The organism is Idiomarina sp. H2 (genome assembly GCF_004364275.1).
Taxonomy (GTDB): Bacteria; Pseudomonadota; Gammaproteobacteria; order Enterobacterales; family Alteromonadaceae; genus Idiomarina; species Idiomarina loihiensis.
Window position 1 is genome coordinate 55,811 of record NZ_SNZY01000008.1, and the last position, 57,671, is coordinate 113,481.

Sequence of the window (57,671 nt, forward strand, 5' to 3'; positions counted from 1 at the left end):
TAACCTTGACCGGCGTTATGCGGTAATTGGAACCGGGAACTTTCACGAGGGAACGGCACAAATTTATACCGATTTTAGTTTATTTACCTGTCAGCCGGATATTTGTAACGATGTTGAATCGGTATTTCACTACCTTGAGCAACCCTATCGGGCACATAAGTTCCGCCATTTAATGGTGGCGCCGGTAAATATGCGCCAAAGAATAAATGATCTTATCGAGTTCGAGATTGATCAGGCCAAAGCCGGTAAACCCGCAGAACTGTTTTTTAAAGTGAATAACTTAGAAGACGAAAGCCTGATTGTGCAACTTTATAGAGCGTCGCGTGCCGGTGTTAAAATTAGAGGCATAGTGCGAGGCATGTGTTCTTTGCGCCCTGGAATCGAAAATCTCAGCGAGAACATTGAAATTCGTAGTATTGTTGACCGCTATCTGGAGCATGCCCGGGTGTACGTTTTTGAGCACGCCGGCAAGAAAGAAGTCTTTATTGCTTCGGCCGACTTAATGACACGTAACTTAGATCATCGTGTGGAAGTTGCCGCACCCATCTATGATGATGAGGTGAAAACTGATATTTTGAAAATTATGAACTTGCAGTGGCAGGATAAAGCCAAGTCACGCTTTATTGATGCGGAACAACGGAACAAATACTGTTTTGAGTCGGATCGACTGGCTCCTCCTAAAGGCCGTTCGCTGGTGCCTTCACAAGTCGCTATTCACCGATATCTTAAGCGACGTAAGAGAGATTATGAAAGCCAACAAAAAGACCTCTAATAATGACCCGAAGCAATTTGCTGCTTTGGATATTGGCTCCAATAGCTTTCATTTAATTATTGCGCGTTTAGTGGAAGGCCAGCTTCAGCCTATTTTCAAATTTAAGCAACCCGTACAACTGGGAGAAGGCCTCTCTAACCGGCACCTGAGTGATGCTGCGCTTTACCGAGGTGTTGAAGCACTTCGGCAATGCGCTGTTCGGCTGGAAGGTTTCCATCGCGATACGGTGAAAGTTGTGGCTACACACACCTTGCGAAAAGCTAAGAATCGTAAGCGATTTCTGGCTGAAGCCGCCAAAGTGTTACCTTTTCCTATCGAAATCATTTCAGGCAGGGAAGAAGCCCGGTTAATTTTTCGTGGCGTAGCGGAAACCAGCTCCGAATCTACCGGCTCTCAGCTGGTTATTGATATTGGCGGGGGCAGTACTGAATTCGCTATTGGAAAAAATCGCCAACCGAAGTTCTTAAGCTCCCGCAGTATTGGAAGCCTGGCTTTTTCAAAAGAGTTTTTTTCATCAGGGAAAATTACCCCCAAACGCTTTGATAAGGCGGTTGTATCCGCTCGTCAGCATGTTGAGCCAATAGCTAACTATTTGGCGGAGCACCAGGTAGAAAGTGTTTTCGGTACGTCGGGAACCATTAAGGCTATTTATCAGTGGATTGTGAAACGCGATGGTGAACAACCTTTGGGCATAACTTATTCCCAGCTTCAGGGGTGCCGAACAGACCTTATTGCTGCTGAGTCGTTAAAAAAACTGAATAAAGAATGGGTTTCGCCCGAGCGCAGAGAGTCTATTGCCGGTGGTGTTGCGGTGCTGTTGGGTATTTTCGAAGAACTGGGAATTGAACGTCTGGTTCCTCACGACTCCGCGTTAAGAGAGGGCGTGTTGTATGAACTGGCAGGTGAAGTCTTGCTGCACCAGGACGTACGTGAGCGCACTATTAACAGTTTAGCGCAACGCTACTCGGTTGATTCAGCTCAAGCTCAGCGGGTGTTATCTACGGTTCAGCAAATTTGGGGGAGCGTAGCTGAAAGCTGGGGACTCACCGGACAAGATTTGGAAGTGTTATTAGAGGGTGCAGCTAAGTTACACGAGGTGGGACTTAGCATTAGTGCCAGTGGTGTCCAAAAGCATTCTGGCTATATTTTAGCTCACGCTTATATGCCCGGGTTTAATGCCGAAGAACAGCGGTTCTTATCAACCATTGTTCGGTACTTTCGTAAAAAAATACAAACCGCAGAATTTCCGGATTTAATTTTGTTTAGCCAGAATCAGCTTATTAAAATGCTGATAATTATGCGTCTGGGCGTTATTTTAAACAGCGATAGACAAAACTCGAGCTCATTGGATAAGGCTGTTATTGAAGACGGGGCGTTGAAACTGCAGCTGAAAGGTTCAGCTAAAGGGGATTCAGTACTTACTATGCAACTTGAGTCCGAGGCCAAAATTATCCATAAATTAGGTTATGAACTGCTAGTTTGTTGAAAACAGCAGACGCACAAAGTAAAACACATTTCTTTGTGCGCCCGTATTTATTTTATTGATTAAAACTTATACATAGCCATCAGCTGTAAACGGTTTAAGTCACCGTCGACATTGGCTTCAGTTTCACGGTTCGCTTGTGAAATTTCAGCACCAAAAGTCAGGTTAGACGCTGGTGAGTACATCAGGTTAAATGCAAGACGTTGTGTGTATTCGGTCATATCTCCGGCTTGTGCCAGCAGTTCGCCGTCGTTATCTGCCCAACCGCGAGAATAAACTACGTTTGAACGCAATTTTTCAGTCCAGAAGTGACGGTAAGCAAACGAAACACCCGTTGAATCAATGGCTTCAAGTTCACCATTGCTGTCAATGTAGGCGCCATTCCAGGTGTTAAGACCTAAGTAGCGGCCTAAGCCAGAACCGGTGGTGATTGACGCACGAATGTCGTCCATGCCGAAGGTGTATTTAGCGCCAAGGCTGACACCATAACCAAAGGTTGTTTCATCATCGCCGGTTTGTGGAACATCGTAAGCCAGCTGGCGTAAAAGCGCTGATGCCTGCCAGGTTAAGTTGTCTGTTTTACCGGTGTATTTAAAGGTTACATCCGGAACAAAGCCATCGCTGGAAACAATACGCCCGCCCGGAGCTGTTACGCCGCCAGTTCTGGTTTCTGTAACTGTTGTTTCAGGGTTTTCGATTGAAAAACTAAAGCCACCAGACGTGTAACGGATTTGGGCTTGGCGCACGAAGATAATACCGTCGGTGATACCGATGAAATCGACAGATTCAGCCAGAACGTTTAGATCCTGAAAGTTTGACCAGGTTTGACCAAAAGTCCATTTGCCGTATTTAAGGAATGCCTGACGCAGACGTGGGTTGTATGAGTTGGAAATACGCTCGTCGCCATCAGGAGTTAACTGAAAGTCCATTTCAATATGGCCGGTCAGAGTTTCGCCGTTGTCTAATTGGGTCTTGCTGGTCAGGAAGAAACGTGACTGGCGAGCATGAAAGTCTGTAGTCAGGTCATCGCCTTCACCACCAACTGGCGTGATACTTGGGATGTACTGTTGACGTCCAATGTTTGCGCTTGCAGGTGCTTGCCCATCAGCGTAATCAGATACCAACATATCCAGTTTTACGTAACCGCCGAAATCGATATCTGTCTGGTCAGCCTGAGCGCCTAAGCTCATAACACCCAGAACAGCAGCGCTTGCCGCTGTTAAGGTGAATTTTTTTGCGGTACTTGCTTTAGCCATGGTGTTCTCCCCTGTAAGCCAAATATTCATTTTTTGATTGTGCATTTTTTAGTCATGCCAAGTATAAACGCTGTTAATTCTCGTTAACTGGTCAATTTTTATCAATCTAGACTATGGTCTAATAGTGTTTGAGCCCTTTAAAACGTACAACAGATACCATCTTGCGAATTAAGGAGGAAGAGGTAATGTCGCAACTCTATTCAGTTCCTGAACACATTAAAGCAAAAGCCAAAATAGATAATGACGGTTACAAAAAACTTTACCAACAGTCTATAGACGATCCTGAAGGGTTTTGGAGTGAACACGGGCAGCGTATTACTTGGTTCACACCCTACAACAAAGTAAAAAATACCAGTTTCGAATCAGGAAAAGTCAGCGTCAAGTGGTACGAAGACGGCACTTTAAACGCTTGTTATAACTGTGTCGACCGCCATCTTGCGAATAAAGCAGATAAAACTGCGATTATCTGGGAAGGCGACGACCCTAGTGTAGACAAACACATCACTTATCGCGAGCTACATAAAGAGGTATCCCGTTTTGCTAATGGCCTGAAAAAATTAGGTATTGGTAAAGGTGACCGCGTCGCGATTTATATGCCCATGGTACCGGAAGCGGCTTACGCCATGTTGGCTTGCGCTCGCATTGGTGCGGTTCACTCGGTGATTTTTGGTGGCTTTTCACCTAATGCCATCGCTGACCGTATTAACGACTGTCAGGCAAAAGCCATTATTACCGCCGATGAAGGCCGTCGTGGTGGTGGTACCATTGGTTTGAAAGCCAATGTTGATAAAGCCTTAGCCGACGATGCCTGTCCAACGCTCGAGCACAGCATTGTGTGCCGTGTAACAGAGGGTGATGTTGGCTGGACTGAGGGCCGTGATGTTTGGTGGCACGAGCTGGTTGGCAACGTCAGCGACGAGTGTCAGGCAGAAGTGATGAACGCCGAAGACCCGCTTTTCATTCTCTATACTTCAGGTTCAACTGGCAAACCTAAAGGGGTTGTGCATACCACTGGTGGTTATATGGTGTACGCCTCAATGACCCACGAGTATGTTTTCGACTATCAGGAAGACGAGGTCTACTGGTGTGCGGCCGATGTCGGCTGGATTACAGGCCATTCTTACATTGTCTACGGGCCATTGGCTAATGGCGCAACCACTCTGATGTTTGAAGGTGTTCCGACTTACCCTGGCGTGGGTCGTATTGGCGAAATTGTCGATAAACACCAAGTGAACATTCTTTATACGGCGCCAACCGCTATTCGCGCATTAATGGCAAAAGGCGACGAAGCGGCTAAAACCTCGACACGTGAAAGTCTCCGGGTTCTGGGCAGTGTTGGTGAACCAATTAACCCGGAAGCCTGGGAGTGGTATCACCGTGCTATTGGTAACGGCAAATGCCCTATTATGGATACCTGGTGGCAGACCGAAAACGGTGGTATTTTGATTACGCCATTGCCTGGTGCCACGGACTTGAAACCAGGATCTGCGACTCGTCCGTTCTTTGGTATTCAGCCCGCGTTGGTTGATAGCGAAGGTAATATTCAGGAAGGTGAAGCCGAAGGTGGCCTGGTTATTAAAGACTCCTGGCCGGGTCAAATGCGCACATTATGGGGAGACCATGAGCGCTTTGAGCAAACCTACTTCTCTACTTTTAAAGGTATGTACTTTAGTGGCGACGGCGCACGCCGCGATGCCGATGGTTATTACTGGATAACCGGTCGTATGGACGATGTACTGAACGTATCAGGACACCGTCTGGGTACCGCTGAAATTGAAAGTGCTCTGGTTTCGCATAAAGCGGTAGCCGAAGCGGCTGTAGTCGGATATCCGCACGACTTAAAAGGTCAGGGTATTTACGTTTATGTTACTCCGGTTGAAGGTGTTGAAGTTACTGATGAGCTGACTAAAGAAGTCCGCAACTGGGTTCGCTCTGAACTTAGCCCAATTGCAACTCCAGACTTAATTCACTGGACTACAGGCTTACCAAAAACCCGCTCCGGTAAAATTATGCGTCGTATTCTGCGTAAAATTGCCGCTAATGAGTACGAAAACCTTGGTGACACCTCTACGCTTGCCGATCCAAGTGTGGTAGATTCTTTGATAGAGAATCGAATGAATAAATAATGTCACTTAATCTGGAATCTCATGGCGAAATTTTTAATCGCAGATGACCACCCATTGTTTCGCGAGGCGCTGCAGGGCGCTCTCGCGAATCACTTTTCTGAGCTGACCTTACGCGAAGCTGAAGACTTAGACTCAACTCTGACTGCACTGAATAACGACGACGATGTCGATTTATTGCTGCTGGACTTACACATGCCCGGCAGTGGTGATTTGTATGGTCTTATTCGTGTCAGAGAAGACTATCCGCTGCTTCCCGTTGCCATCATTTCCGGTAGTGAGGATTCCTCGATTGTGGCCAAGTGCATTGGCTTTGGGGCTTTGGGCTTTATTCCAAAATCATTACCCTCTGCAGAAATAGCCGAAGCAATAGATACCATCCTGCAGGGCGACACCTGGGTTCCGAAAGAAAACAGAGAACGTCTCGATGTGATTTCGGACGAAGATCAGCAGCTTGCGCAAAAGGTTTCGGAGCTTACCCCGCAGCAGTACCGGGTTTTGCACTTTCTTCATGAAGGCTTGCTGAACAAACAAATTGCCTATCAACTGGGCATTACTGAAGCAACAGTCAAAGCACACATTACGGCAATTTTCCGCAAACTGGGAGTGTACAGTCGTACCCAGGCAGTTTTGGTGGCTGAACGTCTGCAATTATGACCTGGTTACTGATATTTGCCTCGCTGGCTTATGTGATTTTCCTCTTCGCAGTTGCCACCTGGGGCGACCGTTTAGGCTCGTGGGCGAATAAAATCAGTCACAAGCCAGTTGTCTACTCTATGTCGCTGGCCATCTACTGCACGTCCTGGACGTATTACGGCGCTGTGGGTAATGCAGCAGTTGACGGTTGGGCGTTCTTTCCTATCTTGCTCGGGCCAATTTTGCTGTTCTTGTTTGGTATCCGAATTCTGGAAAAGCTGGTTTCGGTTAGTAAACAACAAAATATTACTTCAATAGCCGACTTTATTTCTTCCCGCTTTGGTAAACGCCGCCGGCTTGCCGTGGCTGTTACCGCCATTGCTGCCGTTGCTATTATTCCTTACATTGCGCTTCAGTTAAAAGCTGTGGGCATTAGCTTTGCGGTTCTGACTGAAAGCTCTGGAGTGATGGCACAGTTTTCGATAAAAGAACTGGGTGCTGCTGCGCTAATGGCAATTTTTGCTATGTTGTTTGGTACCCGTCACGTCGAAGTCACTGAATATCGCAGTGGCATGATACTGGCTATTGCTGTTGAGTCGATGATCAAACTGGTTGCATTGCTGGCAGCTGGTGTTTTTGCCTGGTTCCTGATTCAGGGAGACGCGCAATCGAACTTATTCAGTTCATTTAGTGACGTGACGAAACCTCAGTGGTCATTTGCCGCCTTTGGCGAGTTTGAGTTTATTGTACAAACACTGATGGCTGCTGGGGCTATTCTTTGTTTACCCAGACAGTTTCATGTGGCGGTAGTGGACAATGTTGATGTCCGGCATTTACGCACGGCGCGTTGGGGCTTTCCTTTGTATTTGGCGCTGACCGCTGCCGCAATTGTCCCCATTGCTATTGCAGGAACTTTCTATTTGTCAGCAACCACCGATGGTTCAACGTTTGCGTTGCAACTGCCGTTACTCAAAGAGCAGCTATGGTTATCGCTGGTTATTTTTATTGGTGGTATATCGGCAGCGACAGCCATGGTGATTATCGCGTCCGTAACCTTAAGCACCATGATAACCAACGACGTTATCATGCCCATTTTGCTGCAGCGCGAGTCGCGCTTGCCGCTAAAACATCGGCGCCGTGAATACGACAGGGCATTACTATTAATTCGGCGTGTGGCTATTGCCGTTACTATGGTGCTGTCGTTTCTATGTTATTACTTCTGGGCAGCCCGGACTAACCTGGTCAGTATTGGTTTGTTGGCGTTCTCGTTGGTGTTGCAGTTGCTGCCGGCGTTGCTGGCCGCTCTGTATTGGCGTAAAGGCCACGCGCGGGGTGTTTACGCCGGGTTGGCTGCAGGTTCAGTCGGCTGGGTTTTAGCGGTACTAATACCTTTATACACCGACCTTCAGCTAACCGATGTAGAAATAATAACCCGCGGTACTGTAGTTTCTTTAGCTTTAAATTGCTTCGGGTTTATCGTGTTTTCATTGTTGGCAAAACCTCGTCTGGTTGACCGTATTCAGGCAACGGCTTTTGTTAAACCCCGAGCCGCTTTACCCGACTTGCATTTCAACAAAAACGACAGTGCTACCAATGCCGATATGTTGTTGCTGTTAAGGACCTTTTTAGGGGCGGAACGGGCTCAGCAGTTAATGCAGTATTATCAGCGTCCGGAAAACACTGAGCTTCCGCTGGAAGGTGTGGCTGAAAAAACCTTTATCAGTTTTGTGGAAAGAGCGATAGCTGGTGTACTTGGCTCTGCCACGGCGCGCTCTCTTGTCGATGCTGCACTGCGCGATAAGCAGCTAAATTTAGAAGAAGTTGTTCACTTCTTTGACGATACAACGCAAGCTCTGCAAACTCAGCAATCTATTTTGTTTAGCTCGCTGGAGAATTTGGCTCAGGGCATTAGTGTTGTCGATGCAGAGCTGAGGCTGGTGGCCTGGAATAAACGCTATATGGATTTATTCCAGTACCCTGAGGGCATGGTGAAACCCGGACAGCCCATAGCGACCCTTATTCGCTATAACGCAGAGCGCGGTGAATGTGGTCCTGGTGACGTTGACGGATTGGTTAATAAGCGTTTGCGTTATATGCAGTTGGGGTCGCCACACCGTTTTATTCGTCGCCGCGCCGATGGCCGGGTGATAGAAATGGTCGGTAACCCTTTGCCGACCGGCGGCTTCGTTACCAGCTTTACCGACATTACGTCGCACGTTGAAACCCAGCAGGCACTGGAAGATGCCAATATTGATCTGGAACAGCGGGTTGACGTTCGGACCCAGGAAATACGCGAGATAAATCAGGAGTTGACGGCTGAAATAGACAGGCGCCGACAGGTTGAGGACGAGCTGAAAAAAGCTAAGGCCGAAGCGGAAGCGGCCAATGCTTCTAAAACGCGTTTTCTGGCGCTGGCCAGTCATGATATTTTACAGCCTCTTAATGCGGCGCGTTTATACCTTTCGGCTATTCAGGAAAAAGAACTTTCGGAGCGGAACTTGTCGTTAGTTGGCAAGCTGGATACTGCGCTTGGGTCAACTGAGCATTTACTCTCTACCTTATTGTCGATAGCAAAAATGGATCAGGGGGCTTTAAAACCGCAGTTCCGGCATGTGCAGCTTAGCTCATTACTGGAACCGCTAGTCGAAGAATATGCGGTGCTGGCCGAGCAGCGGAAGCTGGATTTTCGTGCGTTTTATAAAGACCGGCCGGTGTACACCGACCCAACATATTTGCGCCGAATTGTGCAGAACTTTTTATCTAATGCCATAAAATACACCCAAAGGGGCAGCGTGCTGTTGGGCGTGCGCAAACGCGGAGATGAGCTTCAGATAGCCGTGTGGGATACCGGGCCGGGCATTGCAGCGCAGCAGCAAAATAAGGTATTTGATGCATTTTATCGAGTGCAGAACCAAACCGTAGACGGTGTCGGCCTTGGATTAAGTGTCGCGCAACGTATGGGGGAGCAGTTAAACTGTGACGTACAGGTTGAGTCGGTTGAAGGTAAAGGCTCGTGTTTTTCGGTACGAGTGCCGTTAGGCAATGCTGCTCAGGTTGTCAGCCGACCGAAAAAACAACTGGAAGATGCTTTATCTGATCCTTTACAGCTTATTGTGGTCGATGACGACAATGAAAATTTAAGTGCGTTGAGTGCGCTGCTGAATAAGTGGGGGTGCGAAGCCCTGACATTTAATCGTTATAGCAAAGCTTTAGCCTATGCTAAGGCTCACAGCCAGAACAAAGCGCCGCACGGACTGTTGTTAGATTACCAGTTAGGTGACGGTGACGGCTTGCAGTTGGCGCAGGAACTACGTGATATTTGGCAGCAACAGATACCGGCCGCTTTGGTGACAGCGATGCGTGACGATGCCGTGAAGCAGGCGGCCCGCAAAAGCGGCCTGCAGTTTTTACCTAAACCCGCTAAACCTGCCGCATTAAAAGCATTTTTAAAATACATTAGTACCCGAAAGGCGGGAGGAGCCAGAAGTTGATAGAGCTTGCCGAGCGACACTCATTTAAACTCCCGGCACAATGCCGTGCGTTAATTGAACTGAAAAGCAGCGACGACGTTGAGCAGTTAGCATTTGAGGAACCTTATTATTTGCTTGGTGAGGGTAGTAACACCTTATTTGTCGATAACTTCTATGGAACCGTCATTTGCAACCGGCTACTGGGTGTCTGCATTGAAGAACAGGAAAGCTCTTATTTAATTACTTCCGCAGCAGGCGAGAACTGGCATAACTTTGTTGCTGACTTACGCGCAAGAAGTATCGACGGGCTGGAGAACTTAGCGCTAATTCCGGGCTCAGTCGGTGCTGCCCCGGTGCAAAATGTTGGGGCTTATGGGGTAGAGGTGGCAACCTTTATTGAGCAGGTAACCGCCTGGGACATTAAAGAAAAGTGCTGGGTTTCTATGAACAGAGAAGCCTGCCAGTTTGCATATCGCGACAGTGTATTCAAGCAACACCCTGGCCGTTGGTTGATAACTTCGGTGGTGTTTCGCTTGCCCAAAGACTGGCAGCCGGTTACCCACTATGCTCCGTTGAACCAACTTCAGGGGCATGTGAGTGCCCAGAAAATTTTCGATACGGTTGTGGAAGTGCGCCAGAGAAAGTTACCGGATCCAAAAGTTATACCCAATGCCGGCAGCTTTTTCAAAAACCCGGTTATTACCAAAGCGCAGCTTGATCAGCTGTTGCTGAAATGGCCTGACATGGTCTATTTCCCGGTAGCCGATAACCAGGTGAAAGTGGCGGCTGGTTGGCTTATTGAGCATTTAGGTCTGAAGTCAGCGTTTGTCGGCGATGCTGCGGTTAACCCGCGTCAGGCATTGGTGTTGATTAATAAAGCACAGGCCACGGGCAGTGATATTAAGCAACTGGCACTAAAAATTATGAAACAAGTGGCGGATGCCAGTGGCATTATGCTCGAACCTGAAGTTCGTCTGGTAGGCCAACATGGTCTTGTGCAGTTGGCGGTAGAGAAATGAAGCAGGCAGAACGTCTTGATCAGTTAATTACTTTACTGGCTAATGGTGAGTTTCATTCCGGGCAGGCTATTGGTGAGTCTCTGGCTATATCCCGGGCTGCGGTAAACCAACACATTCATAAACTTGAAGAGCTTGGGCTTGAGCTGTTTTCGGTAACCGGGCGTGGCTATAAGCTTGCCCGGCCGATAGAGCTTTTGCAGGCGGGGGTTATTGAAAAGGAAAGCCCGGAAGAGTGGCGACAGTCGCCGGAGTTTGAAGTGAAGTCGGTGGTTGATTCCAGTAACGACCGGGTTAAAGCGTTGGCCAAAGAAGGGCCTTTAGAAGCGGGGTTTTCTATTTTCGCCGAAGCTCAGACCGCCGGACGCGGGCGTCGTGGGAAAAAATGGATTTCGCCCTTTGGCAATAACCTTTACTTTAGTGTGTACTGGCCTTTAGATGACGGTATTCATGGCGCCATGGGGTTAAGCCTTGCGGCCGGGGTCGCCTTAGCGGAATGTTTTACCGACCTGGGTATTGAAGGCGTTAGCGTAAAATGGCCTAACGATGTTTACATTGGCGGGAAGAAAGTGACCGGAATACTGGTCGACCTTGAAACCTCGCCTGAAGGCGCTGCGCACAGCATTATTGGTATTGGCATTAATTTAACCATGCCAGAGCATGTTGGTGCGAGCATTGATCAGGCCTGGACGGATCTGAACACTGAATTGCCGCAGCCAATGTCGCGTAATCATATTGCGGCGCAGGTACGTGCCTCTGTGCTGTCGGCTTTACAGCAATACGAACAACACGGGCTGGCTGCTTTTCAGCAAAGCTGGCGCCGATACGACTGCTTTTTGGATAAGCCGGTGAAGCTCATTATGGGGCAAAGAGTTTGTTTAGGAACCTGTCGTGGAATCGACGAAAATGGTGCGTTACTGGTAGAAGATGAGCAGGGCGTACGTCGTTATTTTGGTGGTGAAGTTTCATTGAGGGCGCAAGATGCTACTAATTGATGCGGGCAATACCCGCAGCAAGTTTGCATGGTGGGATGCTGACACCGATAAAATAGAGATTCTGGGAGCTATTTCTCATCAAAGCTGGCTAAACGATTTAAGTCAGCCGCTAAAAGATTTGCTTCTTGAGGTTATTAGCGGCCGTCAGCTAAAACGCGAACAGCAGGCCATTGGTTGCAGTGTGGCCGCTGTTCAGGTTATGGATACGTTAAATAGCTCGTTGGCGGAACTGGGTATAAAAGTTTTCTGGCAAAAAACCAGAGCACAGCAAGCAGGGGTTACTAATGGTTACACTAAAGAACCTGAGCGCCTCGGCTCGGATCGCTGGATGGCCTTACTCGGTTGTCATGAGCAAGTGAAACAGAACGCACTGATTGTCGATGCGGGTACTGCACTAACCATTGACTGGCTGATGGCTGATGGCCGTCATCTTGGCGGCTGGATTGTTCCCGGACGACAGTTAATGCTAAATGCCCTGGGTCAGGGTACGGCTAATTTAAAGGGCATTACGGTAAATGATATTGAGCGTGATGGTTTAGCTGCCGGCCTGGATACTTTTGACGGTATTACCCAAGGGGCTGAAGCAGCTTTAACCGGTGCTATTGCACAAGCGATTCAGTTGTCCGGCCGCTATTTTTCTGACCAGCCTTTTGATGTGGTGGTCACCGGTGGTGACGGTGAGCATTTGATGCGAACCTTGTCGGTTGAATTCTGTCGTTATGACGATTTGTTGTTTAAGGGTTTGCGACTCTGTGCCGATAACCTAAACAGTTAAGCTTTTAGGTATATTCAGAGAGACCACAGGCAACTTTATGAAGATAGTCATTCCAATGCTGATTGCTGTAGCCGGATTGACCGCTATGCACAAGGCGCAGGCGCAGGATGTTGAAGCGGTACAGTTATATTCAGACGCGGAACTGGTTGAGATGTTTGCAACTAATGCGCATCTGAAACGGGTACGCGATACCGATCGCTGCCAGTTGGCACAGGATATTGAAGCTCAGGCCGAGCTTGAGCGCCGACCGACTTATCAGTTTCTTTATGGCGACATGATGGCCTGGGGTGTGTGTTATGACCGTGACCCCGAACTTGGCCTGCTGTATATGGAGAAAGCAGCTCAGCATGGCTTACTGGAAGCTCTGGAGCAGTTAGGTCGCTATTACCATGAAGGGGTTTTGGTGCAAAAAGACATTGAGCGTGCCATTCTGTACCTTCGTGAAGCCGCATCGTTAGGAAATTTGCCTGCGCAACGACGCTTTGCCGATATTCTGCTGGCCGATGAAGGCAGCCCTTATGATTATGAAAAAGCTTATCATTGGCTGCATAATTCAATTACCGCTGATAAGCGGACTTATGCGGATATTGAACAGAAGCTTGCAAAGCTGGCTGAGAGAATGCCACCTTCGGTGGTTGAGAAAGCAAAAAGGCCACTTGATTAGAGTATATAGGACTAAGTGGCCTTTGATTTGAACTGCGAAAGCTTATTTGTGTTTAAGACAAGCGATTGCGGAAATCTTCGTAGCTAAATTGTCGTACACAATCGAACTGTCCATTCTCCCGCAAAATACCAATGGCTGGGTGTTGAACACCGTTAAAGAAAGACGTTTTCACCATGGTGTAATGCATCATGTCCTCAAACACCAGGCGGTCGCCAACAGCCAGCGGCTGATCAAAACTGTACTCACCGATAACATCACCGGCTAAACAACTATTGCCGCCTAAGCGATAACTGAAGGCTTTTTCTGCTGGTAAACCTGCTCCGGTAATGACCGGGCGATAAGGCATTTCCAGCACGTCCGGCATATGCGCTGTGGCTGAAATATCCAGTAAAGCAATTTGCCCCTGGTTCTCAACAATATCCACCACTTCACAGACCAGCGGACCGGTTTGCCAGGCAACGGCAGAGCCGGGCTCCAGTATCACTTGAAGGTCGTAGGTTTCGCGCAGGCGCTTTAACTGTTTTATCAGATGATCAACATCGTAGCCCTGACGGGTCATGAGATGTCCGCCACCCAGATTCAACCATTTCATTTGTTTTAGCTGTTCGCCAAAACGGTTTTCCACGGCGTCCAGTGTGCGCTCAAGGGCAAAAGAGTCGCACTCGCACAGGTTGTGCACGTGCAAACCTTCAACGCCGGTTAAGTCCTGCTGCTTAAGTTCGCTGGCACGAATACCCAGACGAGAGCCCGGTGCGCTGGGATCATAAAGCTCAGTTTCAGCTTCCTGATGCTCCGGGTTAATACGCAGACCAACGGAAACTCCGGCATCAGCTGTCTGTTCACGGTACTTGTGCCATTGAGAGACACTGTTGAAAGACAAGTGATTCACTAACGGCAGCAGTTCGTCGATGTCTTCTTGTTTATAAGCTGGCGCATAAGCATGAACTTCGCGCGAAAACTCCTCCGCTGCCAGCTTTGCCTCCCAGACAGAACTGGCTGTGCAGCCTTTCAGATACTGACGAATAAGCGGAAAAGCTGACCACATGGCGTAGCCTTTCAGTGCCAGAATAATGTCGGCACCACTTTGCTCCTGTACCTTTTGCATCAGCTCGAGGTTCTTGCGTAGCAGCTTTTCGTCCAGCACATAGCAAGGAGACGGAATTTCCGGCGATGTATATTGACTCATGCGTTGTCTTCTCTGTTACTTCTCAAATGGCTTATCGCATTCCAGAACTTGCCATGGCAGGCCATATTTGTTTAGCCGTTCCATAAACTCGTCCGGGTCAAACTGTTCCATATTCCAGACGCCGGGTTCCATCCAATGACCCTGCAACATCATAGAAGCGCCGATCATTGCCGGTACGCCGGTAGTGTAAGAGACTGCCTGGGCGCCAACTTCTTTGTTGGTTTCGGCATGGTCACAGTTGTTGTAGATGAAAATAGTCTTCTCTTGACCGTCTTTCAGTCCTGTGACATAGGTACCAATACAGGTTTTTCCGGTATAGCCTTCCGCCAGAGAACCCGGGTTCGGCAGTACCGCCTTGAGAAACTCCAGTGGTACAATTTTTTTGCCTTCAAAGTCTACCGGTTGGATAGAGGTCATGCCAACGTTTTCAAGTACCCGTAAGTGAGTCAGATACTGCTCACCGAAAGTCATCCAGAAACGCGCGCGTTTAATGGTTGGAAAGTGCTTAACTAGCGACTCCAGCTCTTCGTGGAACAGCAGGTAAGACGGGCGAACACCAACATTTGGGTAATCCAGATCTTTACGCACGCTGATAGGGTCGGTTTCGTGCCACTCGCCGTTTTCCCAGTACTTACCTTTTTGGGTAATTTCGCGAATATTAATTTCCGGGTTAAAGTTGGTTGCAAAGGCCTGACCGTGGTCACCACCGTTGCAGTCAACAATGTCCAGATAATGCACTTCGTCAAAGTAGTGCTTGGCGGCATAAGCCGTAAATACGTTGGTAACACCCGGATCAAAACCGGCACCCAACAAGGCCATTAAACCTTTTTCTTTAAAGCGTTCCTGATAAGCCCACTGCCACGAATATTCAAATTTCGCTTCGTCTTTTGGTTCGTAGTTTGCGGTATCCAGGTAGTGAACGCCGGTTTCGAGGCACGCATCCATGATAGGTAAGTCCTGGTATGGAAGCGCAACGTTAATAACCAGTGACGGGTTAATGCCACGAATAAGCTCAGCTACTTCTGCAGAGTCATCGGCGTCTACCTGATACACACCAACAACGCGGTCTTTACCCGCTTTTTCCTGCAACGCCTGACATTTGGACAGGGTACGGCTGGCAAGATGAATCTCAGAGAATACTTCAGGTAGGCCTGCACATTTTTGTACGACTACGCCAGCAACACCGCCGGCACCAATAATTAGAACTTTAGACATGAATGCTATCCTTCACAGAAATCTTTTAACTAATAAAGTTGCTGCGAAAGATAGCATATTTTTATGAAATCATCATTCAGAAGCGTTGCTTTGTGCTGCCTCGGAATCCATACCTAAATGCTTATGTAAAAATGCCCAGTTTTCGGCATGTTCTTCAATGCGCATCCAGGTTGGTGTACCGGCTCCGTGACCAGCGCGAGTCTCTACATTCAACAGTATGGGTTGGTCGCAACTTTGGTCACGTTGCAGTGCAGCTGCAAACTTGTAGCTGTGCCATGGAACCACTCGATTATCGTGGTCGCCGGTGGTGATCAAGGTTGCCGGATAACAGGTGCCGCTCTTGGTATTGTGCACCGGCGAGTAAGCATAAAGAGTTTTGAACTCCTCTTTATTTTCGCTTAAACCAAATTCACTACCCCAGCCTCGTGCATTGGCGCTGGGCAGTTGGTATCTCAGCATATCCATAACACCAACGGCAGGAAGGGCTGCGGCAAACAACTCAGGACGCTGAGTCATGGTAGCGCCGACCAATAAACCGCCGTTACTGCGTCCCTGAATAGCCAGCTTATTCTTGTTGGTGTAGTTGTTGTTTATTAACCATTCAGCCGCGGCAATAAAGTCGTCAAAGACGTTTTGCTTGTTTTCTTTAGTGCCTTGTTGATGCCACATTTCACCAAATTCACCGCCGCCGCGAAGATTTGGAATGGCTAGTACGCCGCCCATTTCTAACCAGACAAGACGGGTTGTGTCGTAATCTGGCGTAATAGAAATATTGAAACCGCCATAACCATATAACAGCGTTGGGTTTTCGCCGTTAAGCTCAATGTTCTTGTCGTGCACTAAAAACATTGGAACTTCGGTGCCATCGGCACTGTTGTATACCACTTGCTCAGTTGTATATTGATCTAATTCGGCTGGCACTTTGGTTTCATACCACAAGGTGGTACGTTGCTGGTCAGGCTGGTAGCGATAGATTTTTCCCGGTTCGGTAAAGCTTTTGAAGGAAAAGAATACATCGGGTGCTTTATGGCTGCCTTCAAAACCGCTAATTGAGCCAATACCGGGTAAAGCCAGCTCCTGAAGCATGGTTCCTTTTATATCAAAGATAGCCACTCGCGAGCGCGCTGACTGCAGATAATGCGCAAATAGTTGACCATTTACTGCATGTACGTCTTTCAGTGTATGAGTTTTAGCAGCAATAATTTCTGTCCAGTTCTCAGGTTCAGGTTGTTTAGGGTCAACGGCAACGACACGACCTGTCGACGCTTCATTGGTAGTCTTAAAATACAGCAGGCCTTTTTGGCTGGTAACGTACTGATATTGGCCGTCCCACTTGGTGAAAAGCCCTTTAAAAGGTGCATTTTCCTGTGCTAGCGGACGCAGGTAGACGGCATTAGCGTCGTAGCCTTTAAAAACATCAATAAGTAAGTATTTACCGTCGTCCGATACTTTGGCGTAAGGGTTTAGTTCGGGCTGGTTGTCAAAAGCAAAAATCAGCTCATCGTCACTTTGTTTGGTTCCCAGTTTATGAAAATAAACACTGACGGGTTTTGTATCATCAAAGCTGCCGTCTTTATTTTCAGGGTAGCGGCTGTAATAAAACCCCCGTTCATTTGGTAGCCAGGCAACTTCGGTAAATTTAACCCCTTCAATAACGTCGCTGGTGTCTTTTCCTGACTCTACATTACGGACTTTTATTTCCGTCCAGTCGCTGCCGCCGTCAGAAGTGGCATAAGCAACATAGGTCGCGCGGGGAGAAACGTTAATACGTGCCAGCGACACGGTTCCGTCGTCGCTGAAGTTATTAGGATTAATCAGAATATCCGGCGCACTGTTTAAATCGGTCATGGTGTATAGCACGGACTGATTTTGAAGGCCGTCATTTGCGAAGTAGAAATACCGGTCGGCATAGCGAAAAGGCGTGCTGACTTTTTCATAATTCCACAGTTCAGTCATGCGATCTTTAATGTCGGCGAACGCCGGAAGATTTTGCAATAAAGGAGTAGATAACTGGTTTTGCGCATCCACCCAATTAGACACTTCCTGGTTGTCCTGCTCCAGCCAGCGGTAAGGATCTTCAACTCGGGTACCGTGATAATCATCTTGCTGCTCGACGGTTTTAGTTTCGGGGTAAGGGCCGTCAGGTTGTTCTTTTTCCTGTTCAAACGAGCTACAGGCACTCAGTATCAACACAGTTGAACAAAGAATAAAAGCTGAATAACGAGTCATGGTTGGGCTTCCTGTTTAGGTTCTGCGGTGATCATAGGAATTTGCTGTCAAAACAACAAGTCACATTAGTGCAGTAAGCATACTTCTTTACAGAGATTTTCATTCGCCTGACGCTGAGACACTCCCCCCCAATACTCGCCCAGATGTTTGAGTGTTGTCGATGAGTTACACAGCAGTTCGGTTAGAGGGTGATTACTATGTTGCCAGTAGAACCACTGAGCTAAGGCAAAATGTGCCGCGTCAAACGGGATAGTCTTACTGCGATAGGCTTGAATAAGGCTTGTTCTTATCTCATTGTGTTCGTCTGTCAGTTGCAGCATCTCTTTGCCATCTGACAACCATTGTAGCTGGTTTTGTCCCCACTGACCGAGCAATTGACATACCCGGTATAATTCAGTGAATTCATTGGTTAGTGGGAGTGCATAAATAGCCGCCGGCCGTGCGGACACACTGTCTATACGGCTACTGAGGCGCCAAAGGGCATAGCCATTTTTCTTCCAGAAATTATCCAGTCCCGGTGACCAGGCAAAACTGGTGCCCAGCATTTGGTAATTGTTGTCCAGTGCCCACCGGTAAATCTCAGCCAGCAATTCGGAGGCGGCTTTACGTCGTCTTTTCGCAGCTGGTACCGCAATACGTGCAACTCTTAGCCAATGTAAATCCATAGCCCAGTCCTGTTGCAGAAAGTAGCCTATGGCCTGAGGCAGTAAATTTCCTTTGGGGCGTCTTTGCCCTTGTCTGACTTCTTCTTTTAATGGCGATAAAATGGGTCCCTCACTCATAAGCCAGGCAACCGCAGTAACTTCGCCGTTTGTGGACTGATATGCGAGCTTATGTCCGGGTTCGGTAAGCAGCAGGTTAAGGTCATTCGGGCTACTTTGGTAATGTGCGCTGAGAAGAAGTTGAAAACATTGTTGCAGCAAAGCTTCTTCAAGTTCCGATGCGTGTTTAATAAAAGTGCCGGACTCCCGGCGCCCGAATTGTGTTACTGGTTGCTCGTTCATTAGGAAAGTGTCGGTCAGCCACTGCTCTAACGGATCATTTATGGGCCAGCGTAATGGTTGAGTTAGCTGGTGAACAGATACCTGTGGCAAGGTTTTCCTGGCCCAGTCGGTAAAGTGCACAGCAAAACCACGACCACAACCTTCATAACCAGCAACGGTTGTGGCAAGCAACCAGGGATTAAATTTTTGGCATAGCTGTTCTGTTGCCCACAATGGCAGACCCGCAGCTTCATCAATAATTAATGTTACTTCCGAATTACCGGGTTGTTCCAGCAGCTTATCCCAGGCGACGAAATGAGCTTCCGGCGCTTGCTGTAGTAAAACTTTCGCATTGGCTTTTCGCGGTGCCGTCACAATAATCGAGCTGTGCTCTTTTGCTTGGGCAAGCGCCTGACCTAACAAGGTACTTTTACCGCGGCCGCGTTCGGCGGTAATGATATGAGTTTCGCATGGTTTTGCTGTGCTTTGTGTAAGAGCGTTAAAAATAGAGTTCTGCTCATTCGTTAGCTGTAGCGTCTCATTTGCTGAGCGTGTTTCAGTTTTGTTGACCGATGAATAGGGTTTGATGTTTGATTCGGCAAAGTGTTTTGCGGCAAAACGCTCCATGCGGTGACTCATGGCGTTGCTCTCAGCCGGGAGTAAAATAGACAACAGACCACCGGCGGTAACGGTGCCACAAAGCGCTGCTATGGCGTCGGCGTGCAAACCGTCGTGGCAGTCTATCCAGACTTGTTCAAACTCATGCCCCAGATAATCGCGGTAACGGGAGAGTACGGCATCGGCATGAGTCTGTAGGTTTGATAAGTAGATAGAACTTTCAGAACGAGCCTCGCAGTATTCGCGCCAGAGGCTCGCATCTTGCAGCAGTTGAAGTTGTCGGTAACCGCTGCGCTCTGCCATTTTAGAAAATAGGATAAGCGAAGAATTTAGTTAACACTGTATTAATAAATACCGCCGCTAATATCAAGGGAATGAATGTACAGATAGATAGACGTACATATTTGGCCAGTAGTGTATTCGGATAACCGGGGTTGCCTTCAGCAAGTTCTGCATCCAGGTTTTTACGGCGCCAGTGGAAGCTGACAAATAAGCAAATCAAAAGGCCATTCAGTGGCAAGATGGTGTCGTAAAAAACGTCGTAGATTACATCAAAAACTGACTTAGGCGTGTCAGCGTAGAAAGTAAACTCAGTGAATGCCGGAACAAAACCAAAAGAGGTCGCGGCAATAAGAGTCAGTACAGTAACGGCGATACCCATAACCAGCAGGGCTTTTTTACGGCTTATCTTCGCTTGCTCAATAACCGCTGCGGTTGGTACTTCAAGAATAGAAACCAAAGATGTAATAGCAGCAATAAAGGTCAGCAGGAAAAAGATAGTAGCGGCAATGCTTGCGCCAACATAGCCGACAACGCCTTCCAGAGCGATAAAGATTTGCGGAAAGAAAGAGAAAATCATACTAACCGAGGAGTCACTCAATGAATCCGGGTTGGTATTGGGATTGATGGCGAATATCGCGGGCAGAGTCATTAAACCGGCGGTAAAAGCAACGGCTGTATCTGTTAAAGCAACCAGTTTACCTGAGGTCACAATGTCGTCCCTGCGGCTGAAATAAGAGCCGTAGGTTATTAAAATGCCCATACCGAGAGATAACGAGAAAAAGGCCTGTGATAATGCGCCGTTGATTACTGAACCATCAATTTTTGAAAAGTCGGGAACCAGATAAAACTCAAGTCCGAGCACGGCGTTATCCAGTGACAGAACAAAGATAACCAGCAGAATGAGCATAATAAACAGCGCTGGCATCAGGAATTTCGCGGCTTTCTCTATCCCCTGACGAACACCACCAAGCAAGATAACATTGACGATTATTGTCACTGCAATAAGGAAACCAACAAAGCCGTAGTCGTTTACGAATTGGCCAAAGTATTCGGCGTCGGCGAGCATATCGAGGTTGCCGGTAACTGAATGCCAGAGGTAACCGAAGATCCACACCGTGATGACCATGTAGAAAACCGCAATCATAAATGGCGTGATAACTGCCAGTAAGCCAGCAAGATGCCAGCCTTTATTGTTTGGCGATAATGCTTTGTAAGATCCCAGAGGGCTTTTTTGAGCGCGCCGGCCCAGGCCCATTTCTGCCAACATAACTGGCACGCAGATAAAGGCAACGAATAACGCATAGATAATTAAAAATGCCCCACCGCCATTTTTAGTGGCAGCAACGGGGAACCCAACTAAGTTACCAATGCCGACGGCAGAACCTGCCGCCGCTAATATAAAGCCAATCTTAGAGCTAAATTGATCGCGTTGTTCGCTCATTCTGAACCTTCTTTTATCGTTTTTGTTTTACGCTTTTTAAGCGCCGCTGTTCAGCAAATTCCAGCAATCCTAGCAAGGCGTTAATTTAACGGCAAGCAGCTAATTACTGTTTGTGCGGCAGAATGCGGGAAATCCGGCTTGGAAACAAAACTTATTTTAACATCCATGACAATTGTAATATTGGAATTTTTTGCAAGTCATATAACATTTAATTAACTCAGTTTTAACACGCTGGTAAATACAGGGAATTCAACTCTCTGGAACAGATTGGCGTCTTTTTACCAGCGTGTTTCCTGCAACTGAGTCACCCCATTGCTGCATTTCAAAAAGTCGTGAAACGCAACGCCGGAAAGGAAAAGCCAATTGTCTGGCCTGATATAATTTATCGATGTCGGTTTCGGCGGTTACCAATAAGTGACACTTTCGGTCATAGCACTCATCGACCAGAGCTATAAAACGACGGGCTTCGTTATCCAGTTTGCTGACAATATTTGCCTGATGTTCGCGCTGGTAGGTTTCCTCTACACCATGTACCAGGTCTTTATCTGGTATATAAGAAAAAGCCGGAACCTGATGCACCGCTATAGCAGCATAACGATCGGCCAGTTCCATATAGTCGCGCTGACTTCTGGGGCCGGAGCAGAGAGACATAAAGTCAAAACCAATCACTTTATTGTTGTGCCATAAGCACGGAATTTCACGCTTCATTATCCGAACGGAGGGGGTTTCTTTTGTGCGGCCGAAATGGCTCTCTGCGAGTGAACGGAGCTGTTGCAGTGTGCCTTGCTTAAGGTAATAGGGTAAATCGGCTTCGTGCAGTCGGCGATAATCAACGCCCATACCCAAGTCCAGACAGTCACACTCCTTATTCAACAACTCTATTGTAGGTTCGAAGCGATGGCGCGCCAAACCATCTCTGTAAAGCTCATTAGGTGGGGCGTTCGAGGTTGTTATTAAACTAACCTCCTCGTTGAACAGCGCATGCCATAGTCCGGCTAAAATCATTGCGTCGCCAATATCTTCAACGAAAAACTCATCCAGACAGATTATCGAATAGTGCTGTGACCACCTCTTAGCAATAATCTGCATAGGGTTAGCTTCGCCCTGAAGGCTATTCAGTTCTTCGTGGATTTTGGCCATAAAATGGTGAAAATGCAGTCGAATAGACTGACCTTTCGGAAGATGTTGGTAAAACATGTCCATCAGCAGGGTTTTCCCCCGGCCGACAGGGCCAAATAAGTAAAGACTTTTCGGTTTATGTCCGCGAGCAAGTGAGTCCAGTCGTTGCTGCAGCGCCTTTACCGCCTCTAACTGATATTTATCGGGTTGGAGCGCACCGGACTGAATGTCTTGATTATAGTTTTCCTGCATGAGCTTATTATCACAAAACGTCAGGACAAAAAGAAGCCGGCTGGGGAAGCCGGCCAAACACTGCTGCTAGTGAACAACCATCAATACAGGTCTTCAATACATTGTGCTGTAAAGCTTTCTACGATAGGTCGCCGCCAGAGGATCACCGTCGGGTAATGAATTGATAATGTCGAGTGCGTATTTTTTCGCATCAGCAAAATTGACGTCTTTACCTAATACAGTGAAAACCTGCTGCAGGGCCTCTTCATCACGACTTGCTTCATGAAACTTAAGTGCTAACTGTAATTTTAAAGCCAGGTCATCGGGGTTATTTTCTACTTGCTCCTGTAAAGCGCGTAGCTCTGGAGAGTCAGCGGCGTCTTCCGCCAGCTCAAGCTTGCCTTTTATACGTTGGTAGTCACCGTCTTGCTCTACCAGTGGAATCTTAGCGACCAGCTCTTTGGCCTGATCCAACCGGCCAGCATCGACCGCAGCTTCGGCTAGCAGTTTAAGAGCCTGCATATTAGTGTTGTCTAAATCGTAAGCTTGTTTAGCCAGAGTATAAGCCGTATTCGCGTCACCTTCGCCCATAGCTGTCTGAGCTTGTTGAATTAAGTCGTCTGACGGACTGGGCAGGTGTTTCGTTAGTATTTCCTGAATTTCACCTTCGGTTTTCACTCCACCGAAACTGTCAACTGGCTGACCGTCTTTAAAAAAGGCTACGGTAGGTAAACTGCGAATACCAAACTGGGCGGCTAATTCTTGTTGTTCATCACAATTTATTTTGGCCAGAATAACCTGGTCGCTGTATTGCATAGCCAGCTTTTCAAGCACTGGCATAAGTTGTTTGCAGGGTTCACACCAGTCAGCCCAAAAATCGATAATAATGAGTTTTTCTTTTGAGCCTTCCAGCAAAACTTGCTGAAAGTTCTGCAAGTCAAGGTTAACGATATTGGATTCGGACATCAGCTGCGACGCTCCTGTTTTAATAAGCCACTTTAATCTCTGTTATCAGAGATATGCAGACGCGAGTCCATAATTTCAATGGTTAATGACTAAACCAGGATAAGATTTTATCTTTTAACTTGCTGTAAGGCGGGTAGCGCAAAGCGACGTCGAAACGAAAACTGCGTGTCATCACGGGTTTTAAATGGCTGAAGGTATCGAATCCCCATTTACCGTGGTAGCGACCCATTCCACTGCGACCAACGCCACCAAAAGGCAACTCGTCGTTCAGCATGAACATGAGTGTGTCGTTGTAACAAACATTGCCGGCAGACACTTGCTGTGTAAATAAATCAAGCAGGCGCTGATTGTTGCTAAACACATAGAGCGCTAACGGTTTTGGATGGAGACGGATTTCCTCAATGGCATCCGCTGCTGACTTAATGGTTATGACCGGCAATATCGGACCAAAAATCTCTTCCTGCATGAGCGCACTGCCGTTTTTTATACCATCCACTATTGTGGGGGCGATATAACGTTCGCTCTTATCAGAGTCTCCACCGACAACCACGTTTTCGCCTTCCAGCATTTGCGTCAGGCGCTGCCAGTGCTGCTGATGGATGATCCTGCCGTAATCACTGCTGTGCTGAGGATCTTCACCGTAAAAACTGATGAGTTCGTGCTGCATGGCGGCAATTAACGGCTCTTTCACGCTATCCTCTACCAGCACATAATCCGGCGCAATACAGGTTTGGCCTGCATTAAGAAACTTACCCCAGATAATACGGCGGGCGGCAACTTGAATGGGTGCGTCGGCTAAAACTACCGCCGGGCTTTTACCGCCAAGCTCCAGCGTAACCGGGGTTAAGTTTTCTGCGGCAGACGCCATAATCGCTTTGGCTGCGTTTTCTCCGCCAGTATAGAAAATGTGGTCGAAGGGCAGTGCTGTCAGTTGCTGTGACTCGGTTACGGATCCTGTCACGAGCTTTATTGCGGCATTGTCCAGGTAGTCTGGTAACCGGCGAGCCAGTAGGTCTGTTGTTGCTGTTGCATGTTCAGAGGGTTTTATGACGGCGCAATTCCCAGCGGCAATGGCTGCAATTAAAGGCGCCAGAAGTAATTGTAAAGGGTAGTTCCAGGCTCCCAGAATAAGTACGGCGCCAAGCGGTTCAGGTACTAGCTGACTTTTCGCCGGCCAGGCCAGTAAAGGGTTACTGACTTTACGAGGCTTGCTCCACTTTGGCAGAGCTTTAATTGTCTGCTTAATATCGCTTTGGAGGAACTGTAATTCAGTTAAACGCGCTTCGCTAGGGTGTTTGTTGAGATCAGACTTTAGAGCTTGCAGTAAAGACTTTTCGTTCTCCGTAAGAAATCGCTGAAGTTGCTGAAGTTGATTTAAACGCCATGACAGCGGACGAGTGAGCCCGCTGTCAAAATGGCTTTTTAATTGCTTCAGTGTGTTTTCAAACGGGTTCATCCAAGTCCGCCAAGAGTCACCGTTTTTAACTCAAGATATTCATCAATACCGTACTTAGAACCTTCACGGCCAACACCGGATTCTTTGATGCCACCGAATGGATTATAAGCGTGCGATATGCCACCAGTATTCACACCAACCATGCCGTATTCAAGCGCATCACTTACACGGAAAATACGAGCGGTGTCTTTGGCTGCGAAGTAAGAAGCCAGGCCAAATGGAGTATTGTTGGCTTTTTCAATGCCTTCTTCTTCTGTTTCAAAGGTATTAATAGCCACTACCGGACCAAAGATTTCTTCTTCACTAATATCCATTTCTTCGGTTACACCTGTAATGACCGTTGGCGCATAGAATAAATCGCCTAACTCGGTCATTACTGAACCGCCAGTTTCTATGGTTGCACCGTCAGACTTAGCAGCAAGTACTAAACGTTGTACTTTATCAACAGCGTCCTGATCGATAAGCGGACCTAGGTCGACATTTTCTTCTGTACCGGGCCCTACTTTCAGAGCTTTCACTTTACTGACAACCGCGTTGGTAAATTTTTCGGCTACAGACTGTTGTACCAGTATCCTGTTCGCTGAAACACAGGTTTGCCCGCCATTGCGGAATTTGCAGGCTATTAGCTGTTCCGCGGCTTGCTCTATATCGGCATCGTCAAAGACCAGGAACGGCGCATTACCGCCAAGCTCAAGAGACAATTTTGTGACGTGCTCTGAACATTGCTGCATTAGAATTTTCCCGACACCTGTAGAGCCGGTAAATGACAGCTTGCGAACCTGTGGTGAGGTCGCCAGACGTTTACCTACACTTTTAGCATCGCTGGTCGGAATAATATTAATAACGCCGTCGGGAATGCCAACTTCACTAGCCAGTTGGGCTAATGCCAGACTAGAAAGCGGAGTTAATTGCGGTGGCTTAACCACGATAGTGCAGCCCGCTGCCAGTGCCGGCGCAATTTTACGAGTGATCATGGCGTTGGGGAAATTCCATGGGGTAATGGCCGCACAGACACCAACCGGCTCTTTAGTGACCATTACACGCTTACTGCTATCGGCGTTAGGTAATATATCGCCATCGATGCGTTCAGCTTCACCGGCAAACCAGTCAACAAAGCTGGCGCCGTATTCGACCTCGCCAACGGCTTCGGCGACGGGCTTACCTTGCTCGGCACTCATTAATTCACCCAGTGCCTGCTTGTTGTCCATCATGGCTTCGTACCATTTACGCAGCAGCATCGCGCGTTCACGGGCGGTTTTCTTGCGCCAGCTTTTAAGAGCGGTGTCTGCAACGTTTATGGCACGTTGAGTTAAATCTTCGTCAGCGTCAGCAACCTCGGCTATTACTTCGCCAGTTGCCGGGTTAGTGACTGAGAAACGTTTGTCCGTAGGAACCCAGTGACCTTCAATAAAGCAGTCTTTCTTAGTCAGGGATGACATAGAATGTGCTGACATAATTCCTCCAAATTTGAGAATAACTCTAATAATGTAGGCAATATAAAAAGAAATGGTTCAACTTTTTCGATTATTTTGACGGAAATAGATGCGTTTGGTGAAAAAAAGGTCAAAGGCATTGCTTTTTGAGTAAAAAAACGTATAATCCGCCGTTCCTCAAGGAACACCGCATAACTGATGAGGCAGCGGTCACCCTTGATTCGTGGGGTTGCAGCGCCTGATTCCAGTCCAGACAGTTTAGAGACTGAACACTGATTCCTGTTGCCGGGCCATAACCCCTTTTTTATTGTGTTTGCCAATGGGCAAACGGGAATAAAGTGAGACAAATATGTCAAATACCCAAACGGGTCTGTCGTTTAACGACATGGCCTTACCTAGTGCTGTGCTTGAACAATTAAACGCAATGCAGTTTTTAACTCCGACTCCTATTCAGCTACAGGCTATTCCTGCATTGCTGGAAGGGCAAGACGTGCTGGGCGAAGCTCAGACCGGTACCGGTAAAACTGCTGCATTCGGTCTGCCTGCACTGGCAAAAATTGATGCGTCGGTTAAGCAAACTCAAGTATTAGTCGTAACTCCAACTCGTGAGCTGGCTATTCAGGTAGCTGAAGCGCTTGAAGGCTTTGCTGCGAAAATGCGTGGCGTTGGCGTAGCAACCGTTTACGGTGGCGCTCCATTTGGTCCTCAGGTTAAAGCCCTGAAGCAGGGAACCGCTATTGTTGTTGGTACCCCGGGTCGTCTTATCGACTTATTGAATAAAAACGTCCTGCAACTAGATGGTTTGAAAGTGGGCGTTCTGGATGAAGCTGATGAAATGCTTAACATGGGTTTCATTGAAGACATCGAGACGATTCTAAAAGCTGTACCGAATACGGCGCAACGCGCATTATTCTCAGCAACTATGCCGAATGCAATTCGCAAACTGGCAAAAACCTTCCTGAAAGATCCGCTGAACATTCAGATTGAAGCTATTGCCCGCGAAAAAGCGACCATTAAGCAGAAAGCCTGGAAAGTTCAGGGCATGACGAAAATGACCGCTCTGACTCGATTGTTAGAAGTTACTCCGTATCAGCGCGCACTGATTTTCGTACGTACCCGTCAGGATACGATGGATGTGGCTGAATTATTGCAACGCAACGGCTTTAAAGCGGCGCCATTAAGCGGTGACTTGAACCAAGCTCAGCGTGAGCAGACTGTCAGTCAGTTACGTAGTGGACACATCGAAATTCTGGTAGGGACCGACGTTGTTGCTCGTGGCTTAGACGTTCCTGAAATTACGCACGTTATTAACTATGACTTACCAAGCGATACTGAATCTTATGTTCACCGTATTGGACGTACTGGTCGTGCGGGCCGTACCGGTGAAGCGATTTTGTTCTTCCGTGCAAAAGAACGTCATTTGTTGCGTCACTATGAGCGCTTAACCAATGCACCGGTTGAGTTCTTTGAAGTACCAAACGCAAATGAACTGAGCAAGTACCGTCAGCAACAATTGTTAGAGAAGTTGCAGGCGTCACTGGCTCCTGAAACTGCAAGCGCCGATAAGCCTAAGCTAGAGAAACTGTTAGGCGAGTGGCTGGAACAGTCAGAGTTAAGTGCTGAAGAAATTGCTTTAGCGTTATTGGCTCAGCATAATGAGCAGCGCCCGTTGTTCCTGAAAGAAGACCGTCCGGTACGTGAAGCACGCAACGAGCGTAGCGAACGATCAGGTCGCAATGAACGCAGTGACCGTGGCGATAAACGTAAACCTCGTGCCGAACGTGGTGGTCGTGCAGCGGATGTCGATTTTGAAACCTACAAAATTCAGGTAGGCCGTGAACACGGCGCTCGTCCTGGTGACATCGTTGGTGCTATTGCTAACGAAGCATCAATGGACAGCAAGTATATTGGGCAAATTCAGTTGTTTGATAATCATTCTTTAGTGCAGCTACCAAAAGGTATGCCAAAAGACATTATGCACGTACTGAAAAAAGCTCGTGTGCGTCAACAGCCTATGGGTCTGGAACTAAGTGATGAGCAAGTTAAGCGTGCGCCACGCCCACCGCGTGACCGCGATGCTCGTGGCGGACCTAAGCGCAACTCCGGTAAGGGTGCTGCGCGTCGTTTTAGTTAATTAGCGTCTCTTAACTCGGCCGGATGATCAACAATGATCATCTGGTCGATGTCATATCCCCACTCATGAGCCTTGGCTAAAGCGTAATCAATATCTGCCTGAGAAACATCAGGACTTCTCGATAAAAACCAGAAATACTCGTGTGAGTCGCTGGTTACTATAGCCTGCTGATAATCACCACCTAACCAACTTACGTAATATCCGCCATAAAAGGGCCAGAAGAAGGTGACCTGATATGCGGCCTCCATGTTTTCGACTGGCTCAGCCAATCCAATAGCGGTTTGCCATTCTTCATTTTGGGTGTGATAACCCCGGTTGGTCACTTCCAGTGTGCCATCACCATTTAAGCGATACTCTGCCGTAACACCCTGCAAGCCTTCTTCAAAGCTGTGTGGCATGCGGACTATTTCGTACCATTTTCCCAGGTAACGCTCGGCTTCAAAGTCGTCAACAACTTCGGCTACCGGTGTTGGTTGAGAGTTACAGGCACTCAGTAGAAACGTAAAAAGTAATGACACCATCCATTTTTTCATTGTGCTTCCTTTTATAACTCGTTGATATTATCTAAATAAGTTTCGGCTTGTTTTATTAACGCCTGCTGTTCTTCTTCGGTTTTTTTATTCCAGACCTGATACATCATGCTCATTCTGTGATTGTCTTTAAAGCGTTCTTTATGACGTTCAATAAAATGCCAGTACAGGCTATTAAAAGGACAGGCTTTTTCGCCGGTTTTCTTCTTCGGATCATAATAGCACTCTTTACAATAGTGCCCCATTTTTTGCATATAGTTGGCACTGGCAATGTAGGGCTTGGTTGCTATTAGCCCACCGTCGGCATACTGACTCATGCCGCGAGTATTGGGCAGTTCCACCCACTCAATGGCATCAATATAAATACCAAGATACCAGTCATCCAAAGCGTCCGGTGATACGCCGGCCAGCAGAGCGAAATTTCCGGTTACCATTAACCGCTGTATGTGATGGGCGTAGGCATAGTCTAACGACTGCCTAACGGCGTAATGCAAACATGCCATTTTGGTATTGGCAGTCCAGTAAAACTCCGGTAGCGGTCTGGTGTGGTTAAGTGCGTTAAGATTTTTATAGTCGGGCATATGCGCCCAGTAAATACCCCTTACAAACTCTCGCCAGCCAATAATTTGCCGACAAAAGCCTTCAATTTGGGCTAGGGAAATGGTGTCTTTGTTTTTCGACCAGGCATCAATAGCAGCGTTAACCACCTCTAACGGATGCAGCATTTTGGTGTTGAGAGAAAATGAAAGCCTTGAATGATAAAGACTCCAGTGAGCTTCCCCAACGTTATTTTCGGTTGCCATGGTGTCCTGATAACGACCAAAATCAGGAAGTCCGAATTGACAAAAATGTTCAAGCAACTGCTTAGACTGTTTTCGGTTAACCGGCCATATCAGTTGAGCCGCGTTCGCTTGTCCCATGGTTTTAACGTCACCGTCGTGCAGCACCTCATCAATATCCGATACGTCATTGGAGAAGGTTAAAGGCGGCTCTAGGTCATGATTTGCCGGAATCTTTTTCTGGTTTTCTTTATCGTAATTCCAGAGGCCACCAGTCGGACGTCCTCCCTCCATTAGAATATCGTATTGCTTACGTACCCTTCGGTAGAAGGTTTCCATTAAGTAGTTTTCGCTATTGGGGAAATACTCTTTTAGCGAGTTGCGGCCGGTAAGAAAGTGCTCTGTATCAAACCAGTTTAAATGAATGTTATTGGCGCCGGCCCAGATTTTCAGTTGATGATCGAGCCGGTATTCGTCGGGTTGCTGACATTCCAGAGTGGTCACTTCGTACTTTTTCATTAACTGCTGAAGGTTCTGAGTCAGGCTTTGTTCATTAGTGTCATCATCAAGTTTTATATAGTTTACCTGATGTCCTGCCGTGTTCAGAGCGTTACCGAAAGCCCGCATCGCTGCGAAAAAAGCTAATACTTTTTGCCGATGGTGAACAACGTAATCAGTTTCTTGTTTGAGCTCCATCATTACATAAAGTACACCCGCGTCCTTTTCTCTGAACCACGAATGTCTGGCATTGAGTTGGTCGCCAAGTATGAGTCGTAGAGTATGAATTTTCATAAGCAGTGAGGAGTTAGGGTTGATAGTTCTATTACGTTCTATTCAGGGATTCAGATCGGCATACCTAAATGCACTAAAATATGGCATTATGCGCGGTAGTTTCAGTTTCAGATTGGAGTAGTTATGAGCCAGGTAACGGATAACGAGAATTCATCAGAGCAAAAACCGGTCAATGTCATTTGCATTAAATGGGGTAAAAAGTATGGCCCCGATTACGTCAATACGTTGCATTCAATGGTCAGTCGCCACCTTAATCGACCGTTCCGTTTTGTCTGTTTTACCGATGACTTTGAGGGTATCAATGACGACATTGAAGTAAAAGCTATTCCTAAAATTGGCTTTAAAGACTTTGATGAACAAGTTCCGTGGTCAAAAGGTCACGGCTGGTTAAAGCTTACTTGCTTTGCGAACCCGCTTTATGATCTTGAAGGCCCGACTTTATTCCTGGATCTGGATATTATTATTGTTGGCAGCCTGGACGAGTTCTTTGAGCCGGAAGGCGAGTTTATGGTGATCAAAGAGTGGGATAAATCTGATGCTACCGGGAATACATCGGTATTTCGCTTTGATATTGGCGCTCATGAAGACGCGTTAGAGCATCTGAAAAAAGATCCGAAGGCGGCTATTGCTGACGTACGGAATGAGCAGGAATACATTACCCATTTTGTCGATCGCCAAAACAAGCTGACGTACTGGCCGGAAAAGTGGTGTCGTAGCTTTAAGCGCCATTGTCTGCGTCCGTTCCCGCTTAGCTTCTTTCAGGAACCGCGTATTCCGGAAGAAGCAAAAGTTATCATTTTTCACGGCAAGCCGCATCCGGATGACGCGTTGGAAGGCCGAAGCGGCAAGTGGTACCGTAAGGTTCTGCCAACCAAGTGGATAGCCGAATACTGGCGTTAAATGATATGCAATTGTGGATCTACGGATTATTAATACGGCTGGTCACTCCAGCCGTTTTTGTCTGGTTGTGGCTACGCGGCGGAAAAGACAGTCGCTACCGTCAGAACTGGTCAGAACGGCTTGCGCTGGGCTTTGTTGATAAAAAACAGCACGGCTGTTTGGTTATTCATAGTGTTTCCGTTGGTGAAACCTTAGCGGCGAAACGGTTAATCGAGCAGCTTTTGCGTCAGGAGCCAGGTCAAAAAATACTCATTACCTGTATGACACCAACGGCCCGGGAACTTATCCAGCAGCATTTTGGCGACACTGTTAGTTGCCGTTATTGGCCGATAGATACTCCGGGTGCCGCGAAGCGTTTTGTGCGTAAGTTTAAACCTAAAGCCGTGTGGGTAATGGAAACCGAGCTTTGGCCGCAAATGTTGAACCAATTTTCCAAAGCGAATATTCCTGTTGCATTGTTAAACGCGCGACTTTCGGCTCGCTCAGCGGCAGGTTATCGGCGTTTTCATTGGTTGATGAAGAAGGTCTGGAAACAACTGACACTGGTTTCCGTTCAGAATAAAGAAACGGCGCGCAGAATGAAGGTTTTAGGTGTCCCCGATAGTGTGCTTTTTGTGGACGGAAACCTAAAATACGACATTGAGCTTTCTGTCACAGATATTGAGAAGGCTCTGTTGTGGCGGCAAAGCTGTGCGTCGCGACATGTGTGGCTTGCCAGTAGCAGTCATCCGGGCGAGCATGAGCTGCTGTTAGAGGCACATAAACTGATTCAACAGGACTTACCCAATTCCTGTCTTATCATTGCCCCTCGACACCCCGAGCAATTTGAGGTGGTAGCAAAAATGATACGGGAGTCAGGGCTTAAGCTTGCTCGCAGAACCCAGAGTAATGCTATACCTAAGGAGTGCGATGTCTTTCTTGCTGACAGTATGGGCGAAATGATGCTTTGGGGGCAATTAGCCTCGGTGAGCTTTGTCGGTGGCAGTATTATTGAGCGAGGTGGGCATAACCCCCTTGAAGTTATAGCTGCTGGCTCCAATGTTATGTCAGGGCGGCACGTGTTCAATTTCCCACAGGTTTACGGTGAGTTAGCAAAAGCTGGCGCCGTGCAGTGGGTTACTAATGCCGGAGAAATTAAAAAAGCTGTGAAGTTGATGCAGCAGACAGCTGTCATGAAAGCGCAACATGAAGCTGCTAAAAGCGTTTTACAGACGCACCAGGGTGCTACGTTAAGAGTATTAAAGCGGGCACTGGAATATACTCTGACAGGAAGCGGTATGATAAAAACAGAGCAGAGTCCCCAAGGGCTTATTCGCTACGACAGCGATATTTTTGAAACAATAGAAGATAAACATTTCACAGCCCAGTATTGGCAGCAACAAAAGTCAATTGCAGGAAACTCAACGGGACGCGCAACAGTCTGGTTTATTCAGCAAGGCGATTTGGGACTTTTACTGCGGCATTACTATCGTGGTGGTTTAGTTGGTAAAATTAATAAAGATCGTTTTTTACGTGAGCCGGCGGAAAAAAGCCGGGCAATTCATGAATTTGATTTGCTGCTAAAGCTGCGGGAAATTGGTTTGCCCGTTCCGCGTCCGGTAGCCGCTCGTATGGAAAAAACAGCAGTTTTTAGTTACAAAGCAGACATATTGGTGGAAGTTATTCCGGGGGCTGTCGATGTTTTTCGCTTACTGCGTGAAAAGAAACTATCCGCGGAGCTATGGCAAAAGTTGGGAAGCGTCATTAAAGAATTGCATGATACCGGTGTCTACCATTCAGATTTAAATTGTCACAACCTTATGCTGGATGACAAAGACAAAGCCTGGATTGTCGATTTTGACAAGTGCGACTTCCGTGAAAACGGTGACTGGAAAGAAGCTAATATCCAACGGCTATTGCGCTCTTTGCGCAAAGAAAAAGAGAAGAATGAAACCTTCTATTGGAAGGAGTCCCGTGACTGGCCAGAACTATTAACAGGCTATCGTCGTTAAGCTTTAAGCCATAAAAAAAAGCCCCGGCCACTTGAAGTGACCGGGGCTTTTTAATGCGCTAAGCACTGAATCAGTCGCGAACCTGACCGTTACCGGTCACCACGAATTTTTCAGTTGTTAGTGCCTCAAGACCCATTGGTCCGTATGCGTGCAGCTTACTGGTGGAGATACCAATTTCAGCACCCAAACCTAACTGGCCGCCATCAGAGAAGCGAGAAGAGACATTTGCCATGGTAACGGCTGAATCTACTTCACGAATGAAACGCTTAGCGGTTTCATCGTTTTCAGTGATAATAACTTCGGTATGACCGCTACCAAACTCCTGAATATGCTCAATAGCACCTTCGTAGTTGTCGACGGTGCGAACCGCAATCTCAAGAGCCAGGTATTCTTCACCAAAAGCATCGTCTGCAATCTCATCAGCGCCATCAAAGTAGCTTACTGAACGCTTGTCGGCGTGAATGGTTACGTCTTTCTCTGCCAGCGCCTTAGCAGCCATAGGCAAGAACTTATCAGCAACGTCCTGATGAACCAGTAAACCTTCTAGCGCATTACAAACGCCGGTACGCTGAGTTTTACCGTTAAGTAAAATTGCCAGAGCTTTATCAAGGTCTGCGTCTTTATCCACATACAGGTGGCAAACACCTTTGTAATGTTGAATGACTGGGATTTTACTGGTATCGCTGACAAAGTGAATCAGACCTTCACCGCCGCGAGGAATAACCAGATCGATATAGTCTTTCTGTTGCAGAAGTTCAGTCATCAGTTCGCGGTCAGGTGTTGGCACCACGGTGATAACGTCTTTAGGTAGATTGCTGGCTTCTAAAGCTTCGTGCAAGGCTTCAGCAATGGCTTTACTGCTCTCAATGGCTTCCCGGCCACAACGTAAAATTACTGCGTTACCAGACTTAAAGCATAGCGCTCCAGCGTCAGCTGTGACATTCGGACGTGCTTCATAAATCATGCAGATAACGCCGAGAGGAATACGCATTTTCTCAATTTTCATGCCGTTAGGGCGCTCATCGAGAACGTAGCTGTCGCCGACAGGATCTTTCAATGCAATGATCTCTTCAATGGCAGAAGCCATGCCTTCGACACGCTCTGGCGTTAATTCCAGGCGATCCATCATAGCGTCGCTTAGGCCTTTTTCTTTGCCTGTGGCCAAATCTTTTTTATTTACTTCAATAATCTTATCCTGACGTGCGCGAATAGCGTCAGCCATTTTTTGAAGTACGGCGTTTTTGTCCGTTTCCGATAAGGTTGCTACAGCGCGTGCCGCTTTTGCGGCGCGTTGCGAAATTTCTTTTGCTAGTTGCTGGCTCATGAATCCTCCAAAATCATTAGATCGTCGCGGTGAATAACTTCCGTAATTGGGCTATAGCCAAATTTTTCCGCTATATCTTCCGTTTGCTGCCCTTTAATATGCATCAGTTCATGTGCGCTGTACTGACAAATACCTTTTGCGATAGCGTCAGTATCGTTGGCGCTGCGAACCAGCACGGCGTCACCGCGATCAAAGTCACCTTGTACATCAACAATGCCTGAACTCAGTAGTGAGGCACCGTTCTCAATTAATGCTTTCTCAGCACCTTCATCAACCAATATTTCACCCTGGGCAACCAGAGTATGTCTTAACCAATGCTTTTTATTGCTAATTGGATCAGATTGGCGACGGAATAATGTGCCGGGGATGTCCCCCTGTAGCAACGATTCAAAAGTTTCACCCTTACGACCGTTAACTATGTAAGTATCGATACCGTGTGAAGTAGCTTTTTCTGCCGCCTCAACTTTAGTGCGCATTCCCCCGGTACCGACGGAACTTACTGAACCACCGGCAAGCGAATAAATGCTTTCGTCAATTTGTTCAACCACCGGTATTTTTTTCGCGTCCGGATTCAGGTTCGGATCTGAGTCATACAGACCGTCGATGTCTGAACAAATAAACAGCGCGTCGGCATCAACCAAAGTCGCGATCATGGCCGACAAGTTGTCGTTATCACCCACTTTCATTTCGTCAGTAGCAAGAGCATCGTTCTCATTTACCACCGGTAAAATGTCGTGCTCTAACAATCTGTTTAGGGTGTTTTTAATGCTGACGTAGCGAGCTCGGTCGCGTAAGTCACTGTGGGTCATAAGCAACTGGGCGCAGGGGGAATCGAAAAAGCGTGACCAGTAACCCATCATTTCATTTTGACCGACTGCGGACATTGCTTTACGCACAGCAACCGGTACTTTCTTGTGTTCAAAGTTAAAATGTTTGCGGCCGGCAGCAACGCTGCCTGACGAGACTAAGACAACTTCTTGCCCGCGTTCTCGGCACTCGTTAATAAAACGAGCTATGGGTAATAGGTATTTGGTGCTAACCCCAGTTTCATCTGGCGCGATGAGCGCACTCCCCACTTTCAGCACGGCTCTTCGCCAGGATGGCGCTTTCATAGAGACTCCCTTTTGTTGAATTCGTTAGTAGTCTAACAGATTGGCTGTCTAAGCTCCAGCGAGGCTCATAAGCCATACCTATTGTCAATATATTAGACAATAATTTCGATTTACAAGAAAAAAGAGTCAAGTCCGGAAATTCGGTAATGTCATGCATTAACTCTCTGGTGGGGTGTAGCCTTCAATTTCAGGGGCTTTTCCTTCGAATAAAAAGGCTGTCATCTGCTTTTCAAGAAACTCACGATCAGTCGGATCCATCATGTTTAACCGTTTTTCGTTTATCAGCATGGTCTGCTTCTTTTGCCACTCAGCCCAGGCGTCTTTTGATATATGGTTAAAAATACGCTCGCCCAGCTCGCCGGGGTAGAGTTGAAAATCGAGGCCTTCGGCTTCTTTTTGAAAATGCTCACAAAATACAGTGCGGCTCATGCGGTGTTCACCTATTTAGTAGTTAACTGCTCCATCAGTTTAACGGTTGGTGCAGCAAAGCCCAAGTCCTGATTGGTATCAGCCTTTACCCATAAGTGTTGAGCTTCGTTGAGTAAAGTCTCAGAGGGAGCGACATCAATCAGCAGAGGCTTACAATCCAGGTGGAAGTGACTAAAAGTATGACGAAAAGGTGTCAGTTGCTGTCTTGCCAGTTCAGCGAGACCGTATTGTTGGGCTAAGGAAGGAATGTCCGTTTCCTCATCACATTGTGGAAAGCACCAAAGCCCGCCCCATATACCAGACTGGGGGCGCTTCTCCAGCAAGAACTGATGATTATGCCGAAAAAGCAGCATGTGAGTTGCTTTTACTGGTTTAATCTTTTTCGGCTTCTTTCCCGGATACTGTGCTATTGTGTCCGTTGCTCTGGCAATACAGGTGCTATTGACAGGGCATTGCTCGCAAAGCGGTTTACTGCGAGTACAAATCATTGCACCGATATCCATCATTGCCTGATTGTATGCGCCGGAGTCCTGCTTCGGGGTCAATTGTTCACTCAGTTGCCACAGTTGCTTTAAAACATCTGCCTTACCAGGCCAGCCAGAAACAGCAAAATGACGTGCTAATACACGCTTGACGTTGCCATCCAGAATAGGTGCGTATTCACCATGCCCAAGAGAGCGAATTGCACCGGCTGTTGAGCGACCAACCCCAGGTAATTTTTCGAGTTCATGAACTTTTTCGGGAAATTCACCGTTATATTGAGTGCAAACAAGTTTTGCAGTTTTATGAAGGTTCCGGGCTCTTGCGTAATAGCCTAATCCAGTCCATAAATTCAATACTTTGTCTTGTGGGGCTGAGGCCAGTTCCTGAACCGTAGGAAAGGTTGCCATAAAACGTTCGAAGTACGGAATAACGGTAGTGACCTGGGTCTGTTGCAGCATAATTTCTGACACCCAGACGCGATAGGGCGTGACGTTTTTCTGCCATGGCAGATGCTTGCGCCCGTATTGCTGAAACCAATTGAGAACCTGTGAGCTGAATGTCTGAGTCAACTGTAAATCTCTGCAAATAAAAATGACTTATTCAAAAAATGTACTAGTCTTTATGTCATACACAGTGTCTCATATTCCGAGCATGATTGTTATTGCAATTAAAAGGAGCTTTGCAATGAAAACCTTAAATTTAATCACTATATCTTTGCTAACCGCTGGATTAACCGCTCCAGTTTTTGCGCAGCAGACCGAGGTTGAGCAAAACGACTTTTATCTGGGCGCACGCTTGGGGGCTTTTTCTGCCGACGACGATCGCGTTGCGGTAAAGAATGGGCAAGTATTCTCTGTTGATGACGGTTTCAAAACCATTACTTCGGGTGTTGAAGCCGGCATGATGTTTACCGAGGCATGGGAAGCCCGTATTTATTATGACTACATGGAAGCCGACCTGGTTGGTGCAGGCGATGCATATGGCGACAGCTACGGTGTTGATGCGCTATACCACTTCAACAACAACTTTTATGCTGGTTTAGGTGTGAACAATACTGAAATTGGCGATGTCACGGATGTTGCTGCACGAGTCACGCTTGGTCATCGTAGCTTTATTACCGATAATCTGGCATGGCGTGTGGAAGGTGGTGCTCAGCGTGGTTGGGAAGAAGACTACACCGAAATGTTCGCAAACGTTGGTCTGCAATGGTTCTTTGGTGGTCGCGATACCAGCCCTGAACCTAGAACACGTCCAGAGCCACGTCCTGAACCTCAACAAGCGGCACCTGAGCCGGAGTCTAAACCTGTAGATTCTGATGGTGACGGCGTTGTTGATTCAAAAGACAAATGTGCCAATACACCTAAAAATTACTCAGTAGATGAGACCGGCTGTATTCTTTATGAAAACGAGACTATAACTGAAGAGTTGCTGGTGGAGTTTGACTTAAACTCTTCGAACATCCGCAGTGGTGAACGGTCAGATATTAAAGATATGGCGGAGTTCATGAAAGAGCATCCACAGTTGGATATCACTATTCACGGACATACGGACAGCACGGGCGAAGCGAAATATAACCAGTGGTTGTCTGAACGTCGCGCAGAAGCTGTTGCCAATGCACTTGTTAAGCAACACGGTATTGAGAAAAGCCGCGTTGACTTCAAAGGTCACGGTGAATCTCAACCGAAAGTTCGCGAGAACAGCGCCGCTGATCGTCAGACAAACCGTCGCATAGAAGCAACATTGAAAGTCGTAAACCGGGTACCTAAAACTCGTTAATACCGATTGTATTGATTGCTTGAAATAGCGATAATAGCTCTACTCTAAACAGGCCTGATTTTTCAGGCCTGTTTTTTTGGTATTCGCTAAGTCATTAATTTTCAGGAAAGTCATGAGCCATTTTAAAAGTGCCGAAGAAGCAGCTGCTGCGGGAAAATATGTTAGAACAGTGCGCAGCTTTGTGAAAAGAGAAGGAAGACTGACCAAAGGCCAGGCGGCGGCTATTGAACGTCTATGGCCAACCGTTGGGTTAACGCTGGAAAATGGACGACTGGATCTTGCTATGGTCTTCGGCCGTGAAGCCCCGGTAACGCTGGAAATTGGTTTTGGTATGGGGCATTCACTAGTTGAGATGGCAGCTAACGCCCCAGAACGTGACTTTATTGGTATAGAAGTGCATGAACCCGGTGTAGGTGCATGCCTTATGGCGGCAGAGGAAGCTGGGGTGAAAAACTTTCGGGTGTTTCATGAAGACGCGGTCGAAGTATTAAAACAATGCATTCCGGATAACAGTTTGAACTGTGTTCAAATTTTCTTTCCCGACCCCTGGCACAAGAAGCGTCACCATAAACGCCGCATTGTACAGCCCGAGTTTGTGCAATTATTAATTCAGAAAATTGAGACTGGCGGAGTTATTCATCTTGCAACAGACTGGGAAAATTACGCAGAGCATATGCTGGAGGTTCTGAATGACGAACCCCGGTTAACCAATTTGTCGTCTTCAGGTGACTACGTACCACGTCCTGAGAACCGCCCAAAAACTAAGTTTGAACGCCGGGGCGAAGGGAAAGGCCATGGCGTTTGGGATCTTCAGTTTAAAACCAATTAATCTGCCACGCTTCTGGGTTAATCCAGAAGCGTATCCAGAACCGAGTTTAGAAATCTGTGACCGCGTTGAGTTAGTTGCCAGTTAAGCTCATCTTCCGTTACAAGCTCCAGAGTTTTCGCTTCCGTTAACTGCTTTGAGGCTAGCTCTGCAGAAAGAGCTGTGGTTTGTTCAAAGTTACTTTTACTAACAGTCTCAAGTAAGCGGAATTGGTTCATGAAAAATTCAAACAAGCGGTCTTCTACTGCAACTTCTTTTAATTGATAGCGCAGAGGCTTGGTTAAATCTAAATAGCCTTTGGGGTGCTTCACTTTTTCGCAACGCAGAACTTTATTTTGTTGAGGCAGAGTGACTTTGCTGTGGGCTCCGCAACCAATACCTAAATAGTCGCCATATTGCCAGTAGTTACGGTTGTGCCTGCTCTGATGGCCGGGTTTAGCGTAAGCGCTCACTTCGTACTGAGAATAACCCGCAGCCTCCAGAAGTTTATGGCCCTGCTGGTAAATTTCCCACAGTGTATCGTCGTCCGGTAGTTCCGGAGGTTGGCTCGCAAACAGCGTGTTAGGCTCAATAGTCAACTGATACCAGGAGATATGCGGTGGATTCAGGGCAATGACCTGACGTAGGTCGTCTAAAGCCATTTCTACGGTCTGATCAGGTAAGCCATGCATAAGGTCGAGATTGAAACTGGATAGCGGTAATTCACTTGCGTGCGCAGCCGCATCCTTTGCCTGTTGCGGGTTGTGAATACGCCCCAGGCGTTGTAACTGATGTTCCTGTAAGCTCTGAACACCGATAGACAAGCGGTTGATGCCTGCGGCCACGAATGCAGAGAACTTCTCGGTCTCAAAGGTTCCCGGGTTGGCTTCCATAGTCACTTCGCAATCGGGACTTAGTGCGACTATTGAACGAACGCCGTCCATTAACTGCTGTATTGCTTTTGCAGACAATACACTCGGCGTCCCCCCGCCGATAAATATTGACTGAATTTCCCGACCCTGAACCCAGTCAATGTCGGCTCGTAAGTCTTCTAAAAGACGGCCGACGTAGCTTGCTTCAGGTACATCTCCGGTCAGTTTATGTGAGTTAAAATCACAATAAGGGCATTTTTGAATACACCAAGGAATGTGTATATACAGCGATAACGGCGGAAGCGTCAGAGGAGAAGTCATTTAGCCAGCTGCTCCAGCAGTTGCTTCAAAGCTTGTCCGCGGTGGCTGAGTGCTTGTTTTTCTGTTTTGCTTAACTGCGCTGCGGAACATTTTTTTTCCTTAACCCAGAACACAGGGTCGTAGCCGAAACCTTCTTCTCCAACCGGGTGAGTTAATATGTGTCCATCCCAGCGGCCCTGACAGATGATTGGTGTCGGATCTTCCGCACTTTGCATATAAACCAGTACGCAATGAAAACTGGCCTGACGCTGGCTTTCTCCAACGCCCTCTAAGGCTTTCAGTAGTTTATTGATATTGTCAGAGTCGGTGGCATTGCCGCCAGCGTAGCGGGCCGAGTAAACGCCCGGAGCGCCATTTAAAGCGGTAACGGCCAGACCTGAATCATCAGCAATAGCAGGTAACCCCGTTTGCTGGCATGCGTGGCGCGCTTTTATAATGGCATTTTCGACAAAAGTGGTGCCGGTTTCATCGGCCTCAGCGAAGTCCCACTCTGACTGCGGGCGAACTTGCCAGTCGGCCGTGGCATGTGTCTGACTTAACATGTGACGCAACTCTGCAACTTTTCCTGCGTTGCCGGTAGCCAGCACTAAGGTGTTTTGTGACATCATAAGCGAACCTGTACCTTAATTATCAAGAGGCACAGGATAAAGGGTTTTAACGTGATTTGAAATCTAACATTAGCCTCCAAGTGAAACCTGCTATGATGAACAAGCAGAGACAAAGATAAGGAGATTCTATTTGGATTCGGCTAACACCTTGATTTTATTGTGTGGCTTGCTGCTGGTTGTCAGCATTTTAGCCGCTGTAGCATCCAACCGGCTGGGTGCACCTGTACTGCTGACCTTTTTGTTAATTGGCATGTTAGCGGGTGAGCAAGGTGTATTAGGTGTCGAATTTAACAATCCGGATATCGCGTTTTTTATTGGCTCTGCAGCTTTGGTTATTATCCTGTTTGATGGTGGGATGCGAACGCACCCTGAGCGTTTTCGGGTAGCCCTCTGGCCCGCTATTAGCCTGGCAACTATAGGTGTTGCGTTAACCTGTACTCTGGTGGCTTCCGCCGCGGTATATTGGTTTGGTTTACCCTGGCCTGCGGCTTTACTAATGGGAGCCATACTCAGTTCAACAGATGCCGCCGCGGTGTTTGGTATCTTTCAGTCCCGCGGGTTGCAGATTAAAGAGCGGGTCGCATCAACCCTTGAAATAGAGTCGGGCAGTAACGACCCCATGGCCGTTATTCTGACTTTAACCATGACTGGCGCGGTAGCCAGCGGCAGCTTCCCTGACTGGTACTGGGTAGGTCTTGATGTCATCTGGCAGCTAATTGGCGGCTTGACCATAGGTTGGCTAGGTGGTCGGTTATTCATTATTGCGGCGCGTAAGTTGCCTCTTAGTTTCAGCTTTTTTCCATTGCTAGCAGTAGCCTGCGCTATTTCCATTTATGCGCTAACAGCAAAACTTCATGCCAGTGGGTTTCTGGCGGTCTATTTAATGGGCTTTGTTATTGGCAATGCGCGGCTGCCCCAACTCGTGCATATACTGCAAGTGCAGGATGGGCTGGCCTGGCTTAGTCAGATAGCTATGTTCCTTATTCTGGGGTTATTGGTTGTTCCTTCTCATTTAATGGCTAATGCGCCGGTAGCCATTGGTATTGCCTTTACTTTAATTTTTATTGCACGCCCATTAGCTGTCGTTGTTAGCTTACTGCCGTTCAGTTTTCCCTGGCGTGAACAGGTGTTTATCAGCTGGGTGGGTTTAAGAGGTGCTGTTCCTATTATACTGGCGCTATTCCCCTGGCTAAGTGGCGTACCTGATCAAGAACTGTATTTTGATATTGCTTTTGTGGTGGTCATGATCTCACTCATTATCCAGGGGTGGAGTATTGCACCGGTAGCGCGTTGGTTAGGGCTTGAGGTACCGTTAAAAGCTAAACCTCAGCAGCGTATGCCGCTGTCCTCAGTGCCCAGTAAGGAAGCGTTAGAAGTCTGGCTTTATCAAATCGACAAAAACTCGCCAGCTTGTGACCATACCTGGAAGGAGCTAAAACTAACGGCACCGGCTACCTTCGTGGGGCTCATCCGCGATGGCGAATGGTTACAGCCAGAAACTCAGCCTATGGTGGAGGAGGGTGATGGCCTACTGGTCGCCGCGACGGTAAACGATATTGATGAAGTGAGCAGAATTCTCGCATCAGGTGGTAAGGGCTTAAAAGTATCCGAGAAAGACTTCTTTGGCGACTTTACTTTACGTGGTGACCTGACGCTGGCTGATGTCGGGAGCTTTTATCCTCTGGGTAATCTTGATGATGCTCTACTGAGTACGACAATCGCTGATTATTTCTCTCAGAAATTCCATCGCCGCGTTGTTATTGGTGACAATATACGTTTGGGCGATGTCATTCTGACGGTAAGGAAAATTAGTGATAAAGGTGATATTCAGTCAATAGGCGTTAAGCCGGTTTAAAGCTAATCGTTTAACCAGAACTCCTGGTTAAATTTAAACTGCTGCTCACCAACCTGGATGGTGAAACGCAGGGTTTCGGCATTAGAGTGCTCAAACTGAGCCAGGTAATAACTGGCATCACCTTCAGTTACCTGTTGAAAATCGAGCTCCTGTATTTGTCCCAGCGGATTAACCACTTGCCCGGTTACCCCGGGTGTTTGTGCTTTTTGAGTCTTTTTATCCAATACCGCAATATTGAGCACGCCTTTCGATGCGCTGCGGGTTAAGTTGTATTGCGTCGCAATAGCGGGAGATAAAGAGGTGGAGTTAAAAGCGCTGTAGTGAACATCCCAGTCGCCTAGTGTCTCCTTCTGTTCAGCCATAACAAAGCCTGAAAATATTAAAGAAACGACCATTACTGTTTTAACAAAGAATGTTTTACTCATCACTTTTCCTCCACCAGTAGCATTAAACACCAATTAATATGCGTAAAAACTGTAGTCCAATAATGACAACCAGTACCGATAAATCTAAGCCTCCAATTGGAGGAAGAATTTTACGTACAGGCGCTAATAACGGCTCTGTAATTTGGTGCAACATGGCTTCTACCGGGTTGTACCCCTGTGAGAACCAGCTGAGTATTGCCCGAATAACCAGTACCCAGAACAACATTGACAGCAAACTGCTTACAGCCGTTAATATTCCCTGAATAACAATCACCAGCGGGTCAACAACTAAGTTGTTAAGCCAGACCAGCGCCGCTACTTTTAGCATGCCTAATGCCAATGCAAAAATTAAGCTGGCTGTGTCCAACTTACCCAGCATCGGCATAAAGCTTCGCAGCGGACCCACTACAGGCTGGGTTGCCTTATAAACAAACTGGCTGACCGGGTTATAAAAGTCAGCTTGAGTTAACTGCATCCAGAGTCGCAACAGCACTATGACCAAATACAGGTCAATTATGGTTGCGACTAAAAATGTAAGGGCGTTATTCATAGTGACTCCTAAAAGAGTTTCGCCATTTCCTGATTACGGTTAACCGCGGCTTTTACCGCTTTTCCCGAAATGCCGTGTAAGTCAGAGTCTTGGTAGGCTTCAACACCTTTTGCTGTTGAGCCGCCTTTACTGGTGACTTGTTTGCGCAAGTCTTCCAGTGATAATTCACTTTCTTTGGCCATTTGAGCAGCACCTAAGCAAGTTTGCTGAACCATAGCGCGCGCTTTCTCGGCATCAAAACCAAGCTCGGTTGCAGCTTTTGCCAGGCTGTCCATAAACTCGAAAAAGTAAGCTGGCCCACTGCCTGCTACGGCGCCAAGAATATCGAGTTGATCTTCGTCACTAACCCAGAGTGTTTCACCTACGCCATTAAAGGCTTCGGTTACAAAGTTTTTATCGGCTTCGTCAACGGAATAGTCAGTAACTAAACCTGACATGCCCTGACCTACCAGTGACGGCGTATTTGGCATAACCCGGATAATACGGATGTTTTCGCCTAAATACTCGCGATATTTAGGAATACGAATACCGGCGGCAATGGTAATTATTAATTTGTCTGTCAGGTTGTGAACGTTTTCACGTAAGTGAGCGCAAACTTCCGCCATTAACTGAGGTTTAACCGACAGTACAATAGCGTCAGCGTTATTCACCACTTCCAGATTATCGTTACTGGTATTGACGCCCAGCTCCGATTTCATTTTTTCTAATTTGGCATCGCTGGGGTTACTGACCCAGACTTTGTCAGCAGGGTAACCGCTTTTGCACATACCGCCGACAATGCTTTGTGTCATATTTCCTGCGCCAATGAAGGCAATATTCCGAATGTCGTTCATTAGGACTCCCGTTCTCCAAAAATTGCTGTTCCAATACGTACCATGTTAGCACCCTCAAGCACCGCTTGTCGCATATCACCCGACATCCCCATGGATAAGGTATCAATTTGCTCGCCGTAAGTTTGTTGCAACTGTTGGTAGAGCTTATACATCTGCTGAAAGCTTTTTTCGCGCTCGTCTTCTGTTGTCCCAGCTTTAAGAATAGTCATTAAACCGCGTAATTTTAGTTTAGAGCAATTCATAACGTATTCCGCTAAAGCTTCAACCTGCTCGGGGGCTAAACCCGATTTGTTGTCGTCATCATCAATATTAACCTGCAATAATAGGTTGAGCTGCTGGGAATCGTCGGGGCGCTGCTCATTGAGACGACGGGCTATTTTCTCCCGCTCCACGCTCTGTACCCAGTCAAAGTGCTGAGCTATATCTTTGGTTTTGTTCGACTGAACCGGGCCGATAAAATGCCACTGTACCGGATCAGTAGTTTGTTCTTTTAGCTGAGTTATTTTAGCGACGGCTTCCTGAACATAGTTTTCGCCGAAGTGCATTTGCCCGGCGGCTATAGCGGCTTTTATCGCTTCTAAAGAATGTTTTTTACTCACCGCCAGCAATTTGACCGACTGCTGGTGTGGCGATTCTTCAGATAAAATCTGCAATTGCTGACGTATTTCCGCGAGATTATTTGTTATCTTTTCTGCTACCTTAGTTGTCATTGCCACCGTCATCTCACTTATTCAGGGATAAGATATATGAATGTTAACGAATTACTGGCCTTCAGTGTGAAACAAAATGCCTCGGACTTACATTTGTCCTCCGGCAGTGTCCCTATGATTAGAGTGGATGGGGACATTCGTCCGCTAAATCAACCCGAGCATCAGCCGGATGAGCTGAAAGACATGTTGTTTGAGGTGATGACCAAAGGCCAGTGGCAGGAGTTCGAGGAAAAATTTGAGTGTGATTTTTCCTTTGAAATAGAAGGCGTTGCGCGTTTCCGTGCCAACGTGTTTACCCAGCGCAAAGGCATTGCCGCCGCTTTTCGTATGATACCTGCCGAAGTCACCACTTTAGAGCAACTGGATGCTCCGGAGATATTTAAGGACATTGTCAGTGCTAACCGGGGTTTAGTGTTAGTAACCGGACCGACTGGCTCGGGTAAATCAACCACATTGGCGGCCATGGTTAATTATTTGAATCAAAACCGGGCGTTGCATATTTTAACCATTGAGGACCCCATAGAATTCGTTCACGACAACCAAAAAAGCCTGGTCAGCCAGCGTGAAGTTCACCGGGACACCCGCAGTTTCAGTGCGGCTCTGCGTTCAGCACTGCGTGAAGACCCAGACGTGATTCTGGTGGGTGAAATGCGTGATTTAGAAACCATCCGTTTAGCTATGACGGCAGCCGAAACCGGGCATTTAGTTTTAGGTACCTTGCATACAACTTCTGCACCTAAAACTATCGACCGCATTATTGACGTATTTCCGGGCGATGATAAACCGATGATCCGCTCCATGCTGTCAGAATCTTTACGTGCGGTTATCTCGCAGAGCTTGCTAAAACGAGTTGGCGGTGGTCGTGTTGCCGCACATGAAATTATGCTGTCATCGCCAGCTATTAAAAACTTGATTCGAGAAGACAAAGTGGCGCAAATGTACTCCTCTATTCAAACTGGAGCAGAGCGGGGCATGCAAACATTAGATCAGGCACTCAAGAAATTACTGGCTCGTGGCGATATAGAGGCAGAAGAGGCACGCCGCTGCGCGGTGACTAAAGAGGATTTCTAATGCTAATACGGAGCGTTTGGCTGTTTCTGCTGTTGGCTGTGGCGTTTAGTGCGCCCGCACAGCAGACAACACGAGTGGCTTTTGGCTGTTGCATTGACCATACCAAGCGACAGGAAGTCTGGGATGCGATTAATCATGCGCAGCCTGAAGTCTTTGTGTTCCTGGGTGATACTATCGGTGAGAACGCCGGCGACATGGACGACTTACTGGATGCCTATGAGGTGTTTAACCGTTACCGCGGGCCACGGGTTCTGCGACGCAACTCTGCGGTTATGTCGGTCTGGAACCGCAACGATTACAGTCTGGATGGCAAGAGCGGAAAAAATAACCCGAATCGCTATGCCGTCCGCAACCACTTTCTGACATTCTGGCGTGAGCCTGCAACCTCGGAACGGCTGTTTCAAAGTCATGGCATTGCAAAGAGCGTAATTTTTGGGAATGAACCGCAACGTGTGCAGGTTATTGTTCTGGACGGTCGCTGGAACCGTGACCCACTGAGTCAGGTGGGCTGGGTAGAGCGTCAGACTCGCCGCTTTAATGCTGATTTAGGTCCTTATCAGTCGAATAATACGGGCGATTTGCTGGGTGATGAGCAATGGCAGTGGCTTGCGGAGCAATTACAACAGCCTGCCGAAGTCCGCATTATTATGAGCGCGACACCGGTAATAGCTCCTGCCAATGGCTATGATAGCTGGGCACTTTACTTGCGCGAACAAAATCGTTTAAAAGAGTTGTTAACGGAACTGAAACCTTCAGGTTTATTGCTGGCGAGCGGTGACCGCTTGTTCGGCGAGTTCGCTAAGTCAGATGAATTCCTGTCTTATCCACTCTGGCAGGTGACTCCGGGGTCTGTTAACTTTGACGGTGAAACGCCTTACTCGTCTGTTTATCGCGACGGTGAAGCATATGCCGAAAGCCGTTATGGTCAAATTGAAGTCATTTGGAAAGAGCAGCCGGAACTGGAGTTAACACTCCGCGATGTTGACGGCCGGCCGCTCGATACTCGTAAACTCAACCTTAGTCAGTTACAACCAGATTAGGTGGTTTGCGGTGTTTAGTTTTCCCAAAAGTGTTCTAACTTCAGCGAGTCATGCGAATAAAAATCAGGTAAAATAGCGTCAATTGTCGGTAAATAGCAGAATTGGTTAGTATTATGCGGGTATTGGGTATTGAAACGTCTTGTGATGAAACGGGTGTTGCGGTGTACGACACCGAAAAAGGCTTATTAGCCCACCAATTGTACTCGCAGGTGAAACTGCATGCCGACTACGGCGGCGTAGTGCCCGAGCTGGCATCTCGTGACCACGTGCGCAAGACCTTACCGTTGATTAAAGCTGCGCTCAAAGAGGCCGGGATTTCGCATCAGCAACTGGATGGTATTGCTTATACCATGGGGCCTGGGCTGGTTGGTGCTCTGTTAGTTGGTGCTTGTATTGGTCGTAGTCTGGCTTTTGGATGGAATTTACCCGCGGTTGGAGTTCATCATATGGAAGGCCATTTGCTGGCGCCTATGCTGGAAGAAAACCAGCCCGAATTTCCTTTTGTCGCCTTGTTGGTTTCCGGCGGGCATACTCAACTGGTTCAAGTAAAAGGTATAGGCGATTATCATTTGCTGGGCGAATCAGTAGACGACGCGGCAGGCGAAGCTTTTGATAAAACAGCTAAGCTGATGGGGCTGGACTATCCCGGGGGCCCACGACTGGCTGCTCTGGCGGAACAGGGCAACAGCGATCGTTTTACTTTTCCCCGACCAATGACCGACAGGCCCGGGCTTAACTTTTCATTCAGTGGACTAAAAACCTCCGCCGCCAATACTTTGGCAGCCAATGACAACGATGAGCAGACCCTGGCGGATATTGCCCGGGCATTTGAAGATGCGGTGGTTGATACCTTAGTTATTAAATGTCGTCGTGCGCTAAAAGAAACCGGCTACAAGCGTTTGGTCGTTGCCGGTGGGGTCAGTGCCAATAAGCATTTACGCGCAAAACTTGAAGCTTTATTAGAAAAACAGAAGGGTCAGGTGTTTTACCCGCGCACGGAATTTTGCACTGATAACGGTGCGATGATCGCCTTAGCGGGCGCTCTGCGTTTAGAAGCGGGAGAACGTGAGCCATTGGCAGTGAAAACACACCCAAGATGGCCAATGACAGATTTGAAGCCCATGGTGAATATTAGCGACGCCGTTTAAAGGCTTTTTCTTCGCCCGAGGACAAGCGCAGAATATTGGCCTGATGCCGCCAGAGTATCAATAGCGAAATCATAATAACCGGCACTGTGTATTGGGGTTTTATCCAATAGGCATAAAAGGGTGCCAGGCAAACGGTTACTAAAGCCGCTAAAGAAGATACCCGGCTGATACGGAAAACCAGTAACCAGGTGGCAATAAGCAACAAAGCCATTTCCCAGGCAACCGGAAACATAGCACCTAAGGCGGTAGCAACAGCTTTACCGCCACGAAAATGGAAGTAAAGCGGGAAAATATGGCCGAGGCAGGCTGCAACGGCAATTAGCCCAAGGAAAAACGGCTCAATGCCGAGAAAGTAAGAGCCCCACACCGGAACCATACCTTTTAAAACATCAAACCAAAGAGTTAATAAAGCAGGGATTTTTCCGCCAACCCGGTAAACATTGGTTGTTCCGGGGTTGCCTGAGCCTTCTTTGCGCGGGTCAGGTAAGCCCCAAAGCCGACAGATAACCACAGCGCTACTGATAGAGCCCAGAAGGTAGGCTAAAAGTATCATCAGTAAAGTAAGCGCTGTCATGGGGTACGAATCCCTCGTTGGTTAAGGTAGACTGCGATTAAAAGTCAATGCCCCTAGAATAAGCGGTTTTTTGGGCAATTACCACGGGTTAACACAAATGGAACAAGCAGATATTGATGTCGTTAGTATTGAAGGCTTAACCGTAGAGACCATCATTGGTGTCTATGACTGGGAAAAAGAAAAAAAACAGCAGTTGGTGCTGGATATCCAGATGAGCTGGGACAACCAGCGCGCGGCAACTACTGACAATATTGACGACGCTTTAGATTATGCACTGGTGAGCGAGCGGGTATCTGCCTGGGTAGCAGAAAAGCCGCGTCAGCTCATAGAGACGGTCGCGGAAGGCGTTGCCAGCCTTATTTTGAATGAGTTCGGAGTGCAGAACGTTGAAGTGCGGGTGGCTAAACCCGGAGCCGTGCCTAATGCTAAAACGGTCGCCGTAAGCGTTCGCCGAAGCGTTTTCGACAGCCCCTTTGGGTAAGAGGACAAGTTGTGACGCAAGTTTTTCTCGGAATAGGCTCTAATACTGAGCGTGAAAAACACATTCGGGCAGGGTTAAAAGACGTTGCAAAGAGCTTTGACTGGCAACAACGTTCAAGAATTTTTCGCAGTGCCTCGGTGGGGTTTTCCGGAAGTGACTTTTACAATCTGGTGGTCGAAGTAGAAACTGACCTTTCTGTTACCGAAGTTCTGGCCGAATGTAAGCGCATTGAACAGGAAAACGGACGGGTTCCGGGCAGTGCCAAGTTCAGTCCGCGAACCTTAGACATTGATGTCTTATTGTATGATGACGTCATTCGGGAGCAACAGCCGCAGTTGCCTCGTGGTGAAATTCTTGAAAATGCTTTTGTGCTCTGGCCGCTGGCTGAAATAGCCGGGCACCGCTTGCATCCGCTTTTAAATGTGAGTTATGAGCAGTTGTGGGAGCAATACCAGCAGACTCATAAAGACTCACCGCAACAATTAGAGCCTATTAGCGACACTTCTTGGCTGGAAGGTTAATTCAATGCCTCAGCCAGTATCTGCTCACGCTGTTCGCGTAAAGCATCGCCCAGGGCTTTACCGGTAAAGCCCTGCTGCTGCAAAGTCCCAGCATTAAGCGCTGCGGCTTTTTCTGCCCCCGAACGTAACTTTTTATGCTGAGCAGCAATACTTTTCTGCTGCTTAGATTCACTATATTCAGCTTGCCGTAACTGTAGCAACTGCTCCAGCTTCTCCGGTCGGCGCCAGTAGTCAATTTGTTTCAGTAGTGCAGCCAATTGAGCTTTTTCTGGGAGCTCCGGTGTGGTAATGAAATCTTCATGATTTCTTGCCAGCAAAGCGCTGTCACGATAATGATTCGGTATGGCCAGTTGCCTGCAGAACTGCTTCAGGCTCTCAGGGGTTTCTTGCTCTATAAATAAGCTGGCAAATCTTAGCGTCACTGAATCGGAATAAGCCGATGTTCTTTGCAATCGTTGCAGTTGTGAATCATCGGCGGTTATTCCGGGTAACACCTGAGAAAGCGCCTGTATGTCTCTAAGCAGAGTTAAAAAGACAGTTGGCGTTTGGGTTAACAGTGACTTCTCCCATTCCCGCCAGACCCGTTCAGGGACTAAGTGACTGAGTTCCTGACTGGCTGACATTTCCTGCAGCAACTGCTGAGTTTCTTCGGCGACGGTAAAACCCAAGTGAGCAAAACGCGCGGCGAAACGTGCCACTCTTAATACCCGCAAAGGGTCTTCGGTAAAAGCTGCAGAAACATGGCGTAACTTCCGTGCTTCAATGTCTTGTACGCCGTTATACGGGTCGACTATTTCGCAATCTTCGCTTTGCGCAATGGCGTTAATGGTTAAATCCCGGCGGGCTAAATCATCTTCCAGAGTCACATCGGGAGAGGCGAACACGTCAAAACTGGTGTGGCCTTTGCCGGATTTTCGTTCAGTCCGGGCCAGTGCGTATTCTTCGCGGGTACTGGGGTGGAGGAACACCGGGAAGTCTTTACCAACTTGCTGAAACTCCTGTTTTAGCAAGTCTTCTGCACGGGCACCCACTACTACCCAGTCACGCTCATGCACGGGTAATTTCAGAAGTTTGTCTCGTACTGCGCCGCCGACTAAGTATACGTCCACTGTTCACCTCAACTTTGTTTGGCATGATCATGTCGAATCACTGGTCGATGTGCAAGCAAGTCGTTACACTGTTGAACAAATAATATTATCAGCACAGTAGCGGACCGATATGTATCAAAACTATTTTGGTCTTCAGGCAGAGCCGTTTTCCATTGCCCCGGACCCAAACTACCTTTACCTGAGTGAACGGCATCAGGAGGCTTTAGCGCACCTTACGCAAGGGCTGCAGGGCAGTGGTGGCTTTATTCTGTTAACCGGAGAAGTGGGAACAGGCAAAACTACGGTATCCCGAGCTTTACTGGAGCAGTTGCCTGAGTCGACGGAAACCGCATTTATCCTTAACCCTATGCTGAATGAGGACGAACTGCTTGCCAGCCTGTGCGATGAATTTGGTATCCGTTATCAAAAACGATCCGCTACCCGTAAAACGCTGACGGATAAACTCAGCCAGTTTTTTCTGAAAGCCAATGATGATGGTCGCCAGTGTGTGGTGCTGATTGATGAGGCTCAGCATCTGCGGCCTCAGGTTCTTGAACAGCTAAGGTTACTGACCAACTTAGAAACTCATGATCGTAAATTGCTTCGAGTCATTTTAATTGGTCAGCCGGAATTACAGGACTTACTGCGCCGACAGGAGCTTCGTCAACTGGCACAGCGTATTACCGCCCGCTATCATATTTTGCCGCTGACAGAGCAGGACACGCAACGCTACATTGCTTACCGCCTGCAGGTGGCTGGCGCAAACCGGCCTTTGTTTACTGCTGCTGCAGGAAGGAAGGCACACCAGTTAACCCAGGGTATTCCCCGCTTATTAAATCTTTATTGTGACCGGGCATTGTTGGCAGCTTATACGGAATCCAGTAGCGAAGTGTTGCCAAGGCATATACAGCAAGCGCATATTGAGCTGAATGGCACTACCGGTAGTCGGAATAGACAGCCGCACTCAGCTTTATGGCGTTGGGCGGGGGCTTTTTTGCTTCTTGTCGCCAGCGCGGTTGGCAGTTACACCCTGATTAACGATACGGAAAAACCGTTGGACGCAACGTCCAGCAGTCAGTATCAGGCCGCAAAAGAGTTGGCGAGTGTCTGGGGCTTGCCCGAACCGCCGGTAGATACTGATTTTTGTCAGTGGATAGAACAATATGATCTCGTCTGTCTTGAGTTAAACCAGAGCCTGCAGCAACTGCGCAGCATTAATTACCCGGCATTGCTTTATAGGCGAGATAAAAGCGCCGATTTAATAACCGATGGTACGGCGATAGATACTAATGGCTGGAACGGGGCTTTCCTTATTTTGTATCAACAGCCGCTGGCTGAAAGTGACGACGCACACCAACAGTGGGTTCGTGAACAGCTGATAAAACACCTGGGTTCTAAATGGCAAAGCAAGTCATCGGACGAGCAATTTAAAGAGCTGCAAAAAAGCCAGGGGCTAAAGGTAACCGGGAAACTAGATGAAGCGACAATGGCATGGCTGGCATCACGCGCGTCTGACTTTGGGCCCAGATTGAGTAAAGAAAGCGAATGAAAAAAGCGAGTAAAGAGAGCAAATAATGTCATCCTTATTAAAAGCATTAAAGCAGCAACAGTCGCCATTATTAAAACAAACCTCGGTGCTTGATGCCTCGCTTATGGCTAACGATAAACACAGCCGTAGCTGGAGTTGGTTACTTTGGCCTTTGGTGCTTATTCTCGGCGCAGTGCTGGGCTCTGCGGGAGCGGTATGGCTTGGTGAAACAAACCAGTCTGAACGTCCTGAAGCGGAAGGCTTCCGGTGGGGAGAAACCGCCAGTATTGAATCGGTTGAATGGGAAGCAGAACCCGAACCTGTTCCGGAGGAAGAACCTGAAGTAACACAGAGTGCTGGTCAACAGCAATTGTCAGAATCGGAGCCAACGGGACAAGCGGGGTCGCAGCGGCAGGCTCTGGATCTTTCTACTGTTTCGCCAGACTTGTTGCAGCGCTTCGAAGCGGCAGTGAACGACACCAGCAATAGCGATGATAATAGAGCCGATACCAGTGTCATACCTTCATTAAGTGAACTTTCGCGCTCGTTTCAGCGAGAGGTTCCTGCGTTTAGTTACGACAGCCATATGTATCGCTCCAGTGCATCTCAGCGGTGGATTGAGCTGAACGGCCAGCGACTGTACGAGGGCGATGCGTTAAATCAGCTGACAATATTGCGAATAGAACCGCAAAAGGTGGTTTTGGTGAAAGACTCACAGGCATTCTCCCAGCCCGCTTTAGAAGACTGGCAACCATAGAAATTATTGACATCCTGCGAAGGGATTCATACTCTTGTGCGATACAGTTTAAACAGGCGTTTAAATTATTAGTTTGAACGCTTTGTAATTTCTACAAGAGGTAATGATATGGCTGACTACAGAGCTCCCCGCGACGACATGGATTTTGTTTTGCATGATGTATTCCGCGTTGCTGATGACTGGCAGCAGACTCCGGAACTTGCCGACATGATGGACGTTGAAACCGCTGGCGCTATTCTTGATGAAGGTGCAAAAGTTGCGGAAAACTTGGTTGCGCCCATAGCCCGTGAAGCAGATGAAGAAGGTGTTAAGTTTAAAGACGGCGAGGTGACAACACCTAAAGGCTATAAAGAGAACTTTCGCCAGCTGGCTGAAGGTGGCTGGGTTGGTGTAACGGCAAATCCCGATTTTGGCGGCATGGGTTTGCCGAAATCTTTATCTGCTCAGTACGAAGAAATGCTTTGCAGCGCGGACATCGCCTTTTCTCTTTACCCGGGCTTAACCTCGGGCGCTATCATGGCAATTAACTCGCATGGCAGTGATGAGCTGAAGAACCATTATTTACCGCGTATGGTTTCGGGGGAATGGACAGGCACTATGTGTCTGACTGAGCCTCACGCCGGAACGGATTTAGGCATTATTCGCAGTAAGGCGATTCCTGCCCAAGACGGCAGTTTTTCGCTTAGCGGCACCAAAATATTTATTACCGGCGGTGAGCATGACTTAACCGACAATATTGTCCACCTGGTGCTGGCTAAATTGCCTGACGCACCGGCGGGTACAAAAGGTATTTCGTTGTTTGTGGTGCCTAAGTTTTTATCCGACGAGCAAGGTAACCTGACCGAACGCAACAATGTTAGCTGCGGTTCTATCGAACACAAAATGGGGATTCACGCGTCAGCAACCTGTGTGATGAACTTCGATGGTGCGAAGGCGTGGTTGGTCGGTGAGCCACACCGAGGTTTGCCTGCTATGTTCACTATGATGAACTATGAGCGTTTAGGCGTTGGTATTCAGGGGCTGGGCGCAGCAGAACGTTCGTATCAAAATGCTCTGGAATACGCTAAAGATCGTATTCAGGGACGCGGTGCAAAAGCAACCCGTAACGACCAGGCCGAAGCCGACTCAATTTTAGTGCATGGTGATGTGCGCCGTATGTTGCTGACCATGAAGTCTCTGACTGAAGGTGGTCGTGCGTTTTCTACCTGGGTTGGGCAGCAGCTCGATCGTTCAAAATACGCCGCAGATGATCAGGTTCGACAAAAAGCCGACGCCATGGTGGCGTTATTGACGCCTGTTGCAAAAGCGTTTTTAACCGACACTGGACTGGAATCCACCATTCATGGCCAACAGGTTTTTGGCGGGCACGGTTATGTCAGAGAATGGGGCCAGGAACAATTGGTTCGCGATACTCGTATCGCTCAAATATACGAAGGCACTAATGGTATTCAGGCGCTGGACTTGCTGGGTCGTAAAGTTTTTGGTTCACAAGGTCAGCTACTGCAGCCATTTAATGAAGAGATTCAAAGCTTTCTGGATGAAACGGTTACTGGCAGCGAATGGATAAAGCAGCGTGAGCAATTGCAGCAGGCGCTAAATATCCTCAATGGTGTCAGTGAGGAAGTACTGCAAAAAGCAGCTGGTGATGAGAACTTAGTGAACAGTGTAGCGGTTGAGTATCTGCATCTGGTAGGCTATGTTTCTTACGCTTACCTGTGGTTGAAAATGGCAATAGCCGCCGAGCCACTATTAATCGACAAACCATACCTTGCAACTAAAGCAAAAACGGCACGTTTCTATTTTGCCCGCATTTTGCCTCGCATTCATAGCCTGGCAGCTGCGATAAAAGATGGTAGTGAAAGCCTTTACTTACATAGTGACGATGAATTCTAAAAACGAAAAAAAAGAAAGCAATGCACTGACGTTTTATCGTGATAGTCGCCGCCCTCAGGCCTGGGGCGGCTTCTTTTTAGCGATATGGATGGCAATTTATATTGGTGACGCGGTTCCCTTGTGGATTATCGTTACAGGCGCGCTGCTGACCATGGCTATTGTTATGGCAATTGTGGTGAAGTTCAGACCATTACAGCCGGCTGCTTTTTATCAGGACCTTGAGTTAAAGGAAAAACGCCTCATTTTACCTCCCAGAACTTACCAGTTGGAAAACCCGCCGGTACTGCAACAGTATGAAAAGGATTTAGCCGGTTTGAGTTTTGTTGATGAAAAAGGGCGCAGGCAGGAAATTATTGTCATTTTAAATGACAGCCTCAAACGGCAACTGGAAAATTACCAGATAGAGCTAAAAAGTTACGAAGAAATAAACGAAGAATAAAGTAAAAAGCCAGCGATTTCTCGCTGGCTTTTCTGTCTATTGCTGGCCTTTAATCGTCCAAAGACAACAAGGTAGCGTTACCGCCAACGGCAGTAATATTATCACTACGCGTTTTTTCGGTAACAAAGCGGGTTAGGTAGTGTGGTCCGCCGGCTTTCGGTCCGGTACCTGACATGCCGCGACCACCAAATGGTTGTACGCCGACAATCGCACCTATCTGGTTACGGTTAATGTAAACGTTACCAACATCAATACGGCTAGCTACGTCGTGAGCAAAGGTCTCGTTACGGCTGTGAATACCGAAAGTTAAACCAAAGCCTGTGTTATTGATGCTCTCTATAACCTCGTCAATTTCACTCGTTTTAAAGCGAATAACGTGAAGAATTGGCCCGAAGTTTTCTTTTACCAACTGGCTGATACTATCAATTTCGATTGCTGTAGGTGCAACAAAAGTACCGCCCATAGCGTAATCAGGCAGTGGTGCACGAGCAATTAGGCGACCGGCCTGCTGGATATCTGATATGTGCTGTTCCAGGTTAGTTTTTGCAATACCGTCGATAACCGGACCAACGTCAGTTTCATGCAGCAGTGGGTCACCAACTTGCAGCTCTTCCATAGCGCCACGTAGTAAGTCGAGAACACGATCAGCAACATCATCCTGTACGAATAGAACTCGCAGGGCTGAACAACGCTGTCCCGCACTCTGGAAGGCACTGGCAACGATATCGGTGACAACCTGTTCCGGCAGAGCGGTAGAGTCAACCATCATGGCGTTCTGTCCGCCGGTTTCAGCAACCAATGGCACAATTGGACCAGTACGTGCCGCTAGTGCGCGGTTAATGGCCTGAGCAGTATAAGTCGAACCGGTAAAGCAAACGCCACCAATGTCTTCCTGGCTGGTTAAATAGCTACCGACCTCGGCACCACTGCCTGGCATAAAGTGCAATACGTTACCCGGAATGCCTGCTTCTAAAGCCAGCTGCACTGCGCGGTATGCGATAAGCCCGGTTTGTTCTGCTGGTTTAGCAATAACTGAGTTACCGGTAACCAAAGCGGCTGCAACCTGGCCAACGAAAATGGCAAGAGGGAAGTTCCATGGGCTAATACAAATGAAAGTTCCACGACCTTCAACAAACAGCTCATTGTCTTCGCCTGTCGGACCCGGTAACTGAATAGGGCCACCCATGAGTTCACGCGCCTGGTTGGCGTAATAACGACAGAAATCAACGGCCTCGCGAACTTCGTCGATACCGTCCTGTAAGCCTTTGCCAGCTTCTACAGAACACAGAGCGATAAGCTCGTTACGGTTAGCTTCCATTAAGTCGGCAAATTTCTCTAAGCATTCCGCCCGCTCTTCGGTCGGAACGTTACGCCAGGATTTGTAGGCAGCGTTCGCACTTTTCAGTGCTTGCTCAGAGAGCTTTTTATCACCCCAGTAGATACTGCCAACCTGCTTCGAGGTTTCCTGAGGGCTGGTAATACTGACGTGGTGATCGGTTTCTATGGTTTTCCCATCGACGATGGGGCCGCCTTGCCATTGTTTGTCACGGTAC

49 protein-coding genes (2 of these 49 running past the window's edge) are annotated in these 57,671 nt (G+C 47.7%); 24 read left to right on the forward strand and 25 right to left on the reverse strand.

Features of this window, described 5'->3' with window-relative positions; translation table 11 throughout:
- Both ppk1 and DET62_RS11135 read left to right on the forward strand, forming a co-directional pair.
- A protein-coding gene (gene ppk1 / locus DET62_RS11130) for a polyphosphate kinase 1 (RefSeq protein ID WP_110013942.1) crosses the window boundary here: on the forward strand, window positions 1-772 show its 3' end. It extends 1,319 nt beyond the left edge of the window; the window shows 772 of its 2,091 coding nt (coding positions 1,320-2,091); the start codon falls outside the window, past its left edge; its stop codon occupies window positions 770-772.
- Window positions 747-2,258: an exopolyphosphatase gene (locus DET62_RS11135; protein ID WP_110013943.1), complete on the forward strand. Its 1,512-nt coding sequence runs from the start codon at window positions 747-749 to the stop codon at window positions 2,256-2,258. Before ppk1 ends, DET62_RS11135 begins: the two co-directional genes overlap by 26 nt.
- 59 nt (window positions 2,259-2,317) lie before the next feature.
- Here the strand turns inward: DET62_RS11135 and DET62_RS11140 are convergent, their stop codons facing one another.
- The gene (locus tag DET62_RS11140; RefSeq protein ID WP_110013944.1) at window positions 2,318-3,511 is read right to left on the reverse strand and encodes a DcaP family trimeric outer membrane transporter; all 1,194 of its coding nucleotides are present in this window, start codon (window positions 3,509-3,511) and stop codon (window positions 2,318-2,320) included.
- Window positions 3,512-3,696: 185 nt separating this feature from the next.
- On the opposite strand from DET62_RS11140, the gene acs reads away from it, so the two are divergent.
- From acs to DET62_RS11175, 7 genes are read left to right on the forward strand one after another with little or no spacing between them, the layout of a single operon-like run.
- Window positions 3,697-5,637: an acetate--CoA ligase gene (gene acs, locus DET62_RS11145; protein ID WP_110013945.1), complete on the forward strand. Its 1,941-nt coding sequence runs from the start codon at window positions 3,697-3,699 to the stop codon at window positions 5,635-5,637.
- Between the two features lie 21 nt (window positions 5,638-5,658).
- Window positions 5,659-6,291 (forward strand): response regulator transcription factor, encoded by a 633-nt coding sequence (locus DET62_RS11150; RefSeq protein WP_011235234.1) that lies wholly within the window; start codon window positions 5,659-5,661, stop codon window positions 6,289-6,291.
- Window positions 6,288-9,761: a PAS domain-containing hybrid sensor histidine kinase/response regulator gene (locus tag DET62_RS11155; RefSeq protein WP_110013946.1), complete on the forward strand. Its 3,474-nt coding sequence runs from the start codon at window positions 6,288-6,290 to the stop codon at window positions 9,759-9,761. The genes DET62_RS11150 and DET62_RS11155 overlap by 4 nt, the downstream gene beginning before the upstream one ends.
- Entirely contained in the window at window positions 9,758-10,759 is a 1,002-nt protein-coding gene (gene murB / locus DET62_RS11160; protein WP_110013947.1) for a UDP-N-acetylmuramate dehydrogenase, read from the forward strand. The genes DET62_RS11155 and murB overlap by 4 nt, the downstream gene beginning before the upstream one ends.
- A complete protein-coding gene (gene birA / locus DET62_RS11165) occupies window positions 10,756-11,751 on the forward strand; it encodes a bifunctional biotin--[acetyl-CoA-carboxylase] ligase/biotin operon repressor BirA (protein WP_110013948.1) in 996 nt (331 codons plus the stop codon). Before murB ends, birA begins: the two co-directional genes overlap by 4 nt.
- Window positions 11,738-12,526 carry a type III pantothenate kinase gene (locus DET62_RS11170; protein WP_034822444.1) on the forward strand — a complete coding sequence of 263 codons (789 nt, stop codon included), beginning with the start codon at window positions 11,738-11,740 and terminating at the stop codon, window positions 12,524-12,526. Before birA ends, DET62_RS11170 begins: the two co-directional genes overlap by 14 nt.
- Before the next feature lie 37 nt (window positions 12,527-12,563).
- Window positions 12,564-13,190 (forward strand): tetratricopeptide repeat protein, encoded by a 627-nt coding sequence (locus tag DET62_RS11175; protein ID WP_011235229.1) that lies wholly within the window; start codon window positions 12,564-12,566, stop codon window positions 13,188-13,190.
- Between the two features lie 52 nt (window positions 13,191-13,242).
- Here DET62_RS11175 and nspC read toward each other — a convergent pair whose 3' ends face one another.
- The 9 genes from nspC to DET62_RS11220 form a co-directional block, all read right to left on the reverse strand.
- Entirely contained in the window at window positions 13,243-14,376 is a 1,134-nt protein-coding gene (nspC, locus tag DET62_RS11180) for a carboxynorspermidine decarboxylase (protein WP_110013949.1), read from the reverse strand.
- A 15-nt stretch (window positions 14,377-14,391) separates the two neighbouring features.
- Window positions 14,392-15,591 (reverse strand): saccharopine dehydrogenase family protein, encoded by a 1,200-nt coding sequence (locus tag DET62_RS11185; protein ID WP_110013950.1) that lies wholly within the window; start codon window positions 15,589-15,591, stop codon window positions 14,392-14,394.
- Between the two features lie 72 nt (window positions 15,592-15,663).
- Window positions 15,664-17,820 carry a prolyl oligopeptidase family serine peptidase gene (locus DET62_RS11190; protein ID WP_110013951.1) on the reverse strand — a complete coding sequence of 719 codons (2,157 nt, stop codon included), beginning with the start codon at window positions 17,818-17,820 and terminating at the stop codon, window positions 15,664-15,666.
- 65 nt (window positions 17,821-17,885) lie between these two features.
- Window positions 17,886-19,724, reverse strand: coding sequence for a GNAT family N-acetyltransferase (locus DET62_RS11195; protein ID WP_110013952.1), 1,839 nt, complete (start codon window positions 19,722-19,724; stop codon window positions 17,886-17,888).
- Between the two features lies 1 nt (window position 19,725).
- Window positions 19,726-21,144, reverse strand: coding sequence for a sodium-dependent transporter (locus DET62_RS11200; protein ID WP_011235224.1), 1,419 nt, complete (start codon window positions 21,142-21,144; stop codon window positions 19,726-19,728).
- Between the two features lie 249 nt (window positions 21,145-21,393).
- Entirely contained in the window at window positions 21,394-22,515 is a 1,122-nt protein-coding gene (gene zapE / locus DET62_RS11205) for a cell division protein ZapE (RefSeq protein ID WP_110013996.1), read from the reverse strand.
- 93 nt (window positions 22,516-22,608) lie between these two features.
- Entirely contained in the window at window positions 22,609-23,460 is an 852-nt protein-coding gene (trxA, locus tag DET62_RS11210) for a thioredoxin (RefSeq protein ID WP_110013953.1), read from the reverse strand.
- A gap of 82 nt (window positions 23,461-23,542) precedes the next feature.
- Complete coding sequence (locus DET62_RS11215; protein ID WP_110013954.1) at window positions 23,543-24,916, reverse strand: aldehyde dehydrogenase family protein; 1,374 nt, start codon at window positions 24,914-24,916, stop codon at window positions 23,543-23,545.
- Window positions 24,913-26,355 (reverse strand): NAD-dependent succinate-semialdehyde dehydrogenase, encoded by a 1,443-nt coding sequence (locus DET62_RS11220; RefSeq protein ID WP_110013997.1) that lies wholly within the window; start codon window positions 26,353-26,355, stop codon window positions 24,913-24,915. Before DET62_RS11220 ends, DET62_RS11215 begins: the two co-directional genes overlap by 4 nt.
- A 343-nt stretch (window positions 26,356-26,698) precedes the next feature.
- Here DET62_RS11220 and DET62_RS11225 point away from each other — a divergent pair, with 343 nt between their 5' ends.
- The gene (locus tag DET62_RS11225) at window positions 26,699-28,483 is read left to right on the forward strand and encodes a DEAD/DEAH box helicase (protein WP_011235219.1); all 1,785 of its coding nucleotides are present in this window, start codon (window positions 26,699-26,701) and stop codon (window positions 28,481-28,483) included.
- Here the strand turns inward: DET62_RS11225 and DET62_RS11230 are convergent.
- Entirely contained in the window at window positions 28,480-29,016 is a 537-nt protein-coding gene (locus DET62_RS11230) for a lipocalin family protein (protein ID WP_011235218.1), read from the reverse strand. The genes DET62_RS11225 and DET62_RS11230 overlap by 4 nt on opposite strands.
- An 11-nt stretch (window positions 29,017-29,027) precedes the next feature.
- A complete protein-coding gene (locus DET62_RS11235; RefSeq protein WP_110013955.1) occupies window positions 29,028-30,584 on the reverse strand; it encodes a cryptochrome/photolyase family protein in 1,557 nt (518 codons plus the stop codon).
- A gap of 123 nt (window positions 30,585-30,707) precedes the next feature.
- Between DET62_RS11235 and DET62_RS11240 the strand changes: the two genes are divergently transcribed.
- A complete protein-coding gene (locus DET62_RS11240) occupies window positions 30,708-31,484 on the forward strand; it encodes a glycosyltransferase (RefSeq protein ID WP_110013956.1) in 777 nt (258 codons plus the stop codon).
- Between the two features lie 5 nt (window positions 31,485-31,489).
- Window positions 31,490-33,475 carry a 3-deoxy-D-manno-octulosonic acid kinase gene (locus tag DET62_RS11245; protein WP_110013957.1) on the forward strand — a complete coding sequence of 662 codons (1,986 nt, stop codon included), beginning with the start codon at window positions 31,490-31,492 and terminating at the stop codon, window positions 33,473-33,475.
- Window positions 33,476-33,545: 70 nt separating this feature from the next.
- Here the strand turns inward: DET62_RS11245 and DET62_RS11250 are convergent, their stop codons facing one another.
- From DET62_RS11250 to mutY, 4 genes are all read right to left on the reverse strand, one after another.
- Entirely contained in the window at window positions 33,546-34,799 is a 1,254-nt protein-coding gene (locus DET62_RS11250; RefSeq protein WP_011235214.1) for a glutamate-5-semialdehyde dehydrogenase, read from the reverse strand.
- Window positions 34,796-35,911, reverse strand: coding sequence for a glutamate 5-kinase (gene proB, locus DET62_RS11255; protein ID WP_011235213.1), 1,116 nt, complete (start codon window positions 35,909-35,911; stop codon window positions 34,796-34,798). Before proB ends, DET62_RS11250 begins: the two co-directional genes overlap by 4 nt.
- 156 nt (window positions 35,912-36,067) lie before the next feature.
- Window positions 36,068-36,340: an oxidative damage protection protein gene (locus tag DET62_RS11260; protein WP_011235212.1), complete on the reverse strand. Its 273-nt coding sequence runs from the start codon at window positions 36,338-36,340 to the stop codon at window positions 36,068-36,070.
- Window positions 36,341-36,351: 11 nt separating this feature from the next.
- Window positions 36,352-37,392 (reverse strand): A/G-specific adenine glycosylase, encoded by a 1,041-nt coding sequence (gene mutY, locus DET62_RS11265; RefSeq protein ID WP_110013958.1) that lies wholly within the window; start codon window positions 37,390-37,392, stop codon window positions 36,352-36,354.
- Window positions 37,393-37,507: 115 nt separating this feature from the next.
- Here mutY and DET62_RS11270 point away from each other — a divergent pair, with 115 nt between their 5' ends.
- Window positions 37,508-38,599, forward strand: a complete 1,092-nt coding sequence (locus tag DET62_RS11270; protein WP_110013959.1) for an OmpA family protein — start codon at window positions 37,508-37,510, stop codon at window positions 38,597-38,599.
- 112 nt (window positions 38,600-38,711) lie between these two features.
- Window positions 38,712-39,428: a tRNA (guanosine(46)-N7)-methyltransferase TrmB gene (trmB, locus tag DET62_RS11275; RefSeq protein WP_110013960.1), complete on the forward strand. Its 717-nt coding sequence runs from the start codon at window positions 38,712-38,714 to the stop codon at window positions 39,426-39,428.
- Between the two features lie 17 nt (window positions 39,429-39,445).
- On the opposite strand, the gene hemW is transcribed toward trmB, so the two are convergent.
- Window positions 39,446-40,597, reverse strand: coding sequence for a radical SAM family heme chaperone HemW (gene hemW / locus DET62_RS11280; protein ID WP_110013961.1), 1,152 nt, complete (start codon window positions 40,595-40,597; stop codon window positions 39,446-39,448).
- Complete coding sequence (rdgB, locus tag DET62_RS11285) at window positions 40,594-41,202, reverse strand: RdgB/HAM1 family non-canonical purine NTP pyrophosphatase (RefSeq protein ID WP_110013998.1); 609 nt, start codon at window positions 41,200-41,202, stop codon at window positions 40,594-40,596. The genes hemW and rdgB overlap by 4 nt, the downstream gene beginning before the upstream one ends.
- Window positions 41,203-41,335: 133 nt before the next feature.
- Between rdgB and DET62_RS11290 the strand changes: the two genes are divergently transcribed.
- The gene (locus tag DET62_RS11290) at window positions 41,336-43,060 is read left to right on the forward strand and encodes a potassium/proton antiporter (protein ID WP_011235206.1); all 1,725 of its coding nucleotides are present in this window, start codon (window positions 41,336-41,338) and stop codon (window positions 43,058-43,060) included.
- Between the two features lie 2 nt (window positions 43,061-43,062).
- Here DET62_RS11290 and DET62_RS11295 read toward each other — a convergent pair whose 3' ends face one another.
- Genes DET62_RS11295 through DET62_RS11310 form a run of 4 tightly spaced genes read right to left on the reverse strand, consistent with a single transcriptional unit; the run spans window position 43,063 to window position 45,578 of the window.
- On the reverse strand, window positions 43,063-43,485 hold the full coding sequence (locus DET62_RS11295; protein ID WP_011235205.1) for a DUF4426 domain-containing protein: 423 nt from the start codon (window positions 43,483-43,485) through the stop codon (window positions 43,063-43,065).
- A 22-nt stretch (window positions 43,486-43,507) separates the two neighbouring features.
- Complete coding sequence (locus DET62_RS11300) at window positions 43,508-44,035, reverse strand: YggT family protein (RefSeq protein WP_011235204.1); 528 nt, start codon at window positions 44,033-44,035, stop codon at window positions 43,508-43,510.
- A gap of 8 nt (window positions 44,036-44,043) precedes the next feature.
- Window positions 44,044-44,868: a pyrroline-5-carboxylate reductase gene (gene proC / locus DET62_RS11305; RefSeq protein ID WP_110013962.1), complete on the reverse strand. Its 825-nt coding sequence runs from the start codon at window positions 44,866-44,868 to the stop codon at window positions 44,044-44,046.
- A complete protein-coding gene (locus DET62_RS11310) occupies window positions 44,868-45,578 on the reverse strand; it encodes a YggS family pyridoxal phosphate-dependent enzyme (RefSeq protein ID WP_110013963.1) in 711 nt (236 codons plus the stop codon). Before DET62_RS11310 ends, proC begins: the two co-directional genes overlap by 1 nt.
- A gap of 36 nt (window positions 45,579-45,614) precedes the next feature.
- On the opposite strand from DET62_RS11310, the gene DET62_RS11315 reads away from it, so the two are divergent.
- From DET62_RS11315 to tsaD, 3 genes are all read left to right on the forward strand, one after another.
- Window positions 45,615-46,649 (forward strand): type IV pilus twitching motility protein PilT, encoded by a 1,035-nt coding sequence (locus DET62_RS11315; protein WP_011235201.1) that lies wholly within the window; start codon window positions 45,615-45,617, stop codon window positions 46,647-46,649.
- Window positions 46,649-47,689: a phosphodiesterase gene (locus tag DET62_RS11320; RefSeq protein WP_110013964.1), complete on the forward strand. Its 1,041-nt coding sequence runs from the start codon at window positions 46,649-46,651 to the stop codon at window positions 47,687-47,689. The genes DET62_RS11315 and DET62_RS11320 overlap by 1 nt, the downstream gene beginning before the upstream one ends.
- Before the next feature lie 113 nt (window positions 47,690-47,802).
- Window positions 47,803-48,837: a tRNA (adenosine(37)-N6)-threonylcarbamoyltransferase complex transferase subunit TsaD gene (gene tsaD / locus DET62_RS11325; RefSeq protein ID WP_110013965.1), complete on the forward strand. Its 1,035-nt coding sequence runs from the start codon at window positions 47,803-47,805 to the stop codon at window positions 48,835-48,837.
- Here tsaD and plsY read toward each other — a convergent pair.
- Window positions 48,821-49,411 (reverse strand): glycerol-3-phosphate 1-O-acyltransferase PlsY, encoded by a 591-nt coding sequence (gene plsY, locus DET62_RS11330; protein ID WP_110013966.1) that lies wholly within the window; start codon window positions 49,409-49,411, stop codon window positions 48,821-48,823. The two genes, tsaD and plsY, sit on opposite strands and share 17 nt — an antisense overlap.
- A 97-nt stretch (window positions 49,412-49,508) precedes the next feature.
- Between plsY and folB the strand changes: the two genes are divergently transcribed.
- Window positions 49,509-49,892 (forward strand): dihydroneopterin aldolase, encoded by a 384-nt coding sequence (folB, locus tag DET62_RS11335; RefSeq protein ID WP_110013967.1) that lies wholly within the window; start codon window positions 49,509-49,511, stop codon window positions 49,890-49,892.
- Window positions 49,893-49,903: 11 nt separating this feature from the next.
- On the forward strand, window positions 49,904-50,413 hold the full coding sequence (gene folK / locus DET62_RS11340; RefSeq protein ID WP_110013968.1) for a 2-amino-4-hydroxy-6-hydroxymethyldihydropteridine diphosphokinase: 510 nt from the start codon (window positions 49,904-49,906) through the stop codon (window positions 50,411-50,413).
- Here folK and DET62_RS11345 read toward each other — a convergent pair.
- Entirely contained in the window at window positions 50,410-51,522 is a 1,113-nt protein-coding gene (locus tag DET62_RS11345) for a multifunctional CCA tRNA nucleotidyl transferase/2'3'-cyclic phosphodiesterase/2'nucleotidase/phosphatase (RefSeq protein WP_110013969.1), read from the reverse strand. The genes folK and DET62_RS11345 overlap by 4 nt on opposite strands.
- 109 nt (window positions 51,523-51,631) lie before the next feature.
- Here DET62_RS11345 and DET62_RS11350 point away from each other — a divergent pair, with 109 nt between their 5' ends.
- The 4 genes from DET62_RS11350 to DET62_RS11365 all read left to right on the forward strand — a co-directional run bounded on the left by DET62_RS11350 (window position 51,632) and on the right by DET62_RS11365 (window position 56,118).
- Window positions 51,632-53,050 (forward strand): ExeA family protein, encoded by a 1,419-nt coding sequence (locus DET62_RS11350; protein ID WP_110013970.1) that lies wholly within the window; start codon window positions 51,632-51,634, stop codon window positions 53,048-53,050.
- A gap of 25 nt (window positions 53,051-53,075) precedes the next feature.
- On the forward strand, window positions 53,076-53,786 hold the full coding sequence (locus DET62_RS11355; RefSeq protein ID WP_110013971.1) for a general secretion pathway protein GspB: 711 nt from the start codon (window positions 53,076-53,078) through the stop codon (window positions 53,784-53,786).
- A gap of 108 nt (window positions 53,787-53,894) precedes the next feature.
- Window positions 53,895-55,679, forward strand: coding sequence for an acyl-CoA dehydrogenase C-terminal domain-containing protein (locus DET62_RS11360; protein WP_110013972.1), 1,785 nt, complete (start codon window positions 53,895-53,897; stop codon window positions 55,677-55,679).
- Entirely contained in the window at window positions 55,669-56,118 is a 450-nt protein-coding gene (locus DET62_RS11365; RefSeq protein ID WP_110013973.1) for a hypothetical protein, read from the forward strand. Before DET62_RS11360 ends, DET62_RS11365 begins: the two co-directional genes overlap by 11 nt.
- Before the next feature lie 49 nt (window positions 56,119-56,167).
- Here the strand turns inward: DET62_RS11365 and putA are convergent, their stop codons facing one another.
- Window positions 56,168-57,671 carry the end of a bifunctional proline dehydrogenase/L-glutamate gamma-semialdehyde dehydrogenase PutA gene (putA, locus tag DET62_RS11370; RefSeq protein ID WP_110013974.1) on the reverse strand. Its footprint extends 1,664 nt past the window's final position, so 1,504 of the gene's 3,168 nt are visible here — the last part of the coding sequence; the start codon falls outside the window, past its right edge — the gene reads right to left on this strand; it ends in the stop codon at window positions 56,168-56,170.

Excerpts from the sequence above, each read along its gene's own strand:
- DET62_RS11135 (WP_110013943.1), top strand. The coding sequence starts at position 747 with ATGAAAGCCAACAAAAAGACCTCTAATAATGACCCGAAGCAATTTGCT.
- DET62_RS11140 (WP_110013944.1), bottom strand. The coding sequence starts at position 3,511 with ATGGCTAAAGCAAGTACCGCAAAAAAATTCACCTTAACAGCGGCAAGC.
- acs (WP_110013945.1), top strand. The coding sequence starts at position 3,697 with ATGTCGCAACTCTATTCAGTTCCTGAACACATTAAAGCAAAAGCCAAA.
- DET62_RS11150 (WP_011235234.1), top strand. The coding sequence starts at position 5,659 with ATGGCGAAATTTTTAATCGCAGATGACCACCCATTGTTTCGCGAGGCG.
- DET62_RS11155 (WP_110013946.1), top strand. The coding sequence starts at position 6,288 with ATGACCTGGTTACTGATATTTGCCTCGCTGGCTTATGTGATTTTCCTC.
- birA (WP_110013948.1), top strand. The coding sequence starts at position 10,756 with ATGAAGCAGGCAGAACGTCTTGATCAGTTAATTACTTTACTGGCTAAT.
- DET62_RS11170 (WP_034822444.1), top strand. The coding sequence starts at position 11,738 with ATGCTACTAATTGATGCGGGCAATACCCGCAGCAAGTTTGCATGGTGG.
- DET62_RS11175 (WP_011235229.1), top strand. The coding sequence starts at position 12,564 with ATGAAGATAGTCATTCCAATGCTGATTGCTGTAGCCGGATTGACCGCT.
- nspC (WP_110013949.1), bottom strand. The coding sequence starts at position 14,376 with ATGAGTCAATATACATCGCCGGAAATTCCGTCTCCTTGCTATGTGCTG.
- DET62_RS11185 (WP_110013950.1), bottom strand. The coding sequence starts at position 15,591 with ATGTCTAAAGTTCTAATTATTGGTGCCGGCGGTGTTGCTGGCGTAGTC.
- DET62_RS11190 (WP_110013951.1), bottom strand. The coding sequence starts at position 17,820 with ATGACTCGTTATTCAGCTTTTATTCTTTGTTCAACTGTGTTGATACTG.
- DET62_RS11195 (WP_110013952.1), bottom strand. The coding sequence starts at position 19,724 with ATGGCAGAGCGCAGCGGTTACCGACAACTTCAACTGCTGCAAGATGCG.
- DET62_RS11200 (WP_011235224.1), bottom strand. The coding sequence starts at position 21,144 with ATGAGCGAACAACGCGATCAATTTAGCTCTAAGATTGGCTTTATATTA.
- zapE (WP_110013996.1), bottom strand. The coding sequence starts at position 22,515 with ATGCAGGAAAACTATAATCAAGACATTCAGTCCGGTGCGCTCCAACCC.
- trxA (WP_110013953.1), bottom strand. The coding sequence starts at position 23,460 with ATGTCCGAATCCAATATCGTTAACCTTGACTTGCAGAACTTTCAGCAA.
- DET62_RS11215 (WP_110013954.1), bottom strand. The coding sequence starts at position 24,916 with ATGAACCCGTTTGAAAACACACTGAAGCAATTAAAAAGCCATTTTGAC.
- DET62_RS11220 (WP_110013997.1), bottom strand. The coding sequence starts at position 26,355 with ATGTCATCCCTGACTAAGAAAGACTGCTTTATTGAAGGTCACTGGGTT.
- DET62_RS11225 (WP_011235219.1), top strand. The coding sequence starts at position 26,699 with ATGTCAAATACCCAAACGGGTCTGTCGTTTAACGACATGGCCTTACCT.
- DET62_RS11230 (WP_011235218.1), bottom strand. The coding sequence starts at position 29,016 with ATGAAAAAATGGATGGTGTCATTACTTTTTACGTTTCTACTGAGTGCC.
- DET62_RS11235 (WP_110013955.1), bottom strand. The coding sequence starts at position 30,584 with ATGAAAATTCATACTCTACGACTCATACTTGGCGACCAACTCAATGCC.
- DET62_RS11240 (WP_110013956.1), top strand. The coding sequence starts at position 30,708 with ATGAGCCAGGTAACGGATAACGAGAATTCATCAGAGCAAAAACCGGTC.
- DET62_RS11245 (WP_110013957.1), top strand. The coding sequence starts at position 31,490 with ATGCAATTGTGGATCTACGGATTATTAATACGGCTGGTCACTCCAGCC.
- DET62_RS11250 (WP_011235214.1), bottom strand. The coding sequence starts at position 34,799 with ATGAGCCAGCAACTAGCAAAAGAAATTTCGCAACGCGCCGCAAAAGCG.
- proB (WP_011235213.1), bottom strand. The coding sequence starts at position 35,911 with ATGAAAGCGCCATCCTGGCGAAGAGCCGTGCTGAAAGTGGGGAGTGCG.
- DET62_RS11260 (WP_011235212.1), bottom strand. The coding sequence starts at position 36,340 with ATGAGCCGCACTGTATTTTGTGAGCATTTTCAAAAAGAAGCCGAAGGC.
- DET62_RS11270 (WP_110013959.1), top strand. The coding sequence starts at position 37,508 with ATGAAAACCTTAAATTTAATCACTATATCTTTGCTAACCGCTGGATTA.
- trmB (WP_110013960.1), top strand. The coding sequence starts at position 38,712 with ATGAGCCATTTTAAAAGTGCCGAAGAAGCAGCTGCTGCGGGAAAATAT.
- hemW (WP_110013961.1), bottom strand. The coding sequence starts at position 40,597 with ATGACTTCTCCTCTGACGCTTCCGCCGTTATCGCTGTATATACACATT.
- rdgB (WP_110013998.1), bottom strand. The coding sequence starts at position 41,202 with ATGTCACAAAACACCTTAGTGCTGGCTACCGGCAACGCAGGAAAAGTT.
- DET62_RS11295 (WP_011235205.1), bottom strand. The coding sequence starts at position 43,485 with ATGAGTAAAACATTCTTTGTTAAAACAGTAATGGTCGTTTCTTTAATA.
- DET62_RS11300 (WP_011235204.1), bottom strand. The coding sequence starts at position 44,035 with ATGAATAACGCCCTTACATTTTTAGTCGCAACCATAATTGACCTGTAT.
- proC (WP_110013962.1), bottom strand. The coding sequence starts at position 44,868 with ATGAACGACATTCGGAATATTGCCTTCATTGGCGCAGGAAATATGACA.
- DET62_RS11310 (WP_110013963.1), bottom strand. The coding sequence starts at position 45,578 with ATGACAACTAAGGTAGCAGAAAAGATAACAAATAATCTCGCGGAAATA.
- DET62_RS11315 (WP_011235201.1), top strand. The coding sequence starts at position 45,615 with ATGAATGTTAACGAATTACTGGCCTTCAGTGTGAAACAAAATGCCTCG.
- DET62_RS11320 (WP_110013964.1), top strand. The coding sequence starts at position 46,649 with ATGCTAATACGGAGCGTTTGGCTGTTTCTGCTGTTGGCTGTGGCGTTT.
- tsaD (WP_110013965.1), top strand. The coding sequence starts at position 47,803 with ATGCGGGTATTGGGTATTGAAACGTCTTGTGATGAAACGGGTGTTGCG.
- plsY (WP_110013966.1), bottom strand. The coding sequence starts at position 49,411 with ATGACAGCGCTTACTTTACTGATGATACTTTTAGCCTACCTTCTGGGC.
- folB (WP_110013967.1), top strand. The coding sequence starts at position 49,509 with ATGGAACAAGCAGATATTGATGTCGTTAGTATTGAAGGCTTAACCGTA.
- DET62_RS11350 (WP_110013970.1), top strand. The coding sequence starts at position 51,632 with ATGTATCAAAACTATTTTGGTCTTCAGGCAGAGCCGTTTTCCATTGCC.
- DET62_RS11355 (WP_110013971.1), top strand. The coding sequence starts at position 53,076 with ATGTCATCCTTATTAAAAGCATTAAAGCAGCAACAGTCGCCATTATTA.
- DET62_RS11360 (WP_110013972.1), top strand. The coding sequence starts at position 53,895 with ATGGCTGACTACAGAGCTCCCCGCGACGACATGGATTTTGTTTTGCAT.
- DET62_RS11365 (WP_110013973.1), top strand. The coding sequence starts at position 55,669 with ATGAATTCTAAAAACGAAAAAAAAGAAAGCAATGCACTGACGTTTTAT.